The organism is Pedobacter sp. Bi126 (assembly GCF_918698245.1).
Lineage (GTDB): Bacteria > Bacteroidota > Bacteroidia > Sphingobacteriales > Sphingobacteriaceae > Pedobacter.
The window spans coordinates 288358-328839 of the sequence record NZ_CAKKMS010000006.1; the positions used below are offsets into that span (position 1 = coordinate 288358).

At 38.1% G+C, this 40482-nt stretch carries 41 protein-coding genes (1 of these 41 only partly in view); 18 read left to right on the forward strand and 23 right to left on the reverse strand.

Features of this window, described 5'->3' with window-relative positions; translation table 11 throughout:
- Positions 1–349 carry the end of a hypothetical protein gene (locus LQ201_RS21455; RefSeq protein WP_230145145.1) on the forward strand. The gene continues 791 nt to the left of window position 1, outside the view, so the window shows 349 of its 1140 coding nt (coding positions 792–1140); its start codon lies beyond the left edge, outside the window; the stop codon is at positions 347–349.
- A gap of 183 nt (positions 350–532) precedes the next feature.
- Here LQ201_RS21455 and LQ201_RS21460 read toward each other — a convergent pair whose 3' ends face one another.
- The 3 genes from LQ201_RS21460 to ispE form a co-directional block, all read right to left on the reverse strand.
- Positions 533–1699, reverse strand: a complete 1167-nt coding sequence (locus LQ201_RS21460) for a PLP-dependent aspartate aminotransferase family protein (RefSeq protein WP_230145144.1) — start codon at positions 1697–1699, stop codon at positions 533–535.
- A 133-nt stretch (positions 1700–1832) separates the two neighbouring features.
- Positions 1833–2258 (reverse strand): OsmC family protein, encoded by a 426-nt coding sequence (locus LQ201_RS21465; RefSeq protein ID WP_230145143.1) that lies wholly within the window; start codon positions 2256–2258, stop codon positions 1833–1835.
- Between the two features lie 79 nt (positions 2259–2337).
- Positions 2338–3141 carry a 4-(cytidine 5'-diphospho)-2-C-methyl-D-erythritol kinase gene (gene ispE / locus LQ201_RS21470; RefSeq protein ID WP_230145142.1) on the reverse strand — a complete coding sequence of 268 codons (804 nt, stop codon included), beginning with the start codon at positions 3139–3141 and terminating at the stop codon, positions 2338–2340.
- Between the two features lie 476 nt (positions 3142–3617).
- On the opposite strand from ispE, the gene LQ201_RS21475 reads away from it, so the two are divergent.
- The 6 genes from LQ201_RS21475 (at position 3618) to LQ201_RS21500 (ending at position 11619) form a co-directional block, all read left to right on the forward strand.
- Positions 3618–4412, forward strand: a complete 795-nt coding sequence (locus tag LQ201_RS21475) for a thymidylate synthase (protein ID WP_190326103.1) — start codon at positions 3618–3620, stop codon at positions 4410–4412.
- Between the two features lie 127 nt (positions 4413–4539).
- On the forward strand, positions 4540–4911 hold the full coding sequence (locus tag LQ201_RS21480; RefSeq protein ID WP_230145141.1) for a four helix bundle protein: 372 nt from the start codon (positions 4540–4542) through the stop codon (positions 4909–4911).
- 74 nt (positions 4912–4985) lie between these two features.
- On the forward strand, positions 4986–5495 hold the full coding sequence (locus LQ201_RS21485) for a dihydrofolate reductase (RefSeq protein WP_230145140.1): 510 nt from the start codon (positions 4986–4988) through the stop codon (positions 5493–5495).
- Positions 5496–5970: 475 nt separating this feature from the next.
- On the forward strand, positions 5971–8952 hold the full coding sequence (gene secDF / locus LQ201_RS21490) for a protein translocase subunit SecDF (RefSeq protein WP_230145139.1): 2982 nt from the start codon (positions 5971–5973) through the stop codon (positions 8950–8952).
- A gap of 359 nt (positions 8953–9311) precedes the next feature.
- Positions 9312–10646 carry an NAD(P)/FAD-dependent oxidoreductase gene (locus tag LQ201_RS21495; RefSeq protein WP_230145138.1) on the forward strand — a complete coding sequence of 445 codons (1335 nt, stop codon included), beginning with the start codon at positions 9312–9314 and terminating at the stop codon, positions 10644–10646.
- Between the two features lie 112 nt (positions 10647–10758).
- Entirely contained in the window at positions 10759–11619 is an 861-nt protein-coding gene (locus LQ201_RS21500; RefSeq protein WP_230145137.1) for a hydroxymethylglutaryl-CoA lyase, read from the forward strand.
- Between the two features lie 161 nt (positions 11620–11780).
- Here the strand turns inward: LQ201_RS21500 and LQ201_RS21505 are convergent, their stop codons facing one another.
- From LQ201_RS21505 to fbaA, 4 genes are all read right to left on the reverse strand, one after another.
- Positions 11781–12074 (reverse strand): GIY-YIG nuclease family protein, encoded by a 294-nt coding sequence (locus LQ201_RS21505; protein ID WP_230145136.1) that lies wholly within the window; start codon positions 12072–12074, stop codon positions 11781–11783.
- Between the two features lie 178 nt (positions 12075–12252).
- Complete coding sequence (locus LQ201_RS21510; protein WP_116252822.1) at positions 12253–12675, reverse strand: GNAT family N-acetyltransferase; 423 nt, start codon at positions 12673–12675, stop codon at positions 12253–12255.
- A complete protein-coding gene (locus LQ201_RS21515; RefSeq protein WP_215131748.1) occupies positions 12650–13156 on the reverse strand; it encodes a low affinity iron permease family protein in 507 nt (168 codons plus the stop codon). Before LQ201_RS21515 ends, LQ201_RS21510 begins: the two co-directional genes overlap by 26 nt.
- 140 nt (positions 13157–13296) lie before the next feature.
- The gene (fbaA, locus tag LQ201_RS21520) at positions 13297–14376 is read right to left on the reverse strand and encodes a class II fructose-bisphosphate aldolase (RefSeq protein WP_029276269.1); all 1080 of its coding nucleotides are present in this window, start codon (positions 14374–14376) and stop codon (positions 13297–13299) included.
- A gap of 321 nt (positions 14377–14697) precedes the next feature.
- On the opposite strand from fbaA, the gene accD reads away from it, so the two are divergent.
- From accD to LQ201_RS21535, 3 genes are all read left to right on the forward strand, one after another.
- A complete protein-coding gene (accD, locus tag LQ201_RS21525) occupies positions 14698–15543 on the forward strand; it encodes an acetyl-CoA carboxylase, carboxyltransferase subunit beta (protein ID WP_057933455.1) in 846 nt (281 codons plus the stop codon).
- A 298-nt stretch (positions 15544–15841) separates the two neighbouring features.
- Positions 15842–16306 (forward strand): YciI family protein, encoded by a 465-nt coding sequence (locus LQ201_RS21530; protein ID WP_230145135.1) that lies wholly within the window; start codon positions 15842–15844, stop codon positions 16304–16306.
- 236 nt (positions 16307–16542) lie between these two features.
- Positions 16543–18090, forward strand: a complete 1548-nt coding sequence (locus LQ201_RS21535; protein WP_230145134.1) for a M20/M25/M40 family metallo-hydrolase — start codon at positions 16543–16545, stop codon at positions 18088–18090.
- 141 nt (positions 18091–18231) lie between these two features.
- Here LQ201_RS21535 and LQ201_RS21540 read toward each other — a convergent pair whose 3' ends face one another.
- From LQ201_RS21540 to glmM, 6 genes are all read right to left on the reverse strand, one after another.
- Positions 18232–19236 (reverse strand): cytochrome d ubiquinol oxidase subunit II, encoded by a 1005-nt coding sequence (locus LQ201_RS21540; RefSeq protein WP_230145133.1) that lies wholly within the window; start codon positions 19234–19236, stop codon positions 18232–18234.
- Between the two features lie 109 nt (positions 19237–19345).
- The gene (locus tag LQ201_RS21545; protein ID WP_230145132.1) at positions 19346–20665 is read right to left on the reverse strand and encodes a cytochrome ubiquinol oxidase subunit I; all 1320 of its coding nucleotides are present in this window, start codon (positions 20663–20665) and stop codon (positions 19346–19348) included.
- A gap of 619 nt (positions 20666–21284) precedes the next feature.
- Positions 21285–22184 carry an MBL fold metallo-hydrolase gene (locus LQ201_RS21550; RefSeq protein ID WP_230145131.1) on the reverse strand — a complete coding sequence of 300 codons (900 nt, stop codon included), beginning with the start codon at positions 22182–22184 and terminating at the stop codon, positions 21285–21287.
- Between the two features lie 80 nt (positions 22185–22264).
- Positions 22265–22468, reverse strand: coding sequence for a hypothetical protein (locus LQ201_RS21555; protein WP_230145130.1), 204 nt, complete (start codon positions 22466–22468; stop codon positions 22265–22267).
- A 1225-nt stretch (positions 22469–23693) separates the two neighbouring features.
- Entirely contained in the window at positions 23694–24842 is a 1149-nt protein-coding gene (locus LQ201_RS21560) for a cysteine desulfurase family protein (protein WP_230145129.1), read from the reverse strand.
- A 132-nt stretch (positions 24843–24974) separates the two neighbouring features.
- Positions 24975–26360, reverse strand: a complete 1386-nt coding sequence (gene glmM / locus LQ201_RS21565) for a phosphoglucosamine mutase (RefSeq protein ID WP_230145128.1) — start codon at positions 26358–26360, stop codon at positions 24975–24977.
- Positions 26361–26632: 272 nt separating this feature from the next.
- Between glmM and LQ201_RS21570 the strand changes: the two genes are divergently transcribed.
- From LQ201_RS21570 to LQ201_RS21590, 5 genes are all read left to right on the forward strand, one after another.
- Positions 26633–27364 (forward strand): bifunctional 2-polyprenyl-6-hydroxyphenol methylase/3-demethylubiquinol 3-O-methyltransferase UbiG, encoded by a 732-nt coding sequence (locus LQ201_RS21570; RefSeq protein WP_230145127.1) that lies wholly within the window; start codon positions 26633–26635, stop codon positions 27362–27364.
- Complete coding sequence (locus tag LQ201_RS21575) at positions 27361–27924, forward strand: phosphatase PAP2 family protein (protein WP_230145126.1); 564 nt, start codon at positions 27361–27363, stop codon at positions 27922–27924. The genes LQ201_RS21570 and LQ201_RS21575 overlap by 4 nt, the downstream gene beginning before the upstream one ends.
- Before the next feature lie 3 nt (positions 27925–27927).
- On the forward strand, positions 27928–28644 hold the full coding sequence (locus LQ201_RS21580; protein ID WP_215132493.1) for a ZIP family metal transporter: 717 nt from the start codon (positions 27928–27930) through the stop codon (positions 28642–28644).
- A gap of 157 nt (positions 28645–28801) precedes the next feature.
- Complete coding sequence (locus LQ201_RS21585; protein ID WP_230145125.1) at positions 28802–29407, forward strand: Uma2 family endonuclease; 606 nt, start codon at positions 28802–28804, stop codon at positions 29405–29407.
- Positions 29408–29479: 72 nt separating this feature from the next.
- A complete protein-coding gene (locus tag LQ201_RS21590) occupies positions 29480–30085 on the forward strand; it encodes a Uma2 family endonuclease (RefSeq protein WP_230145124.1) in 606 nt (201 codons plus the stop codon).
- A gap of 45 nt (positions 30086–30130) precedes the next feature.
- Here LQ201_RS21590 and LQ201_RS21595 read toward each other — a convergent pair whose 3' ends face one another.
- The 4 genes from LQ201_RS21595 to LQ201_RS21610 form a co-directional block, all read right to left on the reverse strand.
- Positions 30131–30277 carry a DUF5522 domain-containing protein gene (locus LQ201_RS21595; RefSeq protein ID WP_215132499.1) on the reverse strand — a complete coding sequence of 49 codons (147 nt, stop codon included), beginning with the start codon at positions 30275–30277 and terminating at the stop codon, positions 30131–30133.
- 131 nt (positions 30278–30408) lie between these two features.
- On the reverse strand, positions 30409–31353 hold the full coding sequence (locus LQ201_RS21600; protein ID WP_230145123.1) for an MBL fold metallo-hydrolase: 945 nt from the start codon (positions 31351–31353) through the stop codon (positions 30409–30411).
- A gap of 42 nt (positions 31354–31395) precedes the next feature.
- Entirely contained in the window at positions 31396–32013 is a 618-nt protein-coding gene (coaE, locus tag LQ201_RS21605; protein WP_230145122.1) for a dephospho-CoA kinase, read from the reverse strand.
- Complete coding sequence (locus LQ201_RS21610) at positions 32013–32960, reverse strand: YbbR-like domain-containing protein (RefSeq protein WP_230145121.1); 948 nt, start codon at positions 32958–32960, stop codon at positions 32013–32015. The genes coaE and LQ201_RS21610 overlap by 1 nt, the downstream gene beginning before the upstream one ends.
- A gap of 180 nt (positions 32961–33140) precedes the next feature.
- Between LQ201_RS21610 and LQ201_RS21615 the strand changes: the two genes are divergently transcribed.
- The gene (locus tag LQ201_RS21615) at positions 33141–34073 is read left to right on the forward strand and encodes an energy transducer TonB (protein WP_230145120.1); all 933 of its coding nucleotides are present in this window, start codon (positions 33141–33143) and stop codon (positions 34071–34073) included.
- A gap of 54 nt (positions 34074–34127) precedes the next feature.
- On the opposite strand, the gene yajC is transcribed toward LQ201_RS21615, so the two are convergent.
- The 4 genes from yajC to LQ201_RS21635 all read right to left on the reverse strand — a co-directional run bounded on the left by yajC (position 34128) and on the right by LQ201_RS21635 (position 37071).
- Entirely contained in the window at positions 34128–34448 is a 321-nt protein-coding gene (yajC, locus tag LQ201_RS21620) for a preprotein translocase subunit YajC (RefSeq protein ID WP_116253395.1), read from the reverse strand.
- 71 nt (positions 34449–34519) lie between these two features.
- On the reverse strand, positions 34520–34978 hold the full coding sequence (locus tag LQ201_RS21625) for a DUF1573 domain-containing protein (RefSeq protein ID WP_230145119.1): 459 nt from the start codon (positions 34976–34978) through the stop codon (positions 34520–34522).
- A 2-nt stretch (positions 34979–34980) separates the two neighbouring features.
- The gene (nusB, locus tag LQ201_RS21630; RefSeq protein ID WP_215132507.1) at positions 34981–35931 is read right to left on the reverse strand and encodes a transcription antitermination factor NusB; all 951 of its coding nucleotides are present in this window, start codon (positions 35929–35931) and stop codon (positions 34981–34983) included.
- A gap of 51 nt (positions 35932–35982) precedes the next feature.
- Complete coding sequence (locus LQ201_RS21635) at positions 35983–37071, reverse strand: Glu/Leu/Phe/Val dehydrogenase (RefSeq protein ID WP_230145118.1); 1089 nt, start codon at positions 37069–37071, stop codon at positions 35983–35985.
- 495 nt (positions 37072–37566) lie between these two features.
- On the opposite strand from LQ201_RS21635, the gene LQ201_RS21640 reads away from it, so the two are divergent.
- Together LQ201_RS21640 and LQ201_RS21645 are read left to right on the forward strand one after the other, a co-directional pair.
- Positions 37567–39357, forward strand: a complete 1791-nt coding sequence (locus tag LQ201_RS21640; RefSeq protein ID WP_230145117.1) for an ABC transporter ATP-binding protein — start codon at positions 37567–37569, stop codon at positions 39355–39357.
- 79 nt (positions 39358–39436) lie between these two features.
- Positions 39437–39760, forward strand: a complete 324-nt coding sequence (locus LQ201_RS21645) for a DUF3276 family protein (protein ID WP_029275977.1) — start codon at positions 39437–39439, stop codon at positions 39758–39760.
- 69 nt (positions 39761–39829) lie between these two features.
- Here the strand turns inward: LQ201_RS21645 and LQ201_RS21650 are convergent, their stop codons facing one another.
- Both LQ201_RS21650 and LQ201_RS21655 read right to left on the reverse strand, forming a co-directional pair.
- Positions 39830–40291 carry a hypothetical protein gene (locus LQ201_RS21650; RefSeq protein WP_230145116.1) on the reverse strand — a complete coding sequence of 154 codons (462 nt, stop codon included), beginning with the start codon at positions 40289–40291 and terminating at the stop codon, positions 39830–39832.
- Between the two features lie 10 nt (positions 40292–40301).
- The coding region (locus LQ201_RS21655) for a hypothetical protein (protein WP_230146691.1) at positions 40302–40482 on the reverse strand (181 nt) is incomplete at its 5' end.

A 40482-nucleotide genomic window follows, 5' to 3' on the forward strand; every position in this document is an offset into this window, starting at 1 on the left:
AGAATTGCAGAATTCGGGCATACAGACAGTGATTCCAAAAAACAGTCTGTTTACTTCAGATCATGCGCATGGCATACAAGGTGTTTTTAGAAAAGGAAACAGGACCTGGCTTTCTTGCACCGGATCGCCTAGCGAATCGTACGGATCAACCGCCCGCTTAGCAAGATATACAGATGGCGATACCAATACGGTCCGTTACAGGTGGCCATACGGTGCTGAATCTTTATATCTTGAAGCACAATACGGGTATTTATGGAGCTTAACTGAATTTGAACCCAATGCCGGAGCTCAAAACGGCAGTCAGGTTAACCGTTGTATATTTGCTGTAGATTTTTCAAAATACGAATAGCAACCTTATTCAAATACAAGAGGCTGTATCATATCTATAAATTCTATCCGTTGAGAAAATTCGTCATTTCGACTGAAGCGTAGTCCCGAACATTCGGGAGAGAAATCTTTTATCATAGTACAAAGATCTCTCCTCCGAAGGAGTTCCTTTGGAACACTACGGTCGAAATGACGATATCATGCATTAAGCTAATGCTTGTTCAATATCAGCTAAAATATCATTGATATGCTCCAAACCAATTGATAGGCGGATTGAACCTTGCTCAATACCAACTTCATTACGTTGTTCTTCGGTAAGTTTGCTGTGGGTACTGGTAGCAGGGTGCGTTGCAATGGAACGGGTATCGGCCAGATTTGCTGAGATAGAAAACATTTGCAGACCGTCCATAAACTTACGTGCAGCATCGATACCGCCTTCAACCACAATGGTTACAATGCCCCCACCCTGTTTCATTTGCTTTTTGGCAATATCGTACTGCGGGTGCGAGGGTAAAAACGGATACTTTACCAGTTTAATTTTCGGGTGTTTTTCTAAATATTTTGCAACTTTTAAAGCGTTTTCGCAATGGCGGTCCATACGGATGGCCAAAGTTTCTAAACTTTTAGATAAAATCCATGCGTTAAAAGGCGATAACGCCGGCCCACTGTGACGGGCAAAAGCAATCACATCTGCAATTAAATCTTTGGTCCCTAAAATAACGCCACCTAATACTCTTCCTTGTCCATCAATATATTTGGTAGCCGAGTGGATCGAAATGTGCGCACCATATTTAATAGGTTGTTGCAGATATGGCGTAGCAAAGCAATTATCAACAACTAATAATACATTGTGTTTTTTAGCCAGATCGCCCAAAAATTCCAGATCGATAATATCGATGCCAGGATTAGATGGCGTTTCTACAAAAATCATTTTGGTATTGGGTTTAATCAAAGCTTCCCAATCCTGTGGTTTATCCAGATCGGCATAATCGAAAGTTACGCCCCAGTTAGAAAAAACATTGGTTAATAATTGATGTGTAGAACCAAAAACCGATCTGCTCGAAACCAAGTGGTCGCCATTTTTTAAAAATGCACCAAATGTGGTAAAAATCGCAGCCATTCCAGTTGCAGTGGCAAAACCATCTTCGGCACCTTCTAAGAGGCACATTTTTTCGATAAACTCTGATGTATTTGGATTTGAATAACGGCTATATACATTCCCTTCCTTTTCGTTAGCAAACAAAGCACGCATTTCTTCCGCATCTTCAAACTTATAACTCGAAGTAAGGTAAATTGGCGACGAATGCTCTTTGTGTAAACTGCGTTCGGTTTGAGTGCGTATAGCTATGGTTTCAAAATTTTCGGATTTCATTTTTAAGTATCAAGATTTGAGTATCAAGAGATGGGTATCAGGATTTGAGTATCAAGTATCAAGACGTGGTGTGAGAATAAAGTCGTCATCATAAATTTTAAGATGTGCTTCTCGATACTTGCTACTTGGTACTTTATACTTCTCTTTTGTTTATTTTATAAGTAAAATTAATCGTTGCAGAGCGGCCTAAAATATTCGATACAGAGCAATATTTATCGAAAGTCATGGCTAATGCACGCTCAACTTTTTGAACGCTTAAATCGCCGAATAAATCGAAGTGAATATCGATTACATCAAAAATCGGCGGCATTTCTTCCTCTTTTCTGGTCGCGTTTATAGCGATTTTAATATCATCAAGTGGCTCCTTCTGCTTGGTTAATACATTTACCATATCAATGCCACTACAGCCACCCAATCCAATTAGTAACATCTCCATCGGCCTGAAACCTTTTCCTTCGCCACCAATGGCAGCTTTTGCATCCAACTCTACAGTAAAACCGCTCTCGTTTTCTGCTTCAAAATTAAATTTACCGCTCTTGCGGATTAGATTTATGTTCATTTTGTTAGTATCGAGTATTTAGTATCAAGAATCAAGACGCATTTGCTTTAGTCTTTCTGCTTTAACCTTTAAGCTCTATTTAAATATTATAATAAACTAAGTTATTTTTTTCCAGTTCTGGCAACTTAACCGGATGGTTAAAAAGTGCAAAAACCGACGAACCACTACCACTCATTAAAGCGAATGTTGCGCCTGCATCGTATAAACTGGTTTTTATTTGACGAATTTGGGGATACTTTACGAATACCGATGGTTCGAAATCGTTGATAACCTTATTTTTCCATGTTGTTGGATGCAAATGTATAATTTCTTTTAACGATTGCAAAGGTTTTTGCGGTTTTACATGTGCATAAGCATCGGCCGTACTTACATGTACAGGCGGTTTTACCAAAACTTTAAACCAGGCTGACAAATCTACATCACACTTTTCAAATTCATCACCTCTATTAAATGCATAAACAGGTTTATTCTCGATAAAAAAAGCACAGTCTGCCCCTAGTTGGCGGGCATAATTTTCCATCTTATCAACCGACATCCCCAACATGAATTTATCGTTTAATAATTTGATCAGGAAAGCACAATCTGCCGATCCCCCACCCAAACCTGCACCAACTGGAATGTTTTTCAATAAATTGATCTGTTGCGCCGGAATATCAAAATCTTTCTTTACCAATTGATAAGCTTTAAAACACAGGTTATCGTTCGGGTCGCCAGGAATATCAATCCCATGGATTTTGCACGAAGTTACCTCGGCATCGGTAATTTCGACTGAATCCTTAATATTGATCGGATAAAAAACGGTTTCGAGGTTGTGGTAACCATCAGCACGTTTTTCGGTGATATTTAAGCCTAGATTTATTTTTGCGTTGGGAAAAGATAGCATGATAGTCGTGAGTCGTGAGTCTTAAGTCATGAGTCCATGGTGCCGAAACCAGCAGCCGTCTCATATTGCAAACATACAAAAGTGTTTTTACTGGCTTGGGTTTCTTTGCATTTTATGTCTTAGTCTTTTTGGAGCGCAATAACAGTAATCATGGGATACTTTGTTCCCGTGTTACGCTTTTACGCTTCGCTTCGTCATAACCTCCTCGCATCAGGGTAACACTGCACTGGGGCTAAGGGGTCAGTTGCTACTGCTATCGGGGTTGATGAAGAAACCGTAAACTACAAACCTGATTGTAGTGGAAAGCCCACGCAGCGAGGACTTGAAACGAAAATCAGGACAGGTGGCTGCCATTGGCACAGCACATTCATTTCCAAAAAACAATTATCATTACAATGTTAGTAAGTGAACAGTGTGTATAAAAATGATTCTCAACACCTGATAAATTTTAGATATTTGTAAATTATCAGAACAGTATGAAACAATATTTAGATTTAATGCAACATGTGCTTGATCATGGCGCTCAAAAGCACGACCGTACCGGTACCGGAACAATAAGCGTTTTTGGTTACCAGATGCGCTTTAACCTTCAGGAAGGTTTCCCGATGGTGACCACAAAGAAACTGCACTTAAAATCTATTATACATGAGTTAATCTGGTTTTTAACCGGCGATACCAATATTAAATACTTAAAAGATAATGGTGTACGTATCTGGGACGAATGGGCTGATGAAAACGGCAATCTAGGCCCAGTTTATGGTTCACAGTGGAGAAGCTGGCCAACACCAGATGGGCAGCACATCGATCAGATCACCAATATCATCAATACGATAAAGAACAATCCCGATTCGCGCAGGATTATTGTTTCTGCATGGAACGTTGCTGAAATCGAAAATATGGCTTTGCCTCCTTGTCATGCCTTTTTTCAATTCTATGTGGCCGATGGCAAATTAAGCTGCCAGTTATATCAGCGCAGTGCCGATATTTTCCTGGGCGTTCCTTTTAATATTGCGTCTTACGCTTTATTAACCATGATGGTGGCACAGGTATGCGGTTTGGAAGCCGGAGATTTTATCCATACCCTTGGCGATGCACATTTATACAATAACCATATCGAACAGGCCAACCTACAATTAAGCCGCGAGCCTAAAGCATTGCCAACCATGAAAATCAATCCTGATGTAAAAAGCATCTTCGATTTCAAATTTGAGGACTTTACCCTGGAGAATTATGAAGCGCACCCGCATATAAAAGGGATAGTGGCGGTATAATTGGTTCACTGGTCATTGGTTAATTAGTCATTCGTTCATTAGCCATTAGTTCATTTGTTTGGGTGCAGAATTGAATGCCCTATTTAAAAAAAAATCATCCCTTTAATTTACTTAATCAAGAGAAATCATGAATTATAAATTAGAGGACTTAGAAGTGTATAACTTGTCAGAGGTAATTTCAGATAAAATCTGGGATATTGTTATGGAATGGGAATATTTCGCTAAAGATACTATTGGGAAGCAATTATGCAGAGCAGCCGATTCCATTAGTGCAAATATTGCTGAAGGATATGGGAGGTATCATTTCAAAGAAAACAAAAACTTTTGTTATTATAGCCGCGGTTCGATTCTAGAAGTAAAATCATTTCTTCAGAAATCAAAAAACAGAAATTTGATCTCTGAAAATTGTTATTCAGAACTTTATACCGAATTGCAAACAATCCATTTAAAGCTGAATGCGTACATAAAATATATTGGGAAAAATTTAAACAAGTTTTAACTTGTTGACGATGCTGGGATCATACTTAGAAATTATGCTTAATGCACTTGCAGAAACTAATAAACAAATGACTAATGACTAATGAACTAGAAAGCCCTTCGCTTTCAATTGCCGTAGCTGTAGGCGAAAATTTTGCAATAGGCAAAAACAACCAGCTTTTATGGCACATGCCAGCCGATTTAAAATTCTTTAAACAAACCACTTCGGGGCACACAGTTGTAATGGGCCGTAAAACTTTCGATTCTGTAGGTAGACCGCTGCCTAACCGCAGGAATATTGTGATCACCAGGGATTCCAGTTTACAAATCGATGGTGTTGAAGTGGTAAATAGTTTAGATGAAGCTTTAGCAATTACCAAAACAGAAGAAAAACCGGTATTTATTGTTGGTGGTGCTGAGATTTACAGACAAGCCTTGCCCAAAACCACCACGCTTTATTTAACCACCATTCATCACAATTTTGATGCAGATACTTTTTTCCCTGAAATTGACCGGAATGAATGGAAAGTAATCAGCAGTGAAACCCATAAAGCCGATGAGAAGAACAAATACGATTATACTTTTGAGGTTTTAGAAAAAATTTAACTCAAATTAACCGCCAAGAACGCAAAGTTTATCTGATAAGCTATTCCGCTTCTACCCCTGCTAGCTAAACCCGATGGGAGTGGGCATCCCGATTCTTCATCGGGATAAAACGGACAACGGGACTATCGGAGCCGAAGAACCACAGTTATTGCTTTTCAATAAAAAGATCTATTATGCGTCTTGCGTCTAAAACCCACTTGAAGATGCTTCGTACCTCAGCATGACAGCAGAAAAAAGATTAATACATTAGTGGGATGAGATCAAGTCCAAAAGCTGCTACAATTGCTTTCAAAATCAATTTCATTCTAAATTTAGTCCTCCGAAATGAATTCTGCCTGATGAATCTCGAAGGATTATTGCCCAATAAAAATTAATGTTAATAAATTATCAATTAAGGGGTTCTATAATTTAAAAATTTAATTAGATTTGCCGACTTGTTAAAAAACAGCGAAAGACAAATTATTTTAAACAAACAATGCAAGGAAAAGGTTTTATTAAGTTTATAGCGATAGTATTGGCTATCGTTTGTGCGTACGCACTTTCTTTTACTTTGGTAGCATCCAAGGTGGAAAAAGACGCAAAAAACGCTGCGAAGGGTGATTTGGCCAAAGAAAAGGCTTACTTAGATTCGATGAGTACCGTGAAAGTTTATCCAGTAGTTGGATTTACTTATCAAGAGGTAAAAGCGAAAGAGATTAATTTGGGTTTAGACTTAAAAGGCGGAATGAACGTAACGATGGAGATATCGTTAGCAGAGTTGGTAAAATCATTAGCAGGCAACCCTACTGATGCTAACTTTAACAAAGCAGTTCAGAACGCACAGATCCAGTTAAATGCCGGTGGTAAAGATTACATCAAAATTTTTGTTGATGAATTCGAAAAATTAAGCCCTGGAGTAAAACTTGCAGATTATTTTTCTAACCAGGATAACGCATCTCAATTAAAACCTAGCGCAAGCAATGGCGATGTTGAATCTTTCTTGGAAAAAGAAGCTACTAGTGCGATCGATCGTTCATTTACAGTTTTACGTTCACGTATTGATGGTTTCGGTGTAGTTAGTCCGAACATGCAAAAACAAGAAGGTAGCAACCGTATCTTAATCGAAATGCCAGGTGTACAAGATAAAGAGCGTATTGCTAAACTTTTACAAGGTTCTGCAGAATTACAGTTCTGGCAAGTATATCAGGTGCAAGAAGTTGCGCCATTGTTAGAAAACATTAATAAAATTTTAGCTGCAACATTAAAAGCTGATGCGCCTGCAACTAAAGATACAACTGCTGCTCCCGCTGCTGGTGGTAAACTTGCCGGTTTAGAAAAAGCTGCTGCTAAAGATACTACGGCTAAAGGTGGTAAGCTTGCTGGCTTAGGTAAAAAGGATTCAACTGCGGTTAAAGCTGAATTGCTTAAATCTAACCCATTGTATGCTGTTCTTAACCTTCCTATTTACCAAGGCGAAAACGGACAACAACAATTAATGCCAGGTGCAGTTGTTGGTATGTCGTTACAAAAAGATACTGCAAAGGTTAACTCATATTTAAAACTTCCAGAAGTTGCTGCATCTATTCCATCTACGATGAAATTTATGTGGAGTGTTAAACCTAGAGAAGGTTCGAAAATTTTCGAACTATATGCTATTAAAGTGGTTAGTGCTGATGGCAAACCAGATTTAGGTGGTGAGGCAATCAGCGATTCACGCGCAGATTTTGATCAAAAAGGTAAACCAGAAGTAACCATGTACATGACCAGCGAAGGTTCTGCTAAGTGGAAAAAAATTACTGCCGAAGCCGCTGCTGATCCAAACAACAAAAAATCTATTGCAATTGTATTAGATAACCAGGTATATTCTGCGCCTACCGTACAGAACGAAATTGCTGGTGGTGTTTCATCAATCACCGGTAACTTTACACAAGCCGATACTAAAGATTTATCCAACATCCTAAAAGCTGGTAAATTACCTGCTCCTGCACGTATTGCAGGTAGCTATGTAGTTGGTCCAACTTTAGGTGCACAGGCTATTCACGATGGTTTAATCTCATTCGTAATTGCCTTTATCGTAATCTTAATCTTCATGGCGTTGTATTATCACCGTGCAGGTTGGGTTGCTAACTTTGCATTGTTAATCAACTTATTCTTCATCATTGGTATCTTGGTATCACTTGGTGCAGTATTAACATTACCTGGTATTGCTGGTATCGTATTAACCATTGGTTTATCGGTAGATGCAAACATCCTTATTTTTGAGCGTGTACGTGAAGAGCTTGCACATGGTAAAAACACGGCCACTGCGATTAAAGAAGGTTTTAAACATGCAATGCCTTCAATTATCGACTCAAACGTTACCTTATTTATTTTAGGTGCTATCCTTTACGTTTTTGGTAGCGGTCCGGTTCAAGGTTTCGCAACTACATTATGTATCGGTATCCTTTCTTCATTATTTGCAGCTGTAGCCATTTCGAGAGTAGTTTTCGAATCGTTATTAAACCGCAAAATTGATGTAAGTTTCGATAACAGCATTACCCGTAACGCATTTAAAAACATCAGTTTCAACTTCGTTGGCCGTCGTAAAATTTACTACGTAATCTCTACCATCATTATTATTGCTGGTATTGGTATGTACTTCAAAAATGGTGGTTTAAATTTAGGTGTAGATTTTAAAGGTGGTAGAACTTATTTAGTTCACTTCGATAAAGCAGTTAATACTGAAGATTTAAAAGCTAAATTAAACCCGGTTTTCGGTAACGAAACGCCTGAGGTTAAAACTGCAGGTGAAGATAGCCAGGTAAAAATCACTACTACTTTCCACATCGAAGATCAGGACATTAAAACTGATAAAGTTGTAGAAGATGCTTTAAACAAAGGTTTATCAGGTTCTAAATACGAAATTGTAAGCTCACAAAAAGTAACGCCTATCATTGCAAGTGATATCGTAAACGGTGCTTTCTACGCAGTATTGATCTCATGTTTATTCATGTTTATCTATATCGTAGTACGATTCAAAAAATGGCAGTATGGTTTAGGTGCGGTAATCGCATTGTTCCATGATGTGTTAATGGTATTATCTTTCTACACCATTTTAGATGGTATTATGCCATTCTCATTAGAAATCGGTCAGGATTTCATCGCAGCAATTTTAACGGTAATGGGTTACACCATGACGGAGACAGTTGTTGTATTCGACCGTATCCGTGAGAAATTAAAAGAATCTGGTAAAGAAGATTTACACGGTGAAGAGCGTAACAACTTAATCAACTTCGCGTTGAACAGTACATTAAGTCGTACCATCTTAACCTCATTAACCGTATTCTTCGTGTTATTGGTTATCTTTATTTTCGGTGGCGACAGCATCCGCGGATTCATCTTCGCCTTGTTAATCGGCCGTATCATTGGTACATATTCATCATTATGTATCTCTACTCCTATCGTAATCGATTTGGGTAGCTCAGCCGAGAAAAAATAAGAGATTAAGATCTTAAAATATATAAGCGTTCCGATTTATCGGGGCGCTTTTTTTATGCAGCTTTTTTACCACGAAGACACAAAGAACACAAAGTGGTTTCCTATATTTTTTGTTTTGGAAAGCAGTATCTGTAGCGTTTCGGTTCCGATAGTCCTGCTGTTCGTTTTATTTCGCTGCGCTCCATGTTCACTACCATCAGGTTTAATTAATTTAAAACAGTGCTAAGAAACTTACAAAACCCCGCTTCGTCATGCCAGCGTTATATCTTTATTATTAAACAAGAATAACTGCCAAAACCTCATTTATCAAACCTTTTGGCTATCTTTTTGTTACATTAGCAATAGATAAACGATACGAAAATGGATTTACAACTTCCTAAAAGCGAATACCCTAGAGTAGTTATAGTTGGCGGTGGATTTGGAGGAATTGAGTTAGCTAAACGTTTAAAAAACAAACCCTTTCAGGTGGTTATGCTCGATAAACATAACTACCATACTTTTCAACCCTTACTTTATCAGGTGGCTACAGGAGGTTTAGAAGCCGATTCGATCGCTTTCCCATTAAGAAAGATTTTTAAAGGACAAAAAAACCTGATTTTTCGCGTAACCAAGGTTACCGAAGTTAATGCGGCTGAAAATTGTCTACAAACCGACATTGGTAAAATCAATTACGATTATTTGGTTATCGCCACAGGTTCTACCAGTAACTTTTTTGGCAATAAGGAAATCGAGGCTAATTCAATGCCGATGAAATCCATCCCGGAAGCATTGGATTTGAGAAGTTTGATTTTACAGAATTTCGAAAAATCGCTGATCGAAAAAGATTTAGATAAAAAGAGTGCCCTATTAAACTTTGTAGTGGTTGGCGGAGGCCCAACAGGTGTTGAAACCTCTGGAGCCATAGCAGAGCTTAAAAAACATGTGATTCCGAACGATTATCCAGAGATGGATCTGAGCAGGGTAAACATTTATCTGATCGAAAATTCGCCTGAATTATTAGGTGTGATGTCGCCACAGGCACAGAAAAAAGCCAAAGATTTCCTTACCGATATGGGCGTTCAGATCATGAACGAAACCAGGGTAATGAGTTACGACGGACATACCCTTACCTTACAGGATAAAGCACCAATTTTAAGTTCTACCGTAATTTGGAGTGCTGGTGTTAAGGGCGAAGTTTTAGGTGGTTTAGACAACGCAGAAATTGTTCGTGGCGGCCGATTGAAAACTGATACGCAGAATTTAGTGGTGGGTTATCAAAATGTATATGCCATTGGTGATGTGGCCGCTATTATTGATGAAGAAACACCGAATGGTCACCCCGGAGTTGCTCCAGCCGCCATACAGCAAGGACACCAACTGGCCAAAAACCTGGTGAACATCAAAGAAAATAAACCTTTAGAGAAATTTAAATACTTCGATAAAGGCTCAATGGCTACAGTGGGTAGAAACAAAGCCGTTGTAGATATTGGAAAAATCCGTTTTCAAGGCGTTTTTGCATGGTTTACCTGGATGTTTGTGCACTTAATGACTTTGGTAGGCTTCAGAAACAAGATTATTGTTTTCGTAAATTGGGTTTGGAGTTATTTCAGTTATGACAGAGGAACCCGTTTGATTATCAGAACCTTTGCAAAAGACCGAAGCGTTGATTATAGAGACGAGGTACCATCAGTAAAGGAACAAGTTAAAGTATCTTAGTCTTTAGTCTTTAGTCTTTAGTCTTTAAGGTAACTTTTGATGATAAAAATTGTTTCCTTTTTCTTCTTTTCTTTGCGAAAAACTTTGCGCATTTTGCGGGTAAACCAAAAATATGAGCCAAAACGACTTCAAATTAGTAGAATGTCCACGCGATGCCATGCAAGGACTACACGATTTTGTTCCAACTGAACTTAAGGCAGAATATTTGAATCTTTTACTTCAGGTAGGTTTTGATACACTTGATTTTGGAAGTTTTGTTTCGCCTAAAGCCATTCCACAAATGGCCGATACAGCCGAAGTTTTAGCACAATTGGGTTTGAGCAACACGGCAACTAAGCTCTTGGCTATTGTAGCCAATTTAAAAGGCGTAGAGAACGCTGTAAAGCATGAAGTAGTCGATTACCTTGGTTTCCCTTTTTCGATCTCAGAAACGTTCCAACAGCGTAATACCAATTCAAGCATATTGCAATCATTAAACACGGTGGAAGAAATGCTTTCACTTTGTGCTAAAAACAATAAGAAAGCGGTTGTGTACTTGTCGATGGGTTTTGGGAATCCTTATGGCGACGAATGGAATTATGAAATTGTAGAAAAATGGGCTGATGTACTGGTGGGTAAAGGTGTAGCGATTTTATCATTAGCTGATACGGTTGGTGTTTCTACGCCAGAGAAGATAGAAAGCATATTGCCAAAACTGATTTCGAAGTTTAAAAATACCGAAATCGGCATCCATCTGCATTCAACCCCTGCCGAACGGTTTGAAAAAATAGAAGCTGCTTATCGTTCGGGTGTAAAACGTATAGATTCTGCCTTAAAAGGTTTTGGAGGCTGCCCAATGGCTGCTGATGACCTCACAGGCAACATTGCTACCGAAGATGTAATTGCATTTTTGAATGCCAAGGGAGAAAATATCAACCTTAATATGAATAAATGGAATGAGGCAATGGCTTTATCAGGAAAGATATTTGGGTAGATTAGCTTGGTCACCGCCTAGAGTCGTCATTGCGAGGCACGAAGCAATCCTACTACTATAGGTGGGAATAAACAAATTTAGCTCATGCCTAGCGATCGCTTTAAGGTTGCTTCGTACCTCGCAATGACGGACCTGCACAGTACTTCGAAGCAAGGTATTGATCAACCCAACTCGTCATATAAGTCTTTCCAATTTGGATTCATAGATTCAATCAAATCTATTTTCTGTTGGCGGTTTCCTCCTTTAATTCTCTTTTCTTCATCAATGGCTTCTTCGATATTTGGAAAGAATGAGTAGTAAACCAGTTTATAGCATTTATACCTTGAAGTAAAGCTTTTTGGAAATTCGTTGTTTTTATGTTGCCAAACCCTACCCTGTAAGTCTGAAGTTACTCCAGTATAAAAAACAGTATTAAAAGAATTCGCCATGATGTAAACGCATCCTCCTTTTTCCATTATATTTTAGTTGGTATTGGTAATTGTTAGGTCGTCATTGCGAGGTACGAAGCAATCCTACTACTATGGGGGGGGGTAAATAATCAATCCAGCGATCGCTTTAAGATTGCTTCGTGCCTCGCAATGACGATTTTTCGTTGAATGCGCTATGCTTTCTGTGCCTCCTGGCTAACTATTCCTAAACCTTCTTCACCATTTTAAAATGCTGTATCCCAGCCTCCTCAAATTGCTCTCCCTCTGCTACAAAACCAAATTTAGCATATAAACTCATGGCATCTAACTGCGAGTTTAGGTAAATATAATGCGCATCTTCTGGCAGATCAGATAAAGCCTCGGCAATTAGCGCACGACCTACACCCTGCCCTCTAAAATCTTTTAAAACTGCGAAACGTTCCAGCTTATATCCATTATCTGTTTTACGCCACCTGCAGGCACCGCAAGGCTGGCCATTATTTGTTGCCAGAAAATGTACAGATTCATCTTCATGCTCCCACTCCAATTCTGGCGGGCAATTCTGTTCGTCTACAAATACAATCTTACGGATCGCAAATACTTTATCTAAATCTTCGGGATGATTAACTTTTTGAACGTGCAGACTCATTATCGTGGTGTTTAAAGTGTTTATTCGATTTTAATTTCGATTCATTTAATGCCTCAGCAACATCAATTGAATGCGAACAATGAATATCGGCCTCTTTTTTGGCAAGTGTGGCAATCGTAACGTAAAATTTATGTAACTGATCCAGTTCTTTTTCGCTCAAATCTTCTATATCAACCATCCGGTTGCTTGCACCCTGCTGCGCAGCAATTAATTCATTTAATTTTAACTGAATGGCCTTGCCATCTTTATTCTGTGCTTTCTGAATCAAAAAAACCATCAAAAAGGTAATAATCGTTGTACCTGTGTTAATCACCAACTGCCAGGTTTCAGAATAATCGAAAAGTGGGCCTGTAACCGCCCAAATCACTACGATTGCCGTTGCCGATATAAATGCAGCAGAGCTACCCGTAAATTTGGTTGCCGCGTTGGCAAATTTCTCGAAAAAATTATTTCTCTTGGTATCATTTTTAGATTTTGCCATTACAATTTGTTTGCTTAAATATAACCATAAAACAAACAAAAGCGCCATAAGTTTTTAAACCCATGGCGCTTTTGTAATTATTGAATGATTGATTTTTTGAATGATTGAATAGACTTTCAATCTTAAAAAATAATCAAAAATTATAGCTTATCGTTAACGTTGATACAGTTCAGATCTTCGAAAGCAGTTGTTAAACGTTTCACAAAAGTTTCTTCACCTTTACGTAACCAAACACGTGGATCGTAATATTTTTTATTTGGTTTATCATCGCCATCAGGATTACCAATCTGACCTTGAAGATAAGCTTCATTCTTTTTGTAATATTCTAAAATACCTTCCCAAAATGCCCATTGCATATCAGTATCGATATTCATTTTAATTGCACCATAAGAAATTGCTTCTCTGATTTCTTCCTGAGTAGAACCAGAACCACCGTGGAATACGAAGTTGATCGGTTTCTCTGCTGTTAAGCTGAATTTTTCTTTGATAAAATCCTGAGAATTTTTCAAAATTACCGGTTGCAATTTTACGTTACCTGGTTTATAAACACCATGTACGTTACCAAAAGCAGCAGCAACTGTAAAACGAGGAGAAACTTTACTTAATTCTTCGTAAGCATAAGCCACTTCGCTTGGTTGAGTATATAATTTAGAGCTATCTACATCGCTATTATCAACACCATCTTCTTCACCACCTGTAACACCAAGTTCGATTTCGATAGTCATGTTCATTTTAGCCATGCGTGCTAAGTATTTAGCAGAAATTTCCATGTTTTCTTCAATCGACTCTTCCGATAAATCCAACATGTGTGATGAAAACAAAGGTTTTCCAGTTTCAGCGAAGAATTTTTCACCGTGGTCTAAAAGTCCATCAATCCAAGGCAATAATTTTTTAGCGGCGTGGTCGGTATGTAAAACCACGGCAACACCATAATGCTCTGCCAATAAATGTACATGTTTAGCTGCCGATACAGCACCTAAAATACATGCTTGCAATTTCTCATTATCTAAAGATTTGCCTGCATAAAACTGTGCACCTCCATTAGATAGTTGAATCATAACAGGCGAATTTACTGCCTTAGCAGTTTCCAATACCGCATTAACCGTATTTGTACCGGTTACGTTAACTGCTGGTAAAGCAAACTGATGTTTTTTAGCCTGCTCAAACAATTCTTGAACGGCATCTCCGTAAATTACGCCTTTGTAGCCTTTTAAACTCATTTCTTGTTAATTTTATTAAGTCCGAAGTTATAAAAAAAAATAACATTCCAAGCTTTTCTAACAACAGAATTATTTGCCTAACAGCAAAATAAGGCCTATTTAGTGTAAAAAAGACATTATCCTTAGTGTAAAAAAGACACACTTAAGTTTTACAATTAGCAGTTAACAGTAGCCCGAGCCGAGTTTTCAATTACCTGTCCAACGCTTGCATTATTGCCAATCGACTATCAACCAACTCACCATTGACTATTTTTACAGCTAATAAGGGTCGACTTTATTATATTTTTCGTTTCTTTGCAATCCAATTCTTCAAAAAATTATATGGCTTGGTTTAAGAGAGAAAAAAAAGGTATCATCACCACAACAGAGGAGAAAAAAGAAGCACCAGATGGTTTGTGGAATAAATGTCCAAATTGTAAAAAACCGCTACATCAGGCAGAACTTCAGGAAAACAAATACGTTTGTCATTACTGCGATTACCACTTGAGAGTAGGCTCAAAAGAATATTTCGAGGTTTTATTTGATAATAACGAGTTTAAAGAGCTGTTCCCTAACTTAACATCAGGCGACCCTTTAAATTTTAACGATAACAAACCTTACACCGATAGAATTAAAGAAAGCCAGGCTAAAACAGGCTTAAAAGACGCTATCCGTGCCGGTGTTGGTAAAATCGAAGGGCAAGACCTCGTAATTGCCTGTATGGATTTTGCTTTTATTGGCGGTTCGATGGGTTCAGTTGTGGGCGAAAAAATTGCAAGATCGATCGATTATAGCATTAAACATAAAGTTCCGTTCCTGATGATTTCAAAATCAGGTGGTGCCCGTATGATGGAAGCCGCATTTTCATTAATGCAAATGGCCAAAACATCAGCCAAACTCGCCTTATTAGGTCAGGCTAAAGTTCCATATATCTCTTTATTAACCGATCCAACTACCGGTGGTGTAACTGCATCATACGCCATGTTAGGCGATATTAATATTGCAGAACCAGGCGCACTGATCGGCTTCGCTGGTCCGCGGGTAATTAAAGAAACCATTAAAAAAGATTTACCAAAAGGTTTCCAAACTTCAGAATTCGTTCTTGAACACGGCTTCCTCGATTTCATTGTAGATAGAAGAGCCATGAAAGCTAAATTGGGCGCTTTTATTAAAATGATGAACAACTAGTTGGTTCAATAGTTCATTAGCCATTAGTTCATTGGTCTACGTACTAAAAAAATCATAATATTTAGAAAAGCAGGGCTTGAATAAATCGGTGAATTCAGTCCTGCTTTTTGCTTTAAGTCCTCGCTACACTCCGGGCTTTCCGCGGCAATCAGGTTTAATTAATATGGGCCGGTGGTTCTTTTGAGGGGTTTTTCCAGCGAATGCTACAACCACTCCGCCCTGCGGGCACCCCTCCAAAGGAGGGGAATAAATAACCGCAATTTTTCTTATTTTTAAACTAACCAAACCATAAACTAAAATGAAAAAGTTATTCCTATTAATCTCCCTAATCACCGTTACGCTCGCTATACAAGCGCAGGAGAAAAAAGCCAAAGCCCCTTATGATGAAGCCTTAGCCAAAAAGCTTGGTGCCGACAACTACGGCATGAAAATGTATGTTCTGGTTATGCTGAAATCGGGTACGAATACCACAGAAACCAAAGCCAAAACAGATAGTTTATTTGCCGGACATATGGCAAACATGGGCAAAATGGTCGAAGCACAAAAACTCGTAATTGCTGGCCCGATGGGTAAAAATGATAAAAATTACCGTGGCATTTTCGTTTTAAATACAAAATCGATCGAAGAGGCAAAACAACTATTGGAAAGCGATCCGGCCATAAAAGCCAAATTACTGGAACCAGAATTGTACAATTGGTATGGCTCTGCAGCACTAGCTGAGTATTTGCCGTTTCACGATAAGATCCAAAAGAGCAGTTTTTAGGGTTGTCTGCCACGGAAGCACAGAAGGCACGGAGAAGTTAATATAGTGAGGTCAGATGTTACATCTGACCTTTTCAGCTTAGTGAATCATTAAGGATTCAACTTGTGAGATTGCCACGGTGATGAAAAATCACCTCACAATGACGATCCTATTTACTGCAACATTTCCATTAACATCCTTCAACCCCACTCCTTATTTCATAAATTAGCTTATCAAATAATCAACCCTAACTAATTATGAATAAAAAACTACTCTTTTCTGCGCTATTGCTATGCACTTCAACCTGCATATTTGCGCAAGACAAAAAAATAATCGACAATATTGTTAAAGAAGTGAACGAAAACACTCAATTAGAGAAACTCGCTCACGAACTTTTAGATGTTGTTGGACCACGTTTAGTTGGTTCACCACAAATGAAACAAGCCAATGATTGGGCCGTAAAAAAATATAGCGATTGGGGCATCTCTGCAAAAAATGAAAAATGGGGCGAATGGGCCGGCTGGGAAAGAGGCATTACGCACATCGATTTAATAAGTCCGCGGGTTAGAACCTTAGAAGGCACACAATTGGCCTGGAGTCCATCCACAAACGGTAAAACCATTAATGCAGAAGCGATTATTCTTCCAGCAATTACAGACTCGGTATCTTTTCAAAAATGGTTGCCAAATGTAAAAGGTAAAATCGTATTGATTTCGATGAATCAACTATCTGGCCGACCAGAAAAAAATTGGGAAGAATTTGCCACCAAAGATCTGTTCGAGAAATTTAAAAAAGAAAAAGCCGATGCCGCTAAAGCATGGATAGCCAGCATAGCCAAAACGGGTTTAACAGCAAAAACACTTCCCGTAGCGATAGAAAATGCAGGTGCAGTAGCAGTAGTGATCAATAACTGGTCGCAAGGTTTTGGTGTAGATAAAATTTTTGGTGCAAATACGAAAAAGGTCCCAACTTTAGATTTATCTGTTGAAGATTATGGCTTGGTTTACCGCTTGGCGCTCAATGGAGATAAACCTAGGCTTAAAATTGAGGCAGAATCTAAAAAATTAGGTACTGTACCTACTTTTAATACCCTTGCCGAAATAAAAGGCACACAGAAACCAAATGAATACGTAATGCTTTCGGCACATTTCGATTCGTGGGATGGCGCAAGTGGCGCAACCGATAATGGTTCTGGTACCATCTTGATGATGGAAGCGATGCGCATTCTAAAAAAAATCTATCCTAACCCTAAACGTACCATTTTGGTTGGGCATTGGGGAAGTGAAGAGCAGGGCTTAAATGGCTCAAGGGCTTTTGTAGAAGATCATCCGGAAATTGTAAGCAATCTTCAGGCTTTATTTAACCAGGATAACGGTACAGGCCGAGTGGTGAATATTGGCGGGCAAGGCTTTGCTAAATCGAAAGACTACATTACCCGTTGGTTGGCTGCAGTTCCTGATACCATTAAAAATCAGATCAAAACCAGTTTCCCTGGGTCGCCTGGTGCAGGAGGTTCTGATTTTGCTTCTTTTGTTGCTGCCGGAGCTTTGGGTTACTCGTTAAGTTCTACCAGCTGGGATTATGGCACTTATACTTGGCACACTAACCGCGACAGTTACGATAAACTGGTTTTCGATGAGATTAAAAGCAATGTAATTTTAGCAGCCATTATGGTTTATATGGCATCAGAAGATCCTGAAAAAACCTCAACTGAAAAAGCAACAGATTTACCTGTAAACGAACGTACCGGAAAACCAGCAGCCTGGCCGGTACAAACCAAATCGAATAGAAAAGGCGGGTTGTAGATAAAGAATATTTTAAAGAGCATTTGGAAACAGATGCTCTTTTTTCTTGCAGCAACCCTGAATATACTGTCATGCTGAGGCACGAAGCATCTGTTTCATTTATTGCAGATGCTTCGTACCTCAGCGTGACAACAATCGGCATTACTCCTCTTTCTTCTGAAACTTATAAAACAAATATCCCAAAAAAGGCAGAATCAATACACTCCCCAATAAAAGTGCTAAACCTAAACTATAAATGGTTTTTTCGGGCCCTGCAGTTTCGAGAAGTGAGATTGCATCACCATTTTTTAAACGGATAAAGTTTGGGAAATGCGCATAACTAATGGCTAAAAGGATCATCGTTACCTGAAAGCCAGCTAAAATGCGTAAAACTTTTGTTTTACCTTTAATTAGCAGGTACCATAACAGCACAAGAGATAAACTGGCCAAAATAATGGCCGATAACCCGACATTGCTCTTAAAAACCCAATCAATCAACGGAATTTTATCCCGCTGTGCGGCAATAAACACCATGGCACCAAAAACTACTGCAGCCACATTCATAAATTCCGCCTTTTTAATAAAACGGCGTTTATCATGTGCTTCTTTTGTTTCACCTATAAGGTAAATTGCGGCAAGAAAACCGCAGAGCGCGACCGTAAATAAGCCCACAGCAACAGAAAACCAATTCAACCAGCCAGAAATATACGCGGTATAAAAATCGTTCGCCTGCGTATCGATATGCCCTGAAATTAAGCTTCCGGCAATAATGCCAAGAAACAACGCAGTTACAAAACTCGAATACCTGAATATGCGGTTATAAAACCACTGCATATCATCTTTAACAGCATCGTAATGGCGGAATACAAAGGCGGTACCCCGAGCAATAATTCCGATGAGCATAATCGCCAATGGAATATGCAGATAAACCGACATGGTGGTATAAATATGCGGGAAACCTACGAAAAGGATTACAATGGCAATAATTAACCACATGTGATTAGCCTCCCAAACCGGACCGATGGCCTGATACATGGTTTTACGGGTTTTACTCCTATTTTTTGTTGAAGTGAATAGCTCTATAATCCCTGCACCAAAATCGGCCCCACCCAATAAAAAGTAAAGCAGAATGGCCATGCATAAAAATGTAATTACAACTTGTTCCATTATTTATTTTTTTACCACAGATTTGCACAGATAAACACAGATTTTGATAATTCGACTGCAAGTCTCAAGCCTTCATTCGTGTTCATCCTTTTTATCTGTGGTTAATTAATTATTTTGTTTCAGGTTTGTTATAGAGCACTGGCACCATTTTAATCTGGCGGTAAAGCAAAAACGTTACAATTAGGCTTAAAGAAACGTAAATGGCCGAGAAGATATAAAATGAGTAAGCAATGCCCGGCATCGGTGTAACGGCATCCTTAGTGCGCATAATGCCGTAAATAATCCACGGCTGTCTACCAACCTCTGTAACTACCCACCCGGCCTCTAAAGCGATGTAGCCAAGCGGAATGGCCACAACAAACAATTTCAACAGCCAGCGTTTCTCGGTTAAAGGTTTCTTTTTAAATAAAGTGAAGAAATAAGTTAAGGATACTAAAAGTAGTAACGTGCCAATTCCAACCATAATCTGGAAAGCATAATGTGTGATGGCTACCGGAGGATGCTCGTTTTCTGGAATCTGATCTAAACCCTTTACCTCAGCGCTGAAATCGCCATGCGCCAGGAAACTTAAAGCACCTGGAATTTCGATTGCACCTTTCACGGTTTTATCTTTCTCGTTCACAATTCCACCAATCAACAGCGGGGCAGGTTTTTCGGTTTTGTATAATGCCTCCATAGCTGCAAGTTTAGCAGGTTGCCTTTTGGCTACATCTTTTGCCGAAATATCGCCACTTAACGGCTGCAATAACGCGCCAATGCAAGCAAATATGGCCGCTATTTTAAAAGCTTTCAGATGAAATTCTTTATTACGGTCTCTCAGGATCATTAAAGCATGTACACCTGCCACAGCAAAGCCTGTAGCGGTAAATGCGGCCAAACACATGTGTAGCGCCTGACTAAACCATGCTTTATTGAACATGGCCTGTATGGGATCGATATTCAGGTATTGTCCGTTTACAAAATCAAAACCCGCCGGACTGTTCATCCAGGCATTTGCAGCCACAACCAATATTCCGGAGGCTAAACCACTTACCCCTACAACCATCCCGGTAAACCAATGGAACCATTTATTTAACTTATTCCAGCCATACAAGAAAAAGCCAAGGGCTATTGCTTCGATAAAAAAGGCTGTTCCCTCCAGCGAAAAAGGCATCCCGAATATTGGTCCTGCATGATCCATAAACTTTGGCCAGAGCAGGCCTAATTCGAAAGATAACATGGTACCTGATACCGCGCCGGTAGCAAAAAATATCGCTACACCTTTACTCCAGGCCTTGGTGAGATTTTTATATACCTCATCGTTTGTTTTAAGCCATTTATAATGCGATACGGCCATAAAGAAAGGCATAACCATGCCTATGCAGGAAAAAATGATGTGGAAGCCTAACGATAAGGCCATTTGGGAACGGGCTGCGATAAAATCATCCATGAGCTGTAGATTTTGAATTGTAACAAATATAGTTGTTAAACACTAAAGCCTACGGTAATTCAATGATGTTGAAAGGATTATTTTAAATATAGAACGTTTATAAATTGGAAATAGATTTGGATGTTCTTTAACACATAAATACTAAATATCGCTATTTGTCATCCTGAGGGGTAATTTATTGTATAAAAATCAATATGAATGACGTATATATTTGGTTATTGCCCTTGGCTCAACCTTGCCTCGGCTCGCCGCCGCCTAAGGGCTCTTTCTTTTTGGCATCAAAAAGAAACAAAAACTGCCGGCTGAAAATTTTTCTTTCGAAGCCAGCAGGTAGGCTTGGGCAGTGCAGCCCGAAAAATTTGTTAGGCCGGATTTAAGTAGAACGGGGATACCGTACTATGGCCTAGCTGGATGGAAATGCGAAATTTGTTAAAATGTTGATTAATAATTATTTGCAAAATAACGTCAATGGTAGCGTAGTCGAAGGATTAGCCATGGATTAACGCGTTCAAAAATTAACAGCAAAAAAGTCCTTTCCTAAATTAGGATAAGATAATAATCACCGCTTATGAGATTGCTTCGTCGGCTGAAAAAGCCTTCTCGCAATGACGAAAATCTTCTAAACCCCTTTCAGCTCGTCATAAGCAGCACCTAAACTCCTTTGAATACCCTCTCCCTTCCATTCTGTTGAATTTGGAATTGAGCTTGCTTTTAGGATGTCTTCTTTGCTTTTTCCTGCTTTGATTTCTCCGCCCACAAAAGTTAAAAGGTTCTGCAGGTAATTTTGAAAAGCTTTAACATCTGCTTTGTTTCCTGTTACTTTCTCAGGATCTAAGCTGTGCCCCCAGATAAACAGGGTATCGTTATCAAACTGGGCCAAAATTTTATCCAATGCAGTGATCCAATTACCGATGTGTGCACCATTTTCCCGATCAATGTAAGGAAACTTACGGTTGAACACCAAATCGCCTACATGCACAATATTTGCATGCTCAAAATGATAAACGGCATCACCATTGGTATGACCAGAGCCATAATAAGAAGCTTTTATGTTCTCATCCCCTACTTTTGCTGCCCATTTTGTTCCAAAAGTAGTGTCAGGCAACAACTGTTTGTCTAAATTATTTGCTTTCTCGGCACCTCTTTTCTGGTTAACCAAGGAGTTTTGATGCGCCACAACCTTTTCGGCCAATCCTTTAAAGGAGATATTGCCAGCGGTATGATCGCCATGATGATGGGTATTAATCAGGTATTTGAAAGGTTTTTCGCCTAATTTTTTTAATTCTTCGATTACATGCGGCGCCGAAGTTGGGAACTGGGCATCTACCACCACAAAACCATTGCTCGAATTTAACCAGCCTATTGTACCGCCCTGTTCGGTAAATATCCCTACATTATTGCGCAATGGTTTAAAGTTGTAAGCACGCGTTAGCGCTTGCTGTGCAAAAACATCTGTTTTATAAATTGAAAGCAAGGCCATGGCCAATGCTGAATTTTTGATAAAATTTCTTCTTTCCATTTTGGGATTTAGCTAAAAAACCACAGCAATTGCTGTGGTTTAAATTTAGTCATTTTGTTCGTAAATTATATTCCAACCAGTTATATTCCTGAACCTGGTGTTGGTCCGGGTTCGTGTCCTGGCCCTAGTGGATTATTCTTGCGTTTATCCTCTTTATCAAAAAGATTGGTGGTTATTTTCGATGATTTATTTTCATCTAAAGAATCATGATCTCTCACATCTTCTACTTTTTTATCTAGCAAATCGTTCTCAACAACTTTACCTTTTTCCTTATTTGTTTCCATAGTATTGTAAATTGATGTATTAAAGAAACAAGTGAAAAATAAGATTGTTTTTCTTAATTGTTTTGGGAATGGGTTTATTGCTGAGTAACTTATTAGCCCGTTAATGATAGTCATTGATAAAAGATTCTTCGACTTCGCTCAGAATGACAAAACGAGAGATATATTCCGTGTCTTTCGTGTTTCCGTGGCAAAAACATTTAAGTTAAAAGTCCAGGTTTAATACCTCATCAAATACAGCATAGCATAATCTTATTGGTTGTTGCACTTCAACCAAAGCATTATCTCATAACACAAAGAAGTAAATAGCCTCTCCTTAGAAAGGCCATTAGCATTAATTAAACAGGTTTATCTTCACAATTAAAACATTGCCCCCGGAAGTTTTCCCAATTCGTGAATGCAGCCGAAAGAATGAAATCTTCTTTTATGGATTTTGTTGAAATGGTTTGAAGATTCAAACGAAAATGGATTAAGGATAAACTTGTAAATGTGTTTCCTTTCTTCATTTAATTTTTCTTCCTGCTTCGCGTTCTCTAGATTTTGATTGTTTTGGCTCTTTTCCATGACGATATAGATTGTTGAAAACATGGTTAGTTTTCAGGGTTAACAATTTTAATCAGAATGCCTTTTAACTGCACAATGCGCGAATAAAAAAGCTATTTAAAATTTGCTTAACCTTATACCACGGGGAATTTGATAAGGTTTCGTTCTGGAACAACATTAAAATGGCGTGGATTGCCTTTATCTTAATTAAATATAAGTTTTATTTTTGAGTTTTGCAAGAGTTTTTTTTGCTTCGATATAAGCGGTAACTATTTCAAACGCGATTTTTATTTCGGAAATCAGGTACAGTGGTATTAGGCAAGTACAGTCCTGCGCTGCACTTTATCCCGATAAAAACGGGATGTTCGCTCCGATCAGGTTTAGGTGGCACAGCTGGCCGTACTATTTAGGGCTGCAGGGCGCAGAGAATTTATTTACAAAGTTAATTCTTCTTTTGCATTATGCTATAACCGTAAACAGCAGCACCGACTTCTGTACATAAACCTGATTGAAGCGGATACCGGCCAAGTGGCTAAGGCCTGCAGGCGTATAAGTGTAAAGCAGGACAAAAACTTAAAAATGAAATGCTGTCTTTGCTTTCCAAAAAAATGAACTTCAAACTATGTTTTATCACAAAAAAAAGTCCCGATTCTCACCGGGACGCTCCTATTTGGCTAATGATATTTTAAGCTAAAGCATTTTGCTTTACTACCATTTTAACTTTTTCGATTACATAATCTAACTCTTCCTTTGTAGTGTATTTGCTAAATGAAAAGCGCACTGAAGGACGGTTTGGATCGGCATTAATACCATTTAATACATGCGAACCAATATTCGAACCCGAAGAGCAGGCACTGCCACCAGAAGCACAGATACCATTGATGTCTAAATTAAACAACAACATATCAGCCATATCCATCTCTGGAAACGATACATTCAGTACTGTGTACAAACTTTTATCGGCATCTGTTTCGCCATTAAAAGCAATGCCCGGAATTTCGGCGATTAACTGTGTTTTCAGGTAATCTTTTAAACCCTGAATATAGGCCTGATGCTGATCCATTTCGGCATAAGCAATTTCTAAGGCCTTAGCTAAGCCCACAATACCATATACATTTTCGGTACCACCACGCATGTTGCGCTCTTGTGCCCCACCATAAATCATCGGTGGAATTTTAATATTACTGTTTACATATAAAAAGCCAACACCTTTAGGTCCGTGGAGCTTGTGTGCTGCGCAAACTATAAAATGTGCTTTAAGCTCACGTACGTTATGTGGGTAATGCCCCATGGTTTGAACGGTATCGGCATGGTAAATGGCATTGTATTTCTCGCAGATATCGCCAACTTTAACCATATCGGTCAGTGTACCCAACTCGTTATTGGCATGCATTAGCGAAACAAAAGTACGTTCGTTATTTTGAAGCAGTTCTTCTAAATGATTGTAATCGACATTCCCTTTTTCGTCAATATTAACGAAACTTAATTTATCGATTTCACCATTTTTAAGCATCGTATTTAAAGTATGCTCAACGGCATGGTGTTCTATTTTCGAAGTAATGGCATGTTTAATTCCATAAGCTGAAATTCCACAACGGATGGCCGTATTATCGGCTTCAGTACCTCCCGAAGTAAAAAACACTTCGGATGGAGAGGCATTTAACAGACCAGAAACGGTTTTACGGGCTTTTTCTACAAGGGTTCTTACCTCGCGGCCAAGCGCATGAATGGCAGATGGATTACCAAAATAGTTTTCCATCACGTTTGTCATTTCTGCAATTACTGCTGCATCTAAAGGCGTTGTGGCCGCATTATCTAAATAGACCCTTTTCATTTCTACGAATATTTAAAAGTTAGTATGTTGCAAAGATACCTTGCTAGTGGCAGTCTCTGTCTTAAATGTTCAGGGTTTAATCGTTTTATTAAACCCTGAACAGGTATGCTTAATCCTGAAATCCTTTAGAGATTAAAGGTGTAATATTTCTTTAATGTCAGAAATAATTTTGTTAGCCAAATTCTCGGCAATGGTTTCATTTTCTGCTTCACTGTAAATCCTGATGATCGGCTCAGTATTAGAACGGCGCAAATGTACCCAAGTTTTATCAAATTCTATCTTTAATCCATCAATTGTGCTGTATGGTTGATTTTTATACTTCTCTTCTACCTGTTTCAATAGATTATCGATATCCATCTCTGGCGTAAGGGTAATCTTGTTTTTAGAGATGTGGTATTGTGGATAACTGGCTCGTAATACGGAGATCGATTTGCCAAATTTAGCTAAATGTGTTAAGAATAAGGCAATGCCAACCAAGGCGTCTCTTCCGTAGTGCGATTCGGGATAAATGATCCCACCGTTTCCTTCGCCACCAATAATGGCATTTGTTGCCTTCATTTTGTTCACTACATTCACCTCTCCTACTGCTGATGCATTGTATTCTGCTCCTGCTTTTTCGGTAACATCGCGTAATGCACGTGTTGATGAAAGGTTTGAAACCGTATTTCCTGGTGTATTTTTCAATACATAATCGGCAACAGCAACCAAAGTATATTCTTCGCCGAACATGCTGCCATCTTCGTTCACAAAACATAAACGGTCAACATCCGGATCAACAACAATCCCTAAATCGGCATTTTGTTTCTGAACTTCTTTCGATATTTCGGTTAAATTTTCTGGCAGTGGTTCAGGGTTATGCGGAAAATGCCCGTCTGGTGTACAATATAATTCTACCACCTTGCTCACACCTAAAGCTTTTAACAAAGCAGGGATAAAAATGCCGCCGGTTGAATTTACACAGTCGATTACGACTTTAAAATCGGCCTTTTTAATTGCCTCAACATCAACCAATGGTAATGCTAAAACTTTATCGATGTGTTTTTGAAGGTAAGTATCGTTTTTAATTACTTTACCCAATTTATCTACATCAGCAAAATCAAAATCAGCGCTTTCTGCCAAATCTAAAACTTCTTTTCCGTCAGCATCGCTAATAAATTCACCACTGGCATTTAATAATTTTAAGGCATTCCATTGTTTTGGGTTATGGCTTGCGGTTAAAATGATACCGCCACCTGCTTTTTCATCGGGTACAGCTACTTCTACAGTTGGCGTGGTTGACAAACCTAAATCGATTACCTCAATACCCAAGCCTTGTAAAGTTCCAATAACCAGGTTATTCACCATCTCACCCGAAATACGGGCATCACGACCTAAAACTATTCTTTTATTGCCTGTTTTCTGTACCACCCAGCTACCAAAAGCAGCTGTAAATTTCACAATATCAAATGGGGTTAAGCCGTCTCCAGCCCTTCCGCCAATGGTTCCTCGTATTCCTGAAATTGATTTTATTAAAGTCACTGTATATAATTTAATTGAGGCTCAAAAATAAGAAAAAAAACAAGATAGCAGCTATTTAGGAGTGTTTGTGCACTTTAATTTACATTGCTTTTATATCTATTTGCACGATCAGTTTTCCAGAATTGAGACTATGGTCAAAAACAAACGTGTGTTTAATTTGATATCGTATTCATAATATTCTTGCAACTTTATTGCATAAAAGCATATTCTAACTTTACTAGCGACTGTAAAACCTTATATTTGCATCTTTTTAAGATACAAACGGCTTTTATATGCAACGCAAGTGGTTTCAATATTGGTTTAATTCGCCATATTATCATATTCTTTATCAACAACGAAATGATGCTGAAGCCGAATTTTTCATCGATAAACTTACGGAGTTTTTACACCCGAGGGCCGATGCTAAAATGTTGGATATTGCCTGTGGCAAAGGCCGGCATTCAATCTATTTAAACAAAAAAGGCTTTGATGTTACCGGAATAGACCTTTCGGAACAAAGTATAAAATACGCCAAGCAATTCGAAAACAATAAATTACATTTTCTTGTACACGATATGCGAAGGTTATTTTACATCAATTACTTTGATGTGGCCTTAAATCTGTTTACCAGTTTTGGTTATTTCGATACCGAAAAAGACCATGTAAATGCACTTAAAACCTTTCGAAAATGCTTAACAGCTGAGGGGATTTTGGTGCTCGATTATTTTAATACCGAAAAAATTATCCGCAACTTAAATCATTGCGAAACAAAATCGCTTGATGGCATAACTTTTAATATCACCAAAAATGTGATCGACGGAAAAATTATCAAAAAGATAAATTTCGAAGACAAACAAAAGGTATACAATTTCGAAGAACGGGTGCAGGCATTTAGTTTTGAGGATTTCCAGCGCATGCTTACCAAGGCAGGGATGGTTATCGAAAAAACTTTTGGCAGTTATGGTTTAGACGATTTTGACGAAAACAGTTCAGACCGGTTAATTTTAATCTGTAAAAAAGCATGATAGAAAGCATACAGCAATTTGATGTAGAATTGTTCTTGAAAATCCATCGTGGGCTTTCAAACAGCTTTTTTGATTGGTTGATGCCTTTAATGCGTAACCGTTTCTTTTGGTCGCCCCTTTACCTTTTTATTGTTGTTTTTTGTATTAAACAATATAAGAAACAGGGTTATTACATTATAGGCATGGTTCTTTTCACCTTCGCCATGGGCGATTTAATTGCGTCGAGAGTAGTAAAGCCTTGGGTAGCCCGGGTTAGGCCCTGTAATGATTTAAGTTTGGCGAACGATATTATCCACCGTGTTCCCTGCGGGAGTGGCCTGAGCTTTCCGTCTGCACATGCCACCAATCATTTTGCTATAGCCGTTTTTTTAATCTGCATTTTTTATAGCCGATGGAAACCTATTTTGCCTATCGGCATTTTCTGGGCGCTTATCATCAGTTTTGCGCAGGTATATGTTGGTGTTCACTATCCTGTTGATGTAACTACCGGTGCTTTACTAGGCATTACCATAGGGATTATCTGTTCTAGAATATTTAAAAAATTACAACCTGATTTTTAACTTATGGAAATCTGGAAACTCTGCGTACTCTTTTTCTGTGCCTTTTTAGGTGGGACAGCTATATTTTTAGTAAAGAGCGATAAATCTAAACTACTGAAACTGATTTTGTCTTTCAGTGGCGCCTATTTATTTGCCATTACAGTTTTACATTTAATTCCTGACGCTTACAGCGGACCCGACAAATGGCAGATTGGTGTTTTCATCCTGATTGGTTTTTTATTACAGATTTTCCTGGAGCAATTTTCAGAAGGTGTGGAGCATGGCCATATCCATAAACATCACGACGGGCATGTTTTTCCCTTTGGGATTATGATCAGCTTGTGTTTGCATGCTTTTTTAGAGGGAATGCCTTTAGCCAAAGAACAGCACAATGAGCTGATTTTCGGAATTTCGCTACACCACATCCCAGCTGCTTTTGCGCTGGCCAGCATATTAATGCAAAACCATTATAAGAAAAGCAGTATTATATTTTATCTGATTGTATTTGCTATCATGGCACCTTTGGGCTTTTATGTAAGTGTTGGCTTAAGCAATGGCACTATTGGAGGCATTGATGCTTATTTCAATAAAATTATGGGTATTGTGATCGGTATTTTCTTACATATTTCTACCACCATCTTATTCGAATCGAGTGCCGATCATAAAATCAATACCCGCAAAATGATTGCCGTTTTATTGGGGATTGGTGTAGCATTAATTGGTTTCTTTGCAGGACATTAGGGTTAGTAGTCCTTAGTCTAGAGTCCTTAGTCGGCAGTCGATTAACCAATTTAAAAGGTTAACCAATTACCATTCAGGCTAATAGCTCTGTATCCGTTTTAAACGTTTAATCGTTTATAGTTTTGACCTTTACGACAAAACATCTGTAAATTAGTATATGGATGAGATTGTAAACGAACCTGCTGTAGCCTATCAAAAACGGCGTTATACCATTGAAGAATACCTGGAGATGGAAAAAGCATCAACAGTAAAGCACGAGTATTTCCAAGGGGAGGTATTTGCAATGTCTGGTGCGACCTTTAATCATAATCTTATATTCTCAAATGTTTTCGGTCCACTTTTCTTTAAATTAAAAGGTTCGAAATGCATTCCTTTTGGAAGTGATATGCGAATGAATATCCCAGAAAATACATTATTTACTTATCCGGATATTTCTATTTACTGTAACGAAATTAAACATTTAAGTGAGGATGAAAGCACTATTCTGCAACCAACAGTAATCATCGAAATCCTATCTCCATCAACCAAAAATTACGACAAAGGAAAAAAATTTAACTTGTATAAAGATATTCCTTCATTAAAAGAATACATTATGATTGATTCAGAATCAATGTCGGTAGAGGCCTATTATATTAATGAGGAACAAAATTGGGTACTCAACAAACATGAAGAGATTTCTGATACACTAAATCTTATTTCGATGGGATTCGGCGTAGCCTTAACCGATATTTATAACCACGTTTCCTTTAACGCTGCAATGTGATTTCGTTTGTAACTTCAATTGGGCAATTTAAACCATTAACCTTTCGTACCAATTCAATAAATTAGTAAGTATATGGATGAGATTATAAATGAACCTGCTGTAGCTTATCAAAAAAGACGTTATACTGTTGAAGAATACCTCGAGATGGAAAAAGCATCAACAGTAAAGCACGAGTATTTCCAAGGCGAAGTATTTGCTATGTCTGGTGCCGGTGATAACCATAATGACATTTTCAGCAACGTTTTTATTGAAATTGGAAACAAGCTTAAAGGTAAGCCCTGCAGGCCTTATGGAAGTGATAAACGAATGAATATTCCGGAGAATACTTTATTTACCTATCCTGACATATCGATTTACTGTAATGGCTTAATACATAGCGATGTTGATGAGGATACCTCAATTTTACCAACTGTGATTATTGAAATCCTGTCACCTTCAACCAAAAATTACGATAAAGGGAAAAAATTTAACCTGTATAAAGACATTCCTTCATTAAAAGAATACATTATGATCGATTCGGAATCGGTGTCGGTAGAGGCGTATTACATTAACGAGGAAAAAAACTGGGCACTCAATCAACACAAGGAGATATCTGATAAACTAACTATTGTTTCGATGGGTTTTGATATAGCGCTAAGCGATATTTATGATCATGTTCGCTTTAATAAGGAGGAATGAGTTTGTAGATAAATTGAGAAATGTAAACTGGAATTGCCAACTACATTACTTCTTTTCTTTCTTCTTCCCATAACCCCATGGGCAGTGCTTACATTTATTCTTGCAGCAATAACCACGTTTTAAATGGTAGGCTTCGGTAAAAACCATTAGTCCATCTTCATTAAAGTAAAAATCTTCGCCTTCTTTTAACATAATTATTGAATGACAGGATTTTGAATGATTGAATTATAGAATGATTGAATCTTAAATGAGGGAAGTTATTAATCGTCTTTTCTTTATCGCCTAATTCAATCATTCTCTAACGCTATCATTCAATCATTTTTTTATCCATTAAGTATTTTAACTTCAAGTTTGTTTTTAAAATGATCTTTAAGCTGTTTACCATCACCATGTAAAGTCCATACTTGTTTTGGTTTAACTTTTTCTATGGTTTCTAAAATTGCATCCCAATCAGCGTGGTCAGAAATATAGAGTGAAATCCCGTTTTGTTGTTGCAGGTTCTTCCATCCAGAGGCAAAGGCGCGTACTACATTAATCGCCTTATGGTAACTGTGAAAAACCATTGGCGGCACAATATAAACCTGATGCTCTTGATTATTTTTCATCACCTTTCTATCGTACATTTTGTAATGCCCTACTTTCATTCCGTAATCCTCGTAGATTTTAACAAAGGGCATAATACTGTGGTGAACCATAATGTTCTTCGTAGGACAATGCGCATTAAGCAGTTGGATAATCCGCTGGCTCTTACCCAATGCATAAGAACCAAGCATGATATTCGCATTGGTTTCGTTCAGCTTTTTAATTTCATCTATTGGTGAAGGGTGTTTGGTTTCTGGATTAGCAAAGGTACTTTCCGTAATCAACACATCTGCTTCAACAAATTCGAAAGGCGCACAGGTATTATCAGGTTCAATCTTATAATCGCCAGTATAGAGGTATTTTACCCCCTTATACTCCAATAAAACCTGTGCAGAGCCCAAAATATGACCCGCAGAGAAGAAAGTAATGGTAACGTCTTTTATTTTGAAGGATTCGTGATAATTTTTGGTAAAAAAATCGACCGCTGCAAATTTACGGTAGCGGTGTTTCATAAAAGTTGCGGTAGCAGCAGTACAGTACACATTCTGGCTCCCGCCAATGGCATGGTCGCCATGGGCATGCGAAACCACCGCTTCTTTAACAGGCTGTTGCGGATCGAGGTAAAAATCGCCGTAAACACAATACAAGCCCGTTGGGGTAATGGTAATAAAATCTTCTAAAATCATGATCAGGATGAAAGGATTTAAGGATGTTATGATTTAAGTTGATTAAGCTCTGGCATTATTATATTCTTCGGCCGCCTTAAGAAATCCTTGATGTAAAGCTAAAACCTGTTCAATTATAGATTCTTGCTCATCATTTATGATAAAGTGGTTGGCCATTTTCGTTTTTTCTTCGTCGCTCAACTGTTTATCCATACGTGCTTTAACCTGCTCTGCTGTAACCCCATCACGCAGCATTACCCGCTTCATTTTGATTTCGAAAGGAGCAGTAACCAGGATTGTGGTATCGCACATTTTATAAGAGCCACTTTCGAACAACAAAGCAGCTTCTTTTAAGGTATATGACGTATTGGCCGGAATTGTTTCTTCCCAGGCATCAAATGCCCTAAAAACTGCCGGGTGAACCAATGCATTTAATTTTGCAAGCGCTTCCTCGTTATTAAAAACAATGCCAGCGATATGCTTGTTATTTAGGCTTCCATCTTCGAAATAACTTTCTTTCCCGAAAGTAGATTTAATTCCCTCCACCAACAAAAGATCTTTGCACATGATTTCTTTGGCAACGGTATCGGCGTAAAACACCGGGATCCCCAATACTTCGAAAACCTTACAAACCGTTGTTTTACCACTGCCTATTCCGCCTGTTATACCTACTTTATACATTATTTTTCTACAATAAAATCTATTTTGGAAGGCATTACGCTTACCAGTTTACAATAATCAGGAAACTCGGTTATCTTCACCGTAAACTGATGGTGCTTTAAAATTTGCCATTCGTCTACATCAATGGTAGCGGTAATAAAACTTTCGTCAACCTGATCGTAATTGCTTAACGCGACTAAGAAGGTAACTTTAACTTTTTTAGGATATAGTTTAAGATTGTTATAATTCCTATTGTTTGTAATTTTTAACGGCACTTCGATAGTCTTCTCCGTAAATTCATCAACAGGTAATCTAACCTCTACAGATGAAGGATAAATACTTACATTTTTATGGATACTGTGCTGTAGCGCTATCCTTGTAGTACTGCTGCTCTGTATTTTATCCTGCTTAAGCGTATCGGTAGGCCAGAATTTTATTTTGGCCAGTTCTTCAATAGGTCCGGCTACTTTAACATATTTTGGGTTGAGAATAACCTCACTAGAGATACCATATTGCTTTTCAAAGCTCAATTTATCGATCAGTTTTACAGGAACTTTTTTCACTACCCGTTTCGTAAAATCGAAATACAGGGTATCGGGCTTAACAGAAATTACCTTTTGTGTACTTTCTAACTGCCTGTTGATATTGAATAGCTGATCAGAAAAAACAATAAAATCTTTGGTATTGAGCTGACTTAAATTAACTGAAACAGAGGGTGGACTGATCCGTAAACGGGCAAAAAGCAATTGCCAACCAGTTCCTTCTACCTGTAAATCTATCGTATCAGACTGCAAAGGATAAAATGCTCTTTTAGTAGGCGTATTTTTAAACACCAGAACAGTTTTTGCCACATAAATATACTTATTGTTTAACGCCATAAAAAGCCATGCCGCTATAGCCAGCAGTAAGCAGGCCAATAAGCTAAATACACGTCTTTTTTCAATTTTCGTTAATCTGATAAAGGGCATAACATAGTGTAAAATAAAAATGATGCGGATGAAACCGTTATTTAATTACCACAATAGCGTCAAATGTAGCAAAACTAAATAGCTGCTCAAAAACTTATATGTTTAATGATAAATTAATGCAACTAATTCTTGAGATTATGTATTGATAACTATATTCGTAGTCGACAATTAAAAACAGATATGAAAAAACACATTTTAACGCTCATTACCCTAACACTCTGCATTAGTTCTTTTGCACAAAAAAGATCAACTGTATCTTATTTCAAAAAAGACATGATTACCGAAAATAAGGATGATTACGATTACCGGAGGGTTATCCAGGAAACCGATACACCAACCTTATACAGGTTATACGAATTTTATCCAGACAATACGGAAAAAACAATAGGTACAGTTTCAAAATACACGCCAACGCTTGTTTATGAGGGGAGTAGACAAAGCTTTAATAAAAAAGGGATTCTAACATCAAAGGTTAATTATAAAAATGGCGCTCTGAGTGGCGAATGCACTTATTATAACAATAACGGAAAGCTGGAAAACATATTCCAATATGATGACAATAACCCAAAGCAAAGGCGATGGATAACGGGCATCGATTCTTTGGGAAATCAGTTTATTAAAGATGGCAATGGAATATTTAAGAAAAGTGATGAAAAAGGTCAGGGAGAGGAAGGGAACTATAAGGATGGCTATAAAGATGGGACCTGGAAGGGAACAGCAAATAAAGCGACTTATGAAGAAATTTATGAAAATGGAAAATTTAAATCGGGAACTGCCACTTTACAAGATGGCAAGCAGATTACTTATGATAAAATGGAGCAGCAACCAGATTTTAAAGGTGGAATGGTAGAATTTTATAGGTATCTGACTAGAAATTACAAATTTCCTAGTGAAGCTCAAAAGAACCGTGTAGGCGGAAGGTTGTATATTAGTTTTGTGGTGGAAAGAGATGGCCGTTTAACAGATTATGAGTTTAAGAATAATCTTGGGTATGGCACTCAGGAAGAAGCAATCAGGGTGTTAGACCAGTGTCCGAAATGGATTCCAGGCCAGCAGCACGGCATTCCGGTTAGGGTAAAATATAATATTAATATAAACCTGGCCCAGCGGTAAACAAAAAATGCCACCTAATGAGGGTGGCATTTTTAATATTTTTTAATTCAAAAACTAAGCTTTAGGCGCTACAACTGCTTTGGTTGCATCTAAAGAAACTGCTGATTTATCGAAACGGATCTTTACACCGCCTTCAACCTCAATTAAAAAAGTTGTTTCATTCATATCGGCAATACGACCGTGAATACCTGCGGTAGTTACGATTTTATCTCCTTTTTTCAGTTCTGCAACCAATTTTTTATGGTCTTTAGCTTTTTTAACTTGCGGACGGATCATGAAAAAGTAGAAAACTACCATGATGAGTACCATTGGTACGATTGTAGTTAGCATGTTACTGCCACCTGCTGCTGCCTGTAATATTACTGTTGATGTCATTTCTTATTTATTTGTGTTTTTTGTGAATAGTTGGTTATTTACGTGCAATTGCCATAGACAATCAACCCAATTTATTTTTTAGCAAGTACCTCTCCTACCAAATGAACAGTGCTTACTGTTGGATTTGCATTTGACGTAACGGTTACTACCTTATCTTGCATGCCCATTTTACCTTCGCTATTAAAAACTACGCTAATTACCCCTTCTTTACCTGGCAAAATAGGTTCGCCCGGTACCTGAGGAACAGTACAACCACATGTTGCAGTTGCATTTGAAACAATAAGCGGACTTTTACCTGTATTTTTAAGTTTGAAATCGTGCTTAACCTTCTCACCTTGCGTTATTTTACCGAAATCGAAAATATCTCGTTCGAAAACAATAACAGGCGCATCTGCCGGAGCAACTTTAGCTGTTTTTGAAGTATCGTTGCCAACTGAAACAGCTGTTGCAGTTTCGCTGGTTTGATTATTTGCATTACGACATGCTGCAAATGAAAGCGCAGCAATAGCCAAGATAAATGTTCTTTTCATTTTTAATCTTCGATTAATCCGCGACCGATCTTTTTAATCGTATTGTTTTTCTTAAGATCGCCTAAAATTTTGTCTAAAATACCGTTAATAAATGAATTACTCTTCGGTGTACTGTAATCTTTTGATAACTCTAAATATTCGTTGATGGTTACTTTAACCGGAATAGATGGAAAGTTTAACAATTCGCAAATGGCCATTTTCATTAAAATGGTATCCATTAATGCAATACGCTCCGATTCCCAGTTTTTAGTTCTATCGGCAATCATTTCCTGATATTTTGCATCATTCTGCAAAGTATGCACAAAAAGATCCTGAACAAATTTGCTGTCTTCAACCCAATCTGCACTAATTTCGGTCAATTTATTTTTAAAAGGATCTTCGAAAGTAAAGTTTTTCAAGGTTTTGGCCACCATACCTTTCATCACTTCGTGATCTACCTGCCAGTTGATAAATTTCTCTTCGAAAACCTGCAAAATGGCCTGGTTTTTTAAGATGATTTTCCTGAAAATGTATTTGATGATATCTTTTGACGACTCTAAACTTTCGTTTGGATCGGCAAGATAATCTGCATATTCTTTTGATGCTTTTAAGGAATTGTAAACTGTTTTACGGATTTCCGGATCGAACCCCCAATCTACCTTGTATTTTTTAACTGCAGATACGTACTCGGGATTCTGCTGCATTAAAACGCTAAACTTATTGTGCAGCAATTTCATGTTAGGATTAATATCCTCTGCGGTTTTAATAAACTTATTTGCGCGCTCTGCGGCGTCGTTAGCAGTAAATTCGGTAACTTCTACCATTAAAGATAACATCCAGATGTACATTTCGTACACACTGTCGATGCTCTGCATTAAAGTTTTCAAATCACCTTTAATGTCTTTTTTGTCTGCCATGTGCCAAGCAAAAATATTTTGCAAAGCTTTGATTCTTAAGTGCCTTCTGTTTAACATGAATGTAAGAACGAGTGCGGTTTTTTTAAAACCTGTTTTAATAATTATGATTTAATATGACGATTTAATTTTTTTAACATCTGCAATCCGTTTTTCGGCTATGCGATTGGCTGCAATATTGGTTGATATATTTTCGGTTTTGCTTAACTTAATTACACTTCGTGTAGCATCGTAAATATTCTCTGTAAGCTGTACGGTGCGTTTTTTACCAAAGCCGGTCAACTCCGAATAACAAGAAATTAATCCACCAGCATTAATTAAATAATCAGGCGCGAATAAAATCCCTTTCTTCAAAAGTAATTCGCTATCTAAAACCTCATCTTTTAACTGATTGTTTGCTGAACCTGCAATAATTGCAAACTTCATTTTTTCGATGGTTTTGTTGTTAACGGTAGCCCCCATTGCACAGGGCGCATAAACATCGGCATCAGTGGTAAAAATTTTATCGGCTTCGATCGGTTTTGCTTTATATTTCCGGGCAACGTAAGTTAATTGCTCCTGGTTAATATCGCTGATCAAAACTTCGGCGTTTTCTTTTCTTAACAGTGCAACCAAATGCTCACCAACATTTCCGATACCTTGTACTACAATGGTTCTTCCGGCCAGCATATCTGTACCGAAAACTTCTTTAACACTTGCTTTAATGCCTAAATAAACACCTTGCGCGGTAAAAGGAGCCGGATTACCAGCACCACCAATTGATTCGGGAACACCAGTAACATAATTGGTTTCCATACGGATATATTCCATATCACGCGTATTGGTACCCATTTCTTCTGCCGTAATGAATTCGCCATTTAGGTTTTTAATAAACCTACCGTAGCTACGCATTAAAGTTTCTGTTTTATCTTTCCTGGAATCGCCAATAATAACGCCTTTCCCACCACCCAGATTCAATCCGGTTATCGCTGCCTTGTAAGTCATTCCACGCGATAAACGCAGTGCATCTTCTAAAGCTTCGCCTTCTGTACTATAACTCCACATACGTGTTCCACCTAAAGCAGGGCCCAATGTGGTATCGTGTATAGCAATAATTGCTTTTAAACCTGTATCTGGATCGTTGCAAAAAACCAATTTTTTATGGCCATAGGCACTTAATTGATCTAAAATTGAAAAACCTGACGGAGAATTTGCTGGCATATTGAACGTTCGGATAACCTGCTGCAAAATTAAAATAAAAAACCATTATTACACGTATTTAACGAAACTATAACAAAATTAATTCGGTTCTGACTAAATTAATAAACCTTTGAGATTTTTAAAACCTGGTTAAATTCACTAATGTTTGGTTCGTGAAGACACGAACCAAGGCGTACGAAGCGAATGAGATAAACATCCAATGCTTCTCAGTTTCTATAATTAAACTGACAACAGAGTTCGTTTAACCAAGCCCTATTGCCATAGTTAAATAAACCTGATAGCAATGTAAAGCCCGATCCTTCAATCGGCTTGAAATGGATAGCAGGGCTACTATAGCGATGAAAGGCAGAACCACTCGTTTTCAAAAGCAAAAACATTTAAAAGCAAGCCCTACAAATAACATTTTGCGCCACCAATGTCATTAATTTTTAAAGCTTAGACCCGAATAGATAAATATGCGTCATGAAATAACAAAATTAGCTAAGTTTGTATAGAATGAAACATTTAAGCCGATTAAACAAATACTTTCTTAAATACAAATGGTGGATTATACCCGGAAGTATTTTCGTGGTAATTTCTAATATTTTTGGTGTAGTGCCAGCCCAGGTAATTGGATATGCGGTTGACCTGATTACCGAAAACATTCAGGTATTTAATCTGTTTTACGGTTTCGATCGCCAGGCTATAATTTACGATATATTTAGCAGCAATCTTCTGTTTTTTGGTTTGCTGGTTATTGCACTTTATTTATTGCGGGGGCTTTTTCTGTTCTTTATGCGCCAAACCATTATTTTAATGTCGCGGCATATAGAGTTCGATATGAAAAACGACATCTACCAACATTATCAGGAGCTGAGCCTGGGTTTTTACCGCCGAAACAATACCGGCGACTTAATGAACCGTGCCACAGAAGATGTTAACCGGGTAAGGATGTACGTTGGTCCGGCGATTATGTACACGATTAATACTTTTGTGTTATCGGTACTTATTATATGGTCGATGTTTGATGTAAATGCAAAACTAGCCATTTACTGCTTATTACCCCTCCCTTTTCTGGTGGTGATTATATACTATGTAAATACTTTGATCTTTAAAAAAAGCGGGAAGATACAGGAACGTTTATCAGATCTTTCGAGTTTTGTGCAGGAACGTTTCTCGGGGATCCGGATCATTAAATCATATGTCCGTGAAGATTATACCAGAAACATGTTCTCCATCCAGAGCAACGATTATAAAAAAGATTCGATGAGCCTGGTTAAAGTATCGGCACTGTTTTATCCAACCATGCTTTTATTAATTGGCCTGAGTACCATTTTAACCATATATATAGGTGGTATCCAGGTAATGAATGGCAGCATCACCGCAGGGAATATTGCCGAATTTATCATTTACATCAACCAGTTAACCTTTCCGGTAACCATGTTGGGCTGGGTTACTTCTTTAATTCAGCGGGCTGCCGCATCGCAAAAACGGATAAATGAATTTTTAGATATCCCCTCTGACATCCAATCGAAGGAAACTGTTGAAATTGAGCTAACCGGCAATATCAAGTTCAACCAGGTAAGTTTCACCTACCCAGATACAGGGATTGAAGCCTTAAAAGATGTGAGTTTCGAGATTAATAGTGGCGAATTTGTAGCCATTATCGGAAAAACGGGCTCCGGGAAATCGACATTGGCCAATCTGATTATGCGGATGTATGATGTAGAAAATGGTGCCATTGATATTGATGGAAAAAATATTAAAGCTTTAAACCTTAAAGATTACCGCAGCCAGATTGGCTTTGTACCACAAGAGGTTTTCTTATTCTCTGATACCATAAAGAACAATATTGCCTTTGGTTTAGACCAGGTTACGGATGAAGAAGTGCATACTGCTGCTAAAAATGCCTCGGTTTATACCAATATTATCGATTTTGAAGAAAAATTCGAAACCATGCTTGGCGAACGTGGAATAACGCTCTCTGGAGGACAAAAACAACGCGTTTCTATCGCCAGAGCATTAATTAAATCACCTAAGATTTTAATATTCGATGATTGTCTTTCGGCGGTTGACACTAAAACCGAGGAGGAAATACTACAAAATCTTGGTAAAATTATGGATGGAAAAACAAGTATTTTAATTGCCCACAGGATTTCTACCATTAAAAATGCGGATAAGATTTTGGTGCTGGATAATGGCAAAATCATTGAACAAGGCACACACAATGAATTACTTAGTTTAAATGGCAGCTATACGGAGCTTTATAACCACCAACTTTTGGAGGAGGAAACCCGAACTATTTAAATTGTATTAAAATTGTATTTTGAACTTTAAATATTTGCTTTATATTTACCGAAACCAAAAACCAACATCAATACCAACCATGGGAGAATTCGACAACAAGGAAAGAGAAGAAGTTTTTTCAAAGAAAGTAAGAGCAGGTAAGAGAACTTATTTCTTCGACGTGAAGGCTACTAGATCGGGTGATTATTATTTAACAGTTACCGAGAGTAAGAAAAGATTAGAAGACGGTGTGTTTGTAAAACATAAAATCTTTTTATACAAAGAAGATTTCGAAAAATTTGCAGAAGGACTAAATGAAACTGTTGATTACATCAAAACTCACCAAGATGTGGTTGAAAAACGTTATGAATATTCTGAAAATGGAGAACATAGCACTAAAGCAAGCGACGATTTTACTTTTTAAGTAATATAATTTCAATAAAAAAGCCTCCTGATTTTAAAAGTCGGGAGGCTTTTTCGTGTGCGTAATATTTTATTTTATGCCTCCGCCTGAGAGTACTGCCAACAGCAAAAGAAAATAACTGACTATCAATACGATGGTAATTACACCCCAAAATTTAAAGAGCGATTTTACATGAGCAATGGCATCATTTAAATTTTCCTGATCGCCGAACAAAACCCCTTGTTTAACTTTGGCCGAAAAGCGCAGCAGCAATAAACTAGGATAAAAAAAGAACAAAGCCAACAGCAGGTAAAATATGGTGATGCCTGTTGCACCAATACCGCCCAATGGCCCCAATTGATTGAGCATCCCTGGATTAGCCGTTACCGCAGCCCCTATTCCAAATGAACCCAGGGTTAAAAATGCCGAGATAACAAAACCCACAACTGATAAAAATCTTGCCCATTTACTCATATCGTAAAAATAGCTCCGCATTTCTTCGGTAACAACCAACTTTACTTCCTGGGGCACTTCATTTTCAAAATCTTCCATTTATCTCTATCTATTTTGGGCTAAACTTAGATAAAATATAGATTTGATACAATAGCAAGGGTTTAAATAAAGGTTTTAAAAGCTTATCTTTGCGCGGAATTTTAGGCGGAAGGCGGAAGGCGGAAGGCGGAAGGCGGAAGGCGGAAGGCGGAAGGCGGAAGGCGGAAAGCGGAAGACGGAAGAAGGAAGGC

Bases quoted from the DNA above. Each gene is read 5' to 3' on its own strand.
- LQ201_RS21560 (WP_230145129.1), bottom strand. From the start codon at position 24,842: ATGAAAAGGGTCTATTTAGATAATGCGGCCACAACGCCTTTAGATGCA.
- LQ201_RS21650 (WP_230145116.1), bottom strand. From the start codon at position 40,291: ATGGAAGATTTTGAAAATGAAGTGCCCCAGGAAGTAAAGTTGGTTGTT.
- LQ201_RS21575 (WP_230145126.1), top strand. From the start codon at position 27,361: ATGATAGAAAGCATACAGCAATTTGATGTAGAATTGTTCTTGAAAATC.
- fbaA (WP_029276269.1), bottom strand. From the start codon at position 14,376: ATGAGTTTAAAAGGCTACAAAGGCGTAATTTACGGAGATGCCGTTCAA.
- LQ201_RS21515 (WP_215131748.1), bottom strand. From the start codon at position 13,156: ATGGCAAAATCTAAAAATGATACCAAGAGAAATAATTTTTTCGAGAAA.
- LQ201_RS21475 (WP_190326103.1), top strand. From the start codon at position 3,618: ATGAAACAATATTTAGATTTAATGCAACATGTGCTTGATCATGGCGCT.
- LQ201_RS21600 (WP_230145123.1), bottom strand. From the start codon at position 31,353: ATGATTTTAGAAGATTTTATTACCATTACCCCAACGGGCTTGTATTGT.
- accD (WP_057933455.1), top strand. From the start codon at position 14,698: ATGGCTTGGTTTAAGAGAGAAAAAAAAGGTATCATCACCACAACAGAG.
- LQ201_RS21590 (WP_230145124.1), top strand. From the start codon at position 29,480: ATGGATGAGATTATAAATGAACCTGCTGTAGCTTATCAAAAAAGACGT.
- LQ201_RS21615 (WP_230145120.1), top strand. From the start codon at position 33,141: ATGAAAAAACACATTTTAACGCTCATTACCCTAACACTCTGCATTAGT.
- LQ201_RS21625 (WP_230145119.1), bottom strand. From the start codon at position 34,978: ATGAAAAGAACATTTATCTTGGCTATTGCTGCGCTTTCATTTGCAGCA.
- coaE (WP_230145122.1), bottom strand. From the start codon at position 32,013: ATGTATAAAGTAGGTATAACAGGCGGAATAGGCAGTGGTAAAACAACG.
- LQ201_RS21495 (WP_230145138.1), top strand. From the start codon at position 9,312: ATGGATTTACAACTTCCTAAAAGCGAATACCCTAGAGTAGTTATAGTT.
- yajC (WP_116253395.1), bottom strand. From the start codon at position 34,448: ATGACATCAACAGTAATATTACAGGCAGCAGCAGGTGGCAGTAACATG.
- LQ201_RS21645 (WP_029275977.1), top strand. From the start codon at position 39,437: ATGGGAGAATTCGACAACAAGGAAAGAGAAGAAGTTTTTTCAAAGAAA.
- LQ201_RS21635 (WP_230145118.1), bottom strand. From the start codon at position 37,071: ATGCCAGCAAATTCTCCGTCAGGTTTTTCAATTTTAGATCAATTAAGT.
- LQ201_RS21500 (WP_230145137.1), top strand. From the start codon at position 10,759: ATGAGCCAAAACGACTTCAAATTAGTAGAATGTCCACGCGATGCCATG.
- LQ201_RS21595 (WP_215132499.1), bottom strand. From the start codon at position 30,277: ATGTTAAAAGAAGGCGAAGATTTTTACTTTAATGAAGATGGACTAATG.
- LQ201_RS21480 (WP_230145141.1), top strand. From the start codon at position 4,540: ATGAATTATAAATTAGAGGACTTAGAAGTGTATAACTTGTCAGAGGTA.
- LQ201_RS21585 (WP_230145125.1), top strand. From the start codon at position 28,802: ATGGATGAGATTGTAAACGAACCTGCTGTAGCCTATCAAAAACGGCGT.
- LQ201_RS21485 (WP_230145140.1), top strand. From the start codon at position 4,986: ATGACTAATGAACTAGAAAGCCCTTCGCTTTCAATTGCCGTAGCTGTA.
- LQ201_RS21510 (WP_116252822.1), bottom strand. From the start codon at position 12,675: ATGAGTCTGCACGTTCAAAAAGTTAATCATCCCGAAGATTTAGATAAA.
- secDF (WP_230145139.1), top strand. From the start codon at position 5,971: ATGCAAGGAAAAGGTTTTATTAAGTTTATAGCGATAGTATTGGCTATC.
- LQ201_RS21465 (WP_230145143.1), bottom strand. From the start codon at position 2,258: ATGAACATAAATCTAATCCGCAAGAGCGGTAAATTTAATTTTGAAGCA.
- ispE (WP_230145142.1), bottom strand. From the start codon at position 3,141: ATGCTATCTTTTCCCAACGCAAAAATAAATCTAGGCTTAAATATCACC.
- LQ201_RS21530 (WP_230145135.1), top strand. From the start codon at position 15,842: ATGAAAAAGTTATTCCTATTAATCTCCCTAATCACCGTTACGCTCGCT.
- LQ201_RS21540 (WP_230145133.1), bottom strand. From the start codon at position 19,236: ATGGAACAAGTTGTAATTACATTTTTATGCATGGCCATTCTGCTTTAC.
- LQ201_RS21550 (WP_230145131.1), bottom strand. From the start codon at position 22,184: ATGGAAAGAAGAAATTTTATCAAAAATTCAGCATTGGCCATGGCCTTG.
- LQ201_RS21460 (WP_230145144.1), bottom strand. From the start codon at position 1,699: ATGAAATCCGAAAATTTTGAAACCATAGCTATACGCACTCAAACCGAA.
- LQ201_RS21505 (WP_230145136.1), bottom strand. From the start codon at position 12,074: ATGGAAAAAGGAGGATGCGTTTACATCATGGCGAATTCTTTTAATACT.
- LQ201_RS21610 (WP_230145121.1), bottom strand. From the start codon at position 32,960: ATGCCCTTTATCAGATTAACGAAAATTGAAAAAAGACGTGTATTTAGC.
- LQ201_RS21545 (WP_230145132.1), bottom strand. From the start codon at position 20,665: ATGGATGATTTTATCGCAGCCCGTTCCCAAATGGCCTTATCGTTAGGC.
- LQ201_RS21580 (WP_215132493.1), top strand. From the start codon at position 27,928: ATGGAAATCTGGAAACTCTGCGTACTCTTTTTCTGTGCCTTTTTAGGT.
- LQ201_RS21570 (WP_230145127.1), top strand. From the start codon at position 26,633: ATGCAACGCAAGTGGTTTCAATATTGGTTTAATTCGCCATATTATCAT.
- LQ201_RS21535 (WP_230145134.1), top strand. From the start codon at position 16,543: ATGAATAAAAAACTACTCTTTTCTGCGCTATTGCTATGCACTTCAACC.
- LQ201_RS21640 (WP_230145117.1), top strand. From the start codon at position 37,567: ATGAAACATTTAAGCCGATTAAACAAATACTTTCTTAAATACAAATGG.
- nusB (WP_215132507.1), bottom strand. From the start codon at position 35,931: ATGTTAAACAGAAGGCACTTAAGAATCAAAGCTTTGCAAAATATTTTT.
- LQ201_RS21555 (WP_230145130.1), bottom strand. From the start codon at position 22,468: ATGGAAACAAATAAGGAAAAAGGTAAAGTTGTTGAGAACGATTTGCTA.